Consider the following 56,472-nt stretch of genomic DNA (forward strand, 5'->3'; position numbering starts at 1 on the left):
ATTCCCGCGATATCTCCCGCCTGTTGCGCGGCGATAGCGGAGCGCGGTGACCGAATGGTGGCACCGCACTACTCCGTTCGGATAATTTCCGCCGGCATTCGGCACCGATAGGCTGGCGGTGTGGCTCGCGGCTGGACGATTACGAAAAGAGAGCCTGTGACCCGCTCTGACCAGCAGCACAGTGAATTCGAGAAAGCGAAAGGAGCATCGTCATGAAGGCCATCATCGTGTGCACCTCCGTGTCGCATGGCAATACGAAGAGGATCGCCGATGTCATCGGCCAGGTCCTGGAGGCTCGGGTGGTCGCGCCCGGCGAGGTCGACGCCGCCGAGCTCGCCACCTACGACCTGGTGGGTTTCGGCTCGGGCATCTTCAACATGGCCTTCCATCCGGAGCTGCGTGACTTCGTCAAGTCACTCCCGGAAGGGCAGCGCGGCAAGGCCTTCGTGTTCGCCAGCAGCGGCTTCCCCGAGCCGAAGTTCCGGCAGTACACCCGCACGCTGTCGAAGTCGATCGAGCAGAAGGGGTTCTCGGTCGTCGACGTGTTCACCTGCCGCGGCTTCGACACCTGGCTGCCGCTCAAGATCGTCGGCGGTATCCGCAAGGGCCACCCCGACGCCAACGATCTCGACGCCGCGCGCACCTTCGCCGTCGGCCTGCGATCCCGGATCGGCGCCCCGTCCTGACGGTTCGCCCGCACCGACACGAAACCCCCGGAACCCCGGGGGTTTTTCGTGTTCCGGCACCGGTGCGCTGAGCACCGCCGACGCACACAACCTTCGCAACTTCGCTGATCCGCTTCCGCAAAAATAGGCATTTGCGAGGCGGTTCGGCGCCGGTCGGTGCTCGGTAGCGTGCGAAATATGAAGAATCATCTCGTCCGCACCCACCGCTCCGCCGAGCAGTTCCCGCGCACAGAGCATCTCGCCTGGCGCATCGCCGAGGTCGCCGCCGACCCGGTCGAGGTGGCGCCGCAGACCGCGGAGATGATCGTCAACCGGATCATCGACAACGCCGCGGTCGCGGCCGCGTCGCTCACCCGGCGACCGGTCGCCAACGCGCGCGCCCAGGCACTGGCCCATCCCTATCGGCCCGGCGCCGCCGTGTTCGGCGTCGGCGGCGCCTACTCCCCCGAGTGGGCGGCCTGGGCCAACGGCGTCGCCGTGCGCGAGCTCGACTTCCACGACACCTTTCTCGCCGCGGAGTACTCCCACCCCGGTGACAACATCGCGCCGATCCTGGCGGTGGCGCAGCACGCCGGGCGGAGCGGGGCGGAGCTGATCCGCGGCCTGGCAACGGGTTACGAGATCCAGATCGACCTGGTGCGGGCCATCTGCCTGCACCAGCACAAGATCGACCACGTCGCCCATCTCGGACCGTCGGCCGCGGCGGGCATCGGCACGTTGCTCGGGCTCGACCCCGAGACCATCTACCAGGCGGTCGGGCAGGCACTGCACACCACCACCGCGACGCGGCAATCCCGCAAGGGCGAGATCTCCAGCTGGAAGGCCTACGCGCCGGCCTTCGCGGGCAAGATGGCGGTCGAGGCCGTCGATCGCGCGCTGCGCGGCGAGGGCGCGCCGTCGCCGATCTGGGAGGGCGAGGACGGTGTGATCGCCTGGCTGCTCGGCGGCCCCGAGACCGAATACTCGGTGCCGCTGCCCGGCCCCGGTGAGCCGAAGCGGGCGATCCTGGACTCCTACACCAAGGAACATTCCGCGGAGTATCAGAGTCAGGCGCCGATCGACCTGGCCTGCCGCCTGCGCGAGCGGATCGGCGACCTGACCCAGATCGCCTCGATCGTGCTGCACACCAGCCACCACACGCACTACGTGATCGGCACCGGATCCAACGATCCGCAGAAGTTCGACCCCGGCGCCTCGCGGGAAACCCTCGACCACTCGATCATGTACATCTTCGCGGTCGCCCTGCAGGACGGTACCTGGCATCACGAGCGTTCCTACGCGCCAGAACGCGCCGCGCGCCCCGACACCGTCGAGCTGTGGCGCAAGATCTCCACCGCCGAGGATCCGGAGTGGACGCGCCGCTACCACAGCACCGACCCGAATGAGAAGGCGTTCGGTGCCCGCGCCGAAATCACCTTGAAGAGCGGCGAAATCATCACCGACGAGCTCGCCGTCGCCGACGCGCACCCGCTCGGCGCCCGCCCGTTCGCGCGCGCGCAGTACATCGCGAAGTTCCGCACCCTCGCCGAGGGCGTGATCGATCCCGCCGAGCAGGACCGGTTCCTCGAGGTCGCGCAGCGCACCGCCGAGCTGTCCCCCGCCGAGCTCGGCGGACTCACCTTCACCGTCTCCGACGACGTGCTCGCGCGTTCGCCGCGCTCGCCCCGAGGGCTGTTCTGATGACGGGCCTGCTCGCGGCGGCGACGTCGGCCGCGGACAAGCGCGCGGCCCTGCGTGCGGGCTTGGCCTCCGGACGGATCCAGCGCCTGCCAGGTGCCTTCAATCCGTTGGTGGCCAAGCTGATCCAGGAAATCGGCTTCGAAGGCGTCTATGTCTCCGGCGCGGTGGTCTCCGCCGAACTCGCACTGCCCGATATCGGACTCACCACGCTCAGCGAGGTGTCCGAGCGCGGGCGGCAGATCGCGCGGGTCACCGATCTGCCCGTGCTCATCGACGCCGACACCGGCTTCGGCGAACCGATGAACGCCGCACGCACCGTGACGCTGCTCGAGGACGCCGGAATCGCGGGCTGCCACCTCGAAGACCAGGTGAATCCGAAACGTTGCGGGCACCTCGACGGTAAGGCCGTGGTGCCGACACAGGAGATGGTGCGCCGCCTCCGCGCGGCCGTATCGGCAAGGCGTGACCCGAATTTCGTGATCTGCGCGCGCACCGACGCGGCCGGGATCGAAGGCATCGACGCCGCCGTCGAACGGGCGAAGGCCTACGCCGACGCCGGTGCCGACCTGATCTTCACCGAGGCGCTGCGCGACGCGGCCGAGTTCGCGAAGTTCCGTGCCGCGGTCTCGATCCCGTTGCTGGCCAACATGACCGAGTTCGGCAAGTCCGAACTGCTCACCGCCGAGACGCTGGAATCGCTCGGCTACAACGCGGTGATCTACCCGGTATCCACACTGCGCCTTGCCATGTGGGCCGCCGAGGCAGGCCTGCGCGAGATCTTCGCCGCGGGCACCCAGGCCGGGCTGCTCGACCGGATGCAGCACCGCGGCAGGCTCTACGAACTGCTCGAGTACGAGCGCTACAACGACTTCGATGCCGACATCTTCACTTTCCGGCTGGGGAAGGACCAGTAATGCCCGAGATCGCCATACCCACGATCTACAAGGGTCTCGCCGGCGTCGTCGTGGACACCACCGCGGTGTCCAAGGTGGTGCCGGAAACCAATTCGCTCACCTATCGCGGCTACGCCGTGCAGGATCTGGCGGGGCACTGCGGCTTCGAGCAGGTCGCCTACCTGCTGTGGCACGGTGAGCTGCCCAATGACGCTCAGCTGGAACGGTTCTGCCAGCAGGAGCGGGCCGCTCGCCGGGCCGACCGCTCGCTGCTGTCGCTGGTGGCCAAGATGCCCGACAACTGCCACCCGATGGACGTGGTGCGCACCGCGATCAGCTACCTCGGCGCCGAGGACCCCGCCGAGGACGACAACAGCCCGGCGGCCAACCGCGCCAAGGCATTACGGATGATGGCGGTGCTGCCGACCATCGTCGCCGCCGATCACCGCCGCAGGCACGGCCAGGATCCGATCGCGCCGCATTCGCACCTGGGCTTCGCCGAGAACTTCCTGCACATGTGCTTCGGCAACATCCCGTCCCGGGAACTGGTGCACGCGTTCGAGGTGTCGTTGATCCTCTACGCCGAGCACAGCTTCAACGCCTCGACCTTCGCCGCACGGGTGGTCACCTCGACGCTGTCCGACATCTACAGCGCGGTGACCGCGGCCATCGGCGCGCTCAAAGGACCGTTGCACGGCGGCGCCAACGAGGCCGTCATGCACGACATGCTGGCGATCGGCGATCCCGACCTGGCCGAGCAGTGGCTGCGCGCCAAGCTCGCGAACAAGGAAAAGGTGATGGGCTTCGGCCACCGTGTCTACAAGAACGGTGATTCCCGGGTGCCGACGATGAAGCAGGCCTTCCTCGACATCGCCGCCGCGACCGACGGGCAGCGGTGGGTGCGCATGTACGAGATCCTCGAGCGCACCATGGCCGAGACCACCGGCATCAAACCCAACCTCGATTTCCCGACCGGGCCCGCGTACTACCTGCTCGGCTTCGACATCGAGGTGTTCACGCCGATCTTCGTGCTGAGCCGGATCACCGGCTGGACGGCGCACATCATCGAGCAGGGCGCGTCCAACGCGCTGATCCGCCCGCTGAGCGAATACGTCGGCGTGCCACAGCGTTCGGTCGTCGCCTGAGCCCGCTCGCACGAAACCGCCAGGTCCTGCCCTGCGGCGGGAACCCATCGTGGAAGATGGATGGATGCCCCCAGCAGCACGTCGTGCCAAGAGCGCGGGGCGCCCGCCACGGTTGTCCCTGGAGGCGGTCGTCGCCGCGGCCACCCGGATCCTGGAGTCCGAAGGGTCGGAGAAGCTGTCCATGCGCCGCCTGGCGAACGAGCTCGGCAGCGCGCCCATGGCGCCGTACTACTACGTGCGGGACAAGGACGAGCTGCTCCTGCTCGTCCTGGAGACCCACGCGAAAAGCCTGCCGCGCCCGCCGCTTCCGGCCGACCCACGGGAGCGGCTCATCGCCACGGCGACGCTGCTGTACGAATTGCTCGCCGAGCGGTCCTGGATCGTCGAGGTATTGACCGGCGACGACCTGGTGGCCGACTCGGCGCTGTGGTTCGTCGAGATGATGCTGGGGGCGGCGGTCGACTACGGGTGCACGCCGGAAGAAGCCGTGACCGTGTACCGCACGATCTGGTTCTACATCGTCGGCAACCTGACCGTGCGCGTGCACCGGGAACGGCGCCGCGCCAGGGGTACCGAGGTCTACGAGGAGCACGCCATCGGCGCCGTCCCCGCAAGCACCCACCCGCACCTCGCGACGGTCGCACAGCGCTGGGCCGAACTCACCGCGCGCGATTCGCACCGCGAGGGCTTGACCGCGATCGTCGACGGCATGCTCACCGCCCGCCGCGCCGCACCGGGCGACGCGGCGGCGGACTAGGCACCGGCCTTACGCACCCCCGGCCGGAGTAAGCGCGAGGTTCCAGAACTCGGCGTAGCGGCCACCACGGCGCAGCAGTTCGTCGTGCGTGCCCCGCTCCACGATCCGGCCGCCGTCGACGAAGACGATCTGGTCGGCCCGGCGCACGGTGCGCAGCCGATGGGCCACCAGCACCACGGTCCGTCCCGTCAGCAGGCGCTCGATGCCCTCGTGCACGGCCGCCTCGTTCATCGGGTCCAACGCCGAACTGACCTCGTCCAGCAGCACGATGGGGGCGTCCTTCAGCAGCGCGCGGGCGATCGAAACCCGTTGGCGCTCACCACCGGAGAGCAACGCACCGCCCTCGCCCACCGGTGTCGTCCAGCCCTCGGGCAGGCGCTCGACCACCTCGTCCAAGCGTGCCGCGCGCGCTGCCGCCCGCACGTCGGCGGGGTCGGCGTCGGGGCGGCCCAGCCGGACGTTGTCCTCGATGGTGCCGTCGAACAGGTAGACGTCCTGGAAGACGACGGCGATCTGATCCATGAGCACCTCGCTGCGCATCGAGCGCACGTCGACGCCGCCGACGCGCACGACCCCGGCGTCCACGTCGTAGCACCGGGCGAGCAGTTGCAGCAGCGTGCTCTTGCCCGCGCCGGAGGGGCCGACCACCGCGAGCCGCTGCCCGGTCGGCACCGACAGCGACAGCTCGTCGATCAGGGTGCGGCCCTGCTGACGGAACGTCACCGTGTCGAACTCCAGATCATGGTTGCGCGGCGGAACGGGAGTCGCCGGTTCCGGGAGCGGCGCGGTACGCAACACGGCGTCGAGCCGGGCCAGCTCGGCCTTGGCCGCGCGCATCTTGCCGCCGATCTCGGCCAGCGCGAGCAGCGGGTCGGCACAGCGCGCGGCCAGCACCAGAATCACCAGAACCTCGGCCGCACCGACCTTTCCATGCAGCGCGAGATAGGCGCCCAACGCCAGCAGCGCGGTGAAGAAGGCCTGCACCGTGAGCGTCAGACCGAGAATGCCGGGCAACGCCGACAGGGTCGCGCGGCGCGCCGCGCGCCGCACGCCGGACAGCGCCGCGTCGAGCGAGCGGAAGCGTTCGCCGGTCCGCCCGCCCGCCCGCAATACCGGCTGCGCCTGCAGGTATTCGACGACCCGCGCGGTCGACTCGGCGCCGCGCTCGGCGCGCTCGGCGTCCGTCGCGGCCATGGCGCGTCCGGTCCACACCTGTACCGCCACCACGACCGGCGCGGCGAGCAGCGCGGCAATGCCGAGTTGCCAGTTGAACGCGAACATCACGACCACGATCGTCAGCGGCGTCACCAGCGCGGAGATGAAGGGCGACAACATATGTGCCGCCACGCTCATCGCCTGCAGTACCCCCTCTCCGGCCAGCGTCGACACCTCGCCGACGCGGCGCGCGGTGAACCAGCCGAGCGGCAGCCGGGCCAGATGATCACCGAAGCGGTGGTACACACCGCTCAGCATCGCCGTCGCGACCCGGAATCCGGAGAGGTCACTGCGATAGCGCAGCAGCGCGTAGACCGCGACCGCGGCGGCGAACGCGATCAGCCACGGCCAGGCCTGGGCGGGGTCGCTGCCGAACAAGGCCCGCAGCACCGGAACCAGCAGTGCGTAGGACAGCCCCTCGACCACCGCGGTCAAGGTCATCAGCGCGATGGTGCGCCGCATCGGCGCGGCGTACTCGTTGCCGAGCAGGTGTAACAGCATGCGGATCATCGCGGTTCTTCTCCTTGCAGTACGCCACCGAAGGTGTCGATCTCGTCGGCGAGCGCGGCTCGGTGGGATCGCCAGAACTCGGCGAATCTGCCGTTCTGGTCCAGTAATTCGGCCGGACGGCCGCGCTCGACGATCGCGCCGTCGTCGAGTACCACGACGGTGTCGGCGTCGGCGACGGTCTCCAGCCGGTGCGCGATGACCAGGATCGTCCGGTCACCACCCAGCGCCGCCAGCGCACCGCGCACCGCCTGTTCGGTCTGCGGGTCGGCGAAGGCCGTCGCCTCGTCCAGCACCAGCACCGGCGCGGCGGACAGCAGCGCGCGTGCGATCGAGATCCGTTGCGCCTCACCGCCGGACAGCTTGACGTCCACGCCGACCACCGAGTCGTAGCCGCGCGGCAGCTCGAGAATCCGGTCGTGGATGTTCGCCAGCCGCGCGACGCGAACCACCTCCGCGTGGTCGGCGTGCGGCACGGCCAGCGCGATGTTGTCCGCGATCGAGGCCCGCAGCATCCGGACGTCCTGGAAGACGAAGGCGACCTTGCCGTACAGCTCCGCGCTGCTCAGCTCGCGCAGGTCGACACCGCCCAGCATGACCGAACCGTGCGTCGGATCGAAGAACCGCGGCAGCAGCTGCACCAGCGTGGACTTGCCGCTGCCCGAGGGGCCGACGAGCGCGGTGACCGTCCCCGGTTCGAGCACCAGGTCGATGCCGCGCAGCACCTCGCGGTCGGCGTCGTAGCCGAACCGCACGTTCCGCAGTTCCACCCGGTGCCCTTGCGGCACAATCGGATTCACCGGCTCGGGCAGCGGGCGCACCGCGAGCACGTCCTTGATCCGGCCGACCGCCCGCCCGGCGGCCCGCAGGTCGTCGAAGCCGTGCCCCAGCGCCGCCACCGGCGCGGTCAGGCCGAGTCCGAGCAGCAGGAACGGGAGCAGGTCCGCCGGAACCAATGAGCCGTTCGTGATCAACACGGCGCCGCCGAACAACAGCACCAGCAATACGAACGGTGGCGAGAGCACCAGTTGCATGCTCGCCGCGATGCCGGAGAGGCCGAACACCCACCGCCGGAACGTCTCGGTGAAATCGGCCGTCGCGGCGCGGAACGCGCGGTGCGCACGCGCACCGCCGCCGAACGCCTTGACCACCGCGATGCCCTGCACGAATTCGACGGCGGCACTGGCGATCCGACCCATCGCCGCGTCCACCTCGGCCTGTTCGCGCTCGCGTGCGGCGGTCATGAACAGCGGCACGTGCGCCACCGCGAGCAGCACCGGGATCATCGCGATCAGCGTGAGCCGCCAGTCGATGGTGAACAGATAGACCAGCGACACCAGCGGCACCACGAACGCGGCGACCAGCTCGCCAGGGGCATGGGCGATGAGCGGGTGCACCGCGCTCACGTCCGGCCCCACCACCTTTGCCAGCTCACCTGTGCGCCTGCGGGCGAACCATCCGATCGGCACCCGGCCCAGCCGCGCGGCCAGCAGACGCCGCAACGACAGCTGCACCCGCGCGTCCAGCAGATGCCCGACACCCGAGGACGCCCCGGTGAACAGCAGCCGGGTCAGCAGGCCACCGGCGCCGACGAGCACCACCGCCCACACGTGCCCCGTGTCGACCAGCCCGGGCGACAACAGCGTTCGCCCCAGCTCCACCACCGCGAGCAACGGCGCGAGCCCCGCCACCGCCCCGACGATCTGCAAGACCACGACCACCGCGAAGGTAGGCACGTAGGGCCGCAACAGCTCGGCCACGCTCACTTCCGGTTCGTCGCCGTCCGCCACCGTCGTAGGTCGCTCTTTCGCCGCAGCGAGGTCGATGGCGTCCATCCCGCCTCCTCCATTTTCGTACGCGTACGAACAAGGGTACATCGCGTCCCCGTGCACAGCGACACCGATTTCCGCGCGCCCCGGTCCTGAATCGGCGGCAGCGGCGCTGGAGGTCAGGTCATCAAGCCGCTCTGGTAGGCGAGCACGACGGCCTGGGTGCGGTCGCGGGAGCCGGTCTTGGCGATCACGTGGGCGACGTGGGTGCGGGTGGTCGCCGGGCTGATGAACAGCTCGGCGCTGATCTCGGCGTTGGAACGACCAGAAGCCATGAGCACGAGCACTTCTCGCTCTCGGGCGGTCAACGCGGCGAGCGCGGCCGGAGCGGTGACCGCGCGCGGGCCCGCGCGGCGGAGCGCGCCGAGAACGCTCCCGACGATGGCGGGGTCGAGCCAGCCGTCGCCCGCCGCGCAGCGGCGCACGGCCTGCGCCAGGTCGGCCGGCGCGGCGTGTTTGAGCAGGAACCCACTCGCGCCCGCGGCGAGCGCCTCCTGCACGGCGGTGTCCTCGTGAAAGGTGGTGAGCACCAGCACGGCCGGGGCGTCGGGCGTGCCGGTGATCGCCCTGGTGGCCTCGATGCCGTTCAGGACCGGCATCCGCAGGTCCATCAGAACCACCTGTGGCGCCAGCGTTTTCACCGCCTCGACGGCGGCGGCCCCGTCGGCCGCCTCGCCGACCACCTCGATATCCGGGACGGTGCTCAAGAGCATGACGCAGCCCGCCCGCACGAGCGCCTCGTCCTCGGCAACGACCACGGTGATCGTCATGGCACCTCGCTCGGCGCGGGCACGGTGGCATGCACGCACCAGCCGTCCGCCGCCGGCCCCGAGGTCAGCTCGCCACCCAGCGCGCCGAGCCGCTCCCCCAGGCCGCGCAGCCCGGCACCGGTGGACAGGGCCGCGGTGGCGGGCGGTGCGGTGCCGCCGTGGCTGCGCACGGTGAGATCAAGCGCCTGCTCGGTCCAGACGACACCGAGCGTGACGGTCGCGCCGCGGCCCGCGTGTTTGGTGACGTTGGTCAGCGATTCCTGCACGATCCGATAGGCCGCGAGGTCGGCCTCGGGCGCCAGCGGCCGCGCGGTGCCGGTGACGTCGAGACGAACGTCCAGGTCGGCGCGCCGGGCGGCGTCGAGCAACCGCTCGACATCGGCGAACCGGACCCGCGCCGCGCCGTCGGGTTCGGTCGAGCGCAAGAGCCCGAGCATGGAGTGCAGTTCGGTCATCGCCTGGGTACCGGCCTGTTCGATCACCTCCAGCGCCTGCCGCACCCGCCGGTCGGCATCGGCGGCGAAGACCCGCGCCGCCCCCGCGTGCAGGATAATTCCGGCCACGGCGCCGGTGACACTGTCGTGCAATTCGTGCGCGAGCCGCAAACGCTGTGCGGCGAGCTCCTTTTCGGCCGCAGCGGCAAGCCGCTCGCGCTCGGCGCGCGCATGCTCCTCTCGGGTGTGCGCGAATCTGCCCAGGCCCCAGGCGATCCCGAGGAAGACAAGCCACGCCAGCAACGCCGCGAGGAAGCCGCGCAGCTGGGACTGCGCCGGCTCGGCCTGCGCGAAACGATAGCTGAACAGTGCGAACGGCACGGCGGTGGCGACGAGCACCAGCCGAGCCGTGCGGCCGGGCGCGCCGCTGGCCACCGCATAGCTCGCGACCAACAGGAAGGCGAACGGATAGTACGCTGGGACAACGAGATTGACGCCGGTGTAGAGCCATGCCGCCAGCCACACCCGCAGTGGAAACCGGCGGCGAAACAGCAGCGCCGAACACAGTCCGGCCACGGCGAGCGGTATCACCCACGGCGGCAGCGTCGCACCACCGACGAGATCCCGATCCCCCTGCCAGAACGCCAGATCCACCGCACCGGTGACCGCGACCAGCACCAGGTCGACGGCGCGGGCCCGCCGCGACGCGCTCCCGGATTGCTGCGACTCGGTCACGACCGCGCGACCTCCCCGGCCCCGGGTGCGCCGGGCGCGACCGCTCGATACCGGTCGCCGCACACCGCTCGGCTCGCCGCTGTTCGCCGCGTCATGAGCAGCAGTTTCCCACGAATCAGGTCGGCAGGTCTGCTGTTCTACCGGCTCTCACCAGCCGAGATGCCGTTCGGGACGGGCGAATTCGTAGGATCAGCCGCCGAATAGCCGGAAGATGAACCGCAGCGGGTCCTCCACCGGGATCTCGGGCGGTCGCGGCGGCGGCGCCTCGGCGAGCACCACGCGCACGGCCGCGATGATCTCCGCGGTGCTCGGCTGCACGAACGGCGGGAAGCCGAACCGATCCTCCCGCAACGTGATCGGCACGCCACGCACCGGCGCGGTGGAGAACGCGGTGAGCTCGAGCAGCACCAGCTCGGGGGCGTCGGGCACCACCCGCACCCGCGCGACATCGATGACCTCGGCGACGCCGTCCTCGGCCGCGAACACACCGACCCGCAGTGCCCGTGACTGATTCGCGAGCGCCTCGTTCAGCGGCGGATCGACCAGCACGAACTCCGGCTCGACCAGGGTGCCCGCGCCGAGGGCCTCCCCCGTGGCGCCTGCCGCATCGACCGCGTAGACCACGACCAAGGTCCGCCTCGTCATGGGCAGCAGTGTCGCACGAATCAGGCCGCTACGGCGGCGCGATGACGTTTCTCATCGCCCTGTCGTAGGCGCGGAACACCGCGTGGAGCCGATTCGCCGCCGGGGGTCGCCGAGCCATTCTCTAGTCATTCGATTTCCCCGCCGACCAGGCCGAATCCGAGAGGACGTGACTCCAATGGCACAGGACGCGGCGTTCACGTTCGCCCACCCCGACTATTACGAGCCCTTCGAGCGCACCGACCCGGGCAGGCGCTACAACCCCACCCGGCCGCCGCGGGGCTGGACCCGCGGCGAGTCGGAGGTGTGGACGTATTGGACGCCACCGGCGGCCGAACTGCCCGCGCAGGGCTGGAAGGTGCACGTCTCGGCGGCACTCGGCACGGCCGACCAGGTACTCGACGTGGTGAGCACGGTCTGCGCCGATCTCGGCGTCGCCTTCAAGCATCTCACCGGCAAGCAGTACTTCCTGTGGCTGCACGGCAAGCACGGCAGCCGGGTGCAGAGCGGCAAGTTCTGCGCGCTCTACCCGCCGACACCACAGCTGGCCTACGCCCTGCTCGAACGGCTGGAACGCGAATTGTCCGGTGTCGCTGGACCGTACGTGCTCACCGACCGGCGCTTCGGCTCCTCCCGGTGCGTGTCCTACCGCTACGGGGCGTTCCGCCCGCGGCATCGGCTGCGCGCCGACGGCACCAGGGAACCGACCATGCTCGCCCTCGACGGCACCGAGGTGCCCGACGAACGCCGCCCCGGCTTTCTGCTGCCCGCGGGCATCGACGATCCGTTCGGGACCGTGGCCGACGCCGAGGGCGAGCAGGACGTCACCTTTCACGGCTACACCTTCGAAACCGTCCTGCAGCCCAGCAACGCAGGCGGCGCCTATCGCGCCCGGCGCGCGGACGGCACACCGGTCTTCGTGAAAGAGGCGCGCGCCCATAACGGTTACGCGGGCCACGAGGACGCCAAGACCCGGCTCGAGCGCGAGTATCTGACGCTGCGCGCCCTGCACGCCGCCGCACCGGGGCTGGCGCCCGCGCCGGTCGAGCTCTTCACCGAATGGGAACACACCTATCTCGTCACCGAATTCGTGCCGGGTCGCACGCTCAGCAAGTGGATGGTCGCGACGAACCCGCTGATCCACGCCGGGGCCGAGCCCGCCGCCTGCGCCGCCTACTACCGGCGCTGCACCCACCTGCTCACCCAGCTCGCGGCGCAGTTGGCCGCGCTGCACGAGCTCGGCTACGCCTTCGTCGACGTCTCGCCGGGCAATGTCCTGGTCGATGCCGACGACACGGTGCGGCTCATCGACTTCGAGGCCACCCAGCCGGTGGATCATCCGCTCGGCCTCTTGGGCACGCCCGGGTACGAGCCGCCGGAATCGCGGGCGCCCGGTGCCCGCGCCACGATCGATCCCCTGCACGTCGACGCCTACGGGCTGCACGCCATCGCGCAGCTGCTGGTGTTCCCGATGCACGAGGCCGCGCGCCGCAGCCCCGAGACACTGGAGCACCTGTACGCCGAGCTCGCCGAATCATGCCCGCCCCCGGCGGATCTGTGGGCGGCGGTGCGCAACGGCAGGACGCCGCCACCGATGCGGCGCCTGCCCGCGCCCGAGGAGGTCCGCGACACACCGGCGGAAGCGGTGCGCTGGTTGCGCGATCGCACGGCCGACGCGCTCGAGCGCATGGCCGAGCCCGCGAATCCACGCTGGGTGTATCCCACTGCGCCGGAGGGACATCGCACCAACACCAGCTGCGTGGCCTACGGCACCGCAGGCGTGCTGCACGCCTTGCGCGCCGCCGGGCGGGAGATCGATCCGGCGATCGTCGAACGGCTGCGCACCACGGCACTGCGCGATCGGCACCGGGTCGGGCCCGGCCTGCTGTACGGCAATGCCGGAATCGCCTGGGTGCTGGACGATCTCGGCGAACGCGACGCGGCGCTGACCCTGCTGGCCACGGCGAGCGGGCACCGCCTGAGCACCGAAGCACCCGGCTGGGGCGGCGGCGCGGCGGGCATCGCGATGACCCACCTGTCGTTCTTCCACCGCACCGGCGACCCCGACCATCTCGACCAGGCGCAACGACTGCTCGACGCGATACCCGACGGCGCGCTGCTGCGCCCCGCGCTCGGCCCGGACCACCCGTCCGGTCTCGCGCACGGCAGGCCAGGCATCGCCCTCGCGCTCTATTACCTGTCGAAGTACACCGGCTCGGCCGAACCGTTCGACCGCGGACTGCGGCTGCTGCGCGCCGAACTCGGGCACACCGAGCCGATCCCGGTCGGCGCCTTGGGTTTCCGGGTGTCGGACACCGATCGGCGCAACATGCCGTATCTGGCATGCGGCAGCGCGGGCTACGCCCACGTCCTGGCCCGGTATCTGCGCCACCGGCCCGACCACGAACTCGGTGCGGTGCTGCGCGGTTGTGTTCGGGCCGTAGGCATTCGGTTCACGGCGGCACCCGGGTTGTTCCAGGGCCAGGCCGGCCTGGTGCTCACGCACGCCGACCTCGCGGCCCGCTTCCCGACCGAGCACTCCCTGTTCGACCCGTCCCGCAGGGCGAGCGCGCTGTTCAAATACGCGATCGCGGACAAGACCGGTGTCCGCTGGCTCGGCGGCCCGGGACAGCGTCTCAGCGCCGATCTGGCCTCGGGCGCCGCGGGCATCCTGCTGGCCCTCCAGCACGCCACCGCGGGCGTCGCGGATCCGCTCTTCACCCTCGACCGCTGCCCCGCCGAGCACCTCGCCCGGCCCCAGACCACCGGTACACGAAGCGATTTCGAGAGGAGGTGACCCCCATGACCAAGGTACTCAAGCTCCAGCTGCAGTCCGACCCCGAACTCGGCGACGACGCCCCGCTCAGCTCCTACAGCGAACACCACTGCAACCAGGAAGCCGAGGTCATCTGAGCCTCGCTCGACGCACCCGACGAAAGACAGAGGAGGTGAACATCATGACCAAGGTACTGAAGCTCCAGCTGCAGTCCGACCCCGAACTCGGCGACGACGCCCCGCTCAGCTCCTACAGCGAACACCACTGCGGCGGCCAGGGCGGCGGCTCGGAAGAGGTGCTGTAGTCCGATCGATCGCCGGGCGCGGGTGCTACCCGCGCCCGGCGAAATCTCTTGTATCCCAAAGGAAGAATCATGGAAGACCAGAACATGGTCGCGCTGGCGACCATGCACGCCCACGACGATCTGATCGACGACGCGCCGATCAGCGTGTTCTCCGTCGTCTACTGCGACGACGCGTATTTCGGGTGAAACGATGAGTACCTCGGCTACCGTGGTCTCGCCCGAGGCCGATCTGCGCCGGTACCGGGTCGCCCAGGCGGCCTCGACGTTCGGCAGCACCCTCACCGGCACCGCGGCCTCCGTGGTCGCGGTCCTCGGATTGGGTGCGGGGCCACAGGCGGTTTCGCTCATCGTGACCAGCGCGATGATCCCGCCGCTGGTGCTCGGCCCGGCGGCAGGGGTGCTCCTCGACCGGGTGCGCCGACCACGCCGCCTGCTCATCGCGGCCGACCTGGTCGCCGCCGCGGCGGTGCTGTGCTGCGCCGCCACGATGGGCGCGGGTGTGCTGACCGTGGCCGGGCTCGCCGCGCTGTCTTTTATGCTCGGTCTGTCCAGGGTGGTGCTCGAAGGCCTGTACTTCGTCCATCTGGGCACGCTCGGTGTCACCGATCTGGGCCGGGCACGCGCCGGATTGCAGTCCACCACGATGCTCAGCCGCTCGGTCGGCGCTTCGGTCGCCGGGCCGCTGGTCGCGACGGTCGGTGCGGCGACGATGTTCGCCTGCGACGCGATCACCTATCTGTTCAGCGCCTACTGCCTGACCAGACTCGGCGCACCGGATCGGCGCCGGACCGCGCCGCGGCGGGGCTTCGGCCGCGAATTCCTCGACGGCGTAAGGGCTTTGCGCGGCCACTCCCTGCTGGCAGCATTGGCGATGTACCTGCTTGTGGGTGGGGCCGCCTCGGGTGGCACGACGGCACTGCGGGCGGTGTTCCTGCTCGACGAGGTCGCGCTACCCGTTGCGGTGTACGGCATTCCGGCCGTGGTGGCGACGCTGTTCGCCGCGGCGGGCGCGCTGCTGGCCCCGCGACTGCACGCCGCGGCCGTGCCCGCTCGGCGCGTGCTCGCGGTCACCGTGCTCGGTGGCGCGCTCGGCACAACCGTGCTGCCGCTGGCCACCGGGCCGACGGCGGTGCTGCTGCTCGCCGCCTGCCTCGGTGCGGCGGTGCCGATGTTCTTCGGCGCGATACTCAACATCGCGCTGGTGACGGTGCTGGGCGAGGGCGTCGGCGACGGGTACTTCGCCCGCATCGGCGCGCTGCTTGCCACCGGAACCACGGCGGCGAATCTGCTCGGCGCGCTGCTGGGCGGCGCGCTCGGCGAGCGGTTCGGCGCCCGCGGCGGGATCTGGGCGTTCGTCGCCGCCGATCTCGTGGCGTCCCTGGTGTTCCTGCTGTGCGTCGGCCGCGCGCCCGCCGGCCGCGACAGCGGTGTCGATTCGATGGCGAGCGTGGCGTGATGACAACCGAATACCCCTACATCGGCCCGTCCGATACGTGGGACATACTGCACGGCAACCGGATTCCCGATCCGTTCCGCCGGCTGGAGGACCCCGCCGACCCAGACAATCGCGCCTGGGTGCGCTCTCAGCGCCAATTGGCCGAGAGCTATCTCGACGCGCTGCCCGGCCAGGACCGATTGCGGGAAGTGTTGCGCGGCATCATCGTCGCGGGCCCGACCGCGTCGCCGGTGAAATCCGGTGGCTCGCGCCGCTTCCGGGTGGGCCGCGAGCACGCCGCGGGACCGTGGCGGCTGGAGGTCGCCGACGGCCCTCGGGCCCAATGGCGGACGCTGCTCGACGCGGCGACGCTCGGGGACGGGGCGATCCTGCGGCGCTGGACGCCCGCGCCCGACGGTCGATTCGTCGCCGTGCAGGCCAGCGTCGGCGGTTGCGAGGACAGCACGCCGCTGGTGCTGCTCGACGCCGCCACCGGCACGGTGCTGCACACCTGCGGGCTGACCCGGTACGCACCGGTGGAGTGGCTGGCCGACGGTAGCGCCTACTTCTACGTCCGCCGCCACGAGAACGGTTGCGGCAGTGGGGTGTACCGGCATCGGGTCGGCACCGAGATCGCCGACGACGAGCTCCTCGTCGGCGACGACAATCCCGTCGGCCGCTATCACCTAGCCTTCTGGCACGACCGCTGGCTCATCGTCACCGGGCGCGCAGGCACCAGCCGCAGCACCCGTGTCTCGATCGCCGATCTGCGCGAAGGCACCGCGTTGCGCCCGCTCGAACTCGGCGGGCTCTCCTCGGCCGGGGTCGTGCTCGACCGCGCAGGCCGCATCCTGGCGATCTCCACCGCCACCAGCGAATTCGGCCAGTTGCTGGTCGCCGAACCGCTGCCGTCGGGCGGCTGGGGGCCGTGGCGGGTACTGGTCAGCGCCGAGGCGCCCGCGGTGCTCGCCGCGTTCGCGCTGGCCCCGGCCGACGGCACGGACCGGCTCCTGGTCCTGCGCACCAGAGACGGCTACGCCGAACTGTCGGTGCACGACGCGGTGCACGGTGACTGGCTGCTCGATGCCGAATTGCCCGGTGCCGGAACGGTGGCCGGCATCAGATCCACCGACGAACCCGGCGTCCTGGTCTTGAGCTATACCGACTGGATCCGTCCGCTCGGCGCCTGGCGGCTCGACCTGCGGACCGGTCGGGTGCACCCGACCGAGTCCGCGGCCCGCGAGCTGCCCGGCATCACCGTCACCCGCACGACCTACCGCTCCGCCGACGACACCGAGGTGCCCGTGACCGTGCTCGCCCCGAGCGGGCCGCCGATGCCGCGACCCACGATCCTCAGTTGCTACGGCGGCTTCGGCATCACCTTCCGGCCCGGCTATCAACCGGACGGACTGACCTGGGTGCTGGCCGGTGGCGTGATGGCCATCGCCGGGGTGCGCGGCGGCGGCGAGCGCGGGCGACGCTGGCACCGCGACGGTGCGGGCGCGCGCAAGCTCAACGCGTTCGCCGACCTGCACGCGGCGGGCGACTGGCTGGTCGAGACCGGCTGGACCCGGCGGGGTTCGCTCGCCCTGCTCGGCGGCAGCAACGGCGGGCTGATGGCGGTCGGCGCCATGGTGCAGCGGCCCGCGGACTACGCCGCGGTCGTCAGCGCTGGCGCGCCACTGGACATGGTGCGCTACGAACGCTGGGGACTCGGCCCCGCGTGGCGCGAGGAGTATGGCTCGGCCGCGGACCCGGCAGCGCTTCCGGTGCTGCTGCGCTACTCCCCGTATTACAACGTCACCGCGCACCGCGACGAGGCACCGCGCCGCTGGCCGCCCGCCCTGTTCACCACCGGTGACAGTGACACCCGCGTGCCGCCGGTGCACTCGTGCAAGATGGTCGCCGCGCTACAGCGCGACACCGGTGGGCCGGTCCTGCTCGACGTGATCGTCGGCAAGGGCCATGCGGGCGGCGGACCGTCGTCCGACCGCGCCCTCATCTGCCTGCTCGCCTTCCTCGCCCGGCACACCGGATTGCCGCTCGAGGCATGAACGGCACGGCGGCCGTCGTCACGATCCCGACGACGGCCGCCCCGGCGCGGGGTCGAGCAGGATGGCGCAGGCGCGGGCCAACACCTCGTCCCGGGTGCGGCCGTTGTGGTCGGCGGCGAGGAACTGGTTGCCGATGGCCGCGCAGAAGGCGAGCAGACTGCGCGCCTCGATCTCGTCCGGGTCGGTGCAGAACAGCCCGATCGTGCTGCGCAACAACTCCATTCGCCGGTTGTCCACCCGCCGCAGGCGCTCGGCCACCGCGTCGTCGCGGCGCGCCCAGGCACGGATCGCCAGGTCGATGGCCAGCAGCCGTTCCCTGGAGAGGGTCAACTGCCCGGCCAGCACGATCCGCACGCGCGGGTCGTCCTCGCTCTCGACCCGGTCGAGCACGTCATCGATGCTTTCCCGCTCCCAGGTGTCGAGCATCTCCGTCAGCAGCGCGTCGCGGTCGGCGAAGTAGCCGTAGAAGCCGCCCTTGGTCACACCGAGCGCCTTGGCGAGCGCCTCGATGCGCACCGCGTCCACGCCGCTCGCGCCGAGCGTGCGCAACCCTTGCTCGATCCACGCCTGACGCGGCGTGCGGGCCAGCGCCACTTCGCATCTCCTCACTCCGCCCTCAGCTGTATACGTGACCGTATATCAACGCCGGACTGTGGCAGGGTTGGCGGCATGACGAATCGCTGGGTCGGTGTGACCATCGATTGCCTCGACGTGGAGAAGGTGGCGGAGTTCTGGAGCGCGCTGCTCGATCGCCCGCGCGGGCCCTCGCGTCCGGGGTGGGTGTATCTCGGCGAGCGCGACGACGCACTGCCCCGCCTCGTCTTCCAACCGGTACGCGCGCCGAAGCGGGAGAAGGTGCGGCTGCACCTCGACATCGCGGTCGAGGAGATCGAGCAGGGCATCGCCCAGGTCGTCGCGCTCGGCGGCCGCGCGACCGGGGAACGACACGAGTACGACCAGGGCGTGGTCGTCGTGCTCGCCGATCCGGAGGACCACGAATTCTGTCTGGTCCAGTACTACTGAAACGCCGGTCGGTCACCGGTCATCCACCGATCACCGCAGGTTCAGCAGGTGGCCGGAACCCGCTGTTACCGTCGGACATGACCTCCGAAGTGATCGCCAAGGCGAATTACCCCGGCGGAGCCGCGGTGGCCCGGCGCTCGATCGCGGACCGCGTGCGCGGTGGGACCGAACTGCTGCTGGCCGCGATGCCGTCCGCCGCGGTGTTGACCGTCTTGCTCTACGGCCTCGGACGGGCCGCCGGGGTCGGCGTGCCCGGCGCGCTCGCCGCCGCATGGTTCATGGTGTGCGCCGCGTGCGCCGCGGCGCGGTTGCTGATCCCCGACCAGCGCTGGCTGCTGCGGATTTTCGGGCTGCGGCCGCCCACCGACGAGGAGCGAGTCCGGCTGGCCCCGGCTTGGGAGCACGCCGCGCACAAGGTCGGCGTGCCCGCGGCCGACTACACGGTGTGGGTCCAGGAGGTGGACCGGCAGTTCGTGGTGTCCGACCGGATGATCACCGTGGCGCCCGAAGCACTGGAGCGGTTGCGCCGCGCGGAACTCGAGGCGGTGCTCATCCATCAGCTCGCGCAGCGCGTGCAGGGACGAATGACCTTCTGGCAGCTGATCTTGCGGCACTACAATCTGCCCATCGTCTGGATCGAACGGGCGCTGACCTCCGGCGTCGGGTTGCGCACCCTCGGCGAGGCGATCACCGAGGCACTGCCCGCGCGCGGGGCCCGCGTCTTCTCGATCGGCTGGACGGTGTTCAGCAGGACGCTCGTCGCCTGCCCCGCCGTCGCGGCGGCCACGGTGATCATCGGTCTGGCACCGGCGCTGCTGCTGCGACTGCTGCCCGAGGTCGCGGTGTTCGCGCTGCGGCCGATCGCCGACCGCGTCGAATATCGCACCGACCAGATCACCGTGGATCTGGGCTACGGTCCAGAGCTCGGCGGCATCCTGCAGTACCGGCACGTGCCCGAACCCGCCCACACGCTGCCCGATCTGCTGTCGGTTTCCCAGTTCTCCGTGCGCACGCCGCCCGGCAAACGAATCGGGCGCATCCGCGACCGCCTCGATGAACTGGCCAGGCGCTGGCATCCCGGCAGCACGAGCCACCCACCGGCGTGAGCCGGGCGTAACCGTTGCGCGCCAGGCGGTTACGGAACCAGCAGATACCACTCGACGAACGTGCCCTGGATCGGCCAGGAGGCCGCCATCACCTTGGCAGGCCCCATCCCGACCCACAGGTCGGCAGTGACCGTGTCACCCGGCTCCGCGTCGCTGCCGACATACACGTCCTGGGTCCGCGCACCCGCCGAACCCACCCAGCCCAGCTTCACCCGGTTACCGCAGGGACCGAGTAGATAGCCGCGCGGCGTCACGTGCGCCAGCACATGTCCGGGCCTGCGCGGTGCCGCCTCGAGCGCGATATCGATCGCCCCCGCACAGAAATTCGCGTCACCGAACGTGTACAGCGTGGTGCCGATCGTCGTCACCTGCGGCAACGGATCCGCCTGCGCGGGCGCGGCCACCCCGATCCCCAACCCGGCCACCGCCGCCAGCAAACCCATCAGCATCCGCCACACCCGCATCCTTCGACTTCCCTTTCACACACGAAACTTCTACGGCCACACCAGACCCCGGCAACCCCCACGACGACGCGTCATCGCGCTGCTCCCCCGTCCGGAGTCAGCGTAGCCACCCGGCTCCCGCCACGCCGCCTGCTTAAGCCGCACCTAATCGCCGTGAAGCTTTCTTGCCCAAGGCAATTCGCGCATAGAGCAGCGGAACGACGCCGGGCGGCTACCGCTGCTCCGGTGCGACGCCACCCGGGCCGATCGCCGCGGTCAGCGCGTCGTCCACCCAGCCGAGTGCGCGGCCGACGGTGATCCTCGCGCCGAGCAACTGCGCGGTCAGCGCCCAGTAGTGGCGAATCCGACGATCACTGTCGGTCGCGCCGGCCAGCAGCCGCGTACGGAAGTCCCACGAGTCGCGCCGGCCGCGCGCACCGGCGTGGGCGGCGACGAACCGATCGAGTTCGCTGCCGCCGCGCGGTCGCGCCCCCTCCGCGACCCTGGCCACGACATCCACCATCACGTCCTCGACCGCGGCATACAACCCACGATGGTCCCGAATCAGATCCGCCTGCCCACGCCAGAGATGCTGTCGCACAACACTCTTCATTTCCGGATCGGCGGTCAGCGCGGCGAGCCCCGCATAGGCGACCACCTCGTCAGCCGACGGGACCACCGACGGCTCCGGAATGTTCCACCCGACGTAGATGTCGAAATCGGCACCGGAGATCGGGGCGAGCACACGCCGCCAGAACCGCACGAGATGCTCGTGCGCCGCACCGCCGTCCGCCGCGGCGGCCAGCAGCGCGAGCCGCTGCCCGCGCCGCGCGGGACCTGCCGTCTCGACCGCCCGCAACGCCGCCCGCCGCCACGCCAGCGACCGGAACTCGCGATCCAGGCGCGCGCCTTCGGTGGCGACGACCTCCGCGATCGACCGCTGCTCCCGCAACACCTCGACGATCGAACCGAGTCCGAGGCCGAGCGCACGCAAGCGCCGGATCAGCAGCAGTCGTTCGATCGCGCTGTCGGCCTCGAACATTCGATGCCCGCCCGCGCTGCGCCGCGATTCCAGGATGCCCTCGTCGCAGTAGAACCGGATGGTCCGCACGGCGAGACCGGTGCTGCGCGCCAACTCGCCGATGCTCACCAGCGCTGTCGCGCGTATGTCGTCCGTCACAAGGTCTTGAACCTCCACCCCGGTGGAGCTTTTAGCGTACTGGCACTGCTGCTCGACCATCCACGCCCGACCGGCGCGGGCGAGCAGCGCGGATCATATCGAGGAGAGGACATTTGGTGGCGACCACACAAGCCGAAATCGTCGCGGGCATCGCGGAGATCATCGAAGAGGTGACCGGTATCGACGCCGCGGAGGTGACGATCGAGAAGTCCTTCGTCGAGGATCTGGAGATCGACTCGCTGTCCCTGGTGGAGATCGCCGTGCAGCTCGAGGACCGCTACGAGGTGAAGGTGCCCGACGAAGACCTGGCGAGCCTGCGATCGGTCGGCGACGCGGTAGCGTATGTGCGGAGGATGGCACAGGCCGAACCAGGGTTGGCCGCCGAGATGGCGGCGAAACACGCTGCCGCCGAGCAGGACTGATACCGGCTGGCCGCGCAGCGTCACCCGGGCGAGACCACCGGCCTCAAGGCTTGTCGTCCTGGTCGATCCTGCGCGGTTTGGCCACCCGCCGGATACCACCGGCCGGCGCATCGGCGGCCCGCTTGCGGCGCAGGGCGGCGAGATCGACAACGCTCGCGTCCTGAACTCCATCACCCGAACCGTCCGCGTCGTGCCGCACCGGATGGGCGTCGATGGGCCATTCGCCGGTCTCGCGCTGCAATTCCGAGCGCATCACCGGCCTGGTCGGCGCCGGGTCGAAGGCCGAGCCCTCCGTTTGCCACGGTTTGCGGGAAGGTCCCCCCGCACCCTTTTTCATGCGTCGCGGGCGGTGCGGTAGCCGGATGAGCTTCGGGTCACCGTCGCCCGGATCAGGCCGATCCGGCTCGGCCGCCCGCAGATCTTCCAACTTCTTGCGTACCCGTTCCACCGCATCGAACCTGTTTTCGCCGGGTTCCGGCGGGGATCCCCGGTCCGGCACGTCCCGGTCCGACATCGTCCTAGCAGCCCAAGGCCGCGGCGGCACCCGTCGACACCACTGCTCGAGCTCTGAAATTATCGCTGATCACGTCACTCACGCTCACATTCTCTCTCAGGACGGCCGGGCGTGTCGCTCACCCTCGCGTTCAGGGTTGGCCGGGCCGGCGCCGGCCGAAGCACACTCCCCGCCGCACATCGCGGCGCAGCTCCCGTATGACCGAGACCGCGGCGATGGTTGCGCCGCATTTGCTAACGCCGGGCCCCAACCGCCGCGAACGCCTCGCCCGGCATCGGTACCGGCCGAGCCCGCCCGAGCCCCGCCTGCTCGGCAACCCGAGCCGCGCCAGGCCCGCCCTCTCGAGCAGGTCAGGCGGCGGGGAGGGTATCCAGTTCGTCCAGGAAGCGGTTGGTGCCTGTGGATTTGGCTTCGGGGGTGGCCAGGTGGATGCGGACGTGGTGTTCGGTGCGGTCGAGGACCGCGGCGTGCAGGGTGGTGCGGAGTTCGCGGGCGAGGTCGGTGCGGAGGCGGGCCAGACGTTCGCGGCCTTGGTGGTGTTGCCGCGCCGCCTCCGCCTCGGCGGCCGCTCGCGCCTGCTCGAGGATGTGTTCGGCGTCGGCATCGGCGTCTTGGGCGAGATACCGTGCGGCGGTGGCTATTTGCGCCACCGCCGCCTCTTCCGCCTCGGCCGCCGCGACGAGCCGGTTCGCCGCCCGCTCGCTGTTCAACAGTTGCACTCGAACGGTGTCGCGCGCCTTCGCCATCGCCGTGGACAACGGCGGCACAACCCATTTGACGAGCACCGACACGATAACGCCGAAGCCGAACAGCTGACTCAGGAAAACCGGCCAGTCCCAGACGATCTCATGCAATTGCGCTACCCCTCCCGACCTGAGCAGGGTCCGCGATCACGCGATCGGCGAGCGTTCGGGCGAGCGGTTCGACGCCCTCACGCAGGCGTGCGCCGACCCGGTCCGCCTCGACACGCAGCTCGACGGCCGCCGCCGCCACCAGCGCATCGGCCGCCTCTCGCGCTTCGTCCCTGCGCTGCTTGATGAGCGAATAGCCTTGCGCCCGAGCCTGTTTCCGGATCTCGGCGGCCGCGACGCGCGCCTCGGCCAGCCCCGCCTGGTAGCGCAGTTCGACCTCGGCGCGCAACGCCGCGGCCGCCCGTTCGTCCGCTTCGGTCTTGGCCACCCGCGCTTCGCGCTCCTCCAGCGCGCGATTGATCGGCGGTACCACGAAGCGCCAGATGACGCCGAGCACGGTCACGAAGATGAGCAACTCGGCGAAGAAGGTGCCGTTGGGAAGCAGAAAGTTCTCTCCGGCAGTATTTTTCGTCGACATGGCGCCTACTTGCCCGGTGTCGCGAAGACGAGCAGTGCCATGAAGGTGAGATTGATGAAGTACACGGCGTCGGTCAGGCTGACCGCCATGAGGTAGTTGCCGCGCAACCGCCCTTCGGCCTCCGGCTGCCGGGCGACGCCGCCGATCAGCGATGACCCCAGCATGCCATTGCCGACTCCGGCGCCGACGGCACCGCCGAGCAGGATCAGACCGCCGCCGATGAGCGCCGCGGACTGGATGATCGCCGCGTTGGTGATGTCTGCCATTTTCTTGTTCCCTTCTTCGTTGTCAGTGGTTTTCGTGCTCGCGCGACATCGACTCCGCGAAGTAGAGGACGGTCAGCAGCGAGAAGATGAAGGCTTGGATGAGCCCGACGAACAGGTCGAACAGTTTCCAGGCCGCGTTCGGGGCCCAGCTGATCCAGGCGGGCAGCAGGGTGATGACCGAGAGCATCACGCCGCCGGCGAAGATGTTGCCGAACAGTCGCAGCGACAGCGACAGCGGTTTGGCGACCTCCTCGATGATGTTGATGAGGGCCATGCCCCAGCCCACGTGCCCTTTGAGCGTTTGCTTCAGGTGCCCGAGCGGGCCGCGCCGCGCGATGCCCGCGGCGTGATAACCGAAGACTACGAAGATCGCCAGCGCGTAGACGAAGTTGACATCCGCCGCGGGTGGACGGATCAGCTCCCCGGACCCGTACCGCACCGGCAGCACCGCCAGCCAGTTCGATAGCAGGATGAAGACGAACAGGGTCACGGTGAGCGGCAGCACGAACGGCGCGACCCGCATCCCGATCGTGCTCTCCACTTGATTGCGCAGTTGGACGGTCACGGTTTCGAAGAACAGCTGCACCCCGTTGGGCACGCCGGAGGTCACCGTGGCGCGCAAGTAGAACGCGAGCCCAAGCACCACGGCGGCGGCGACGCCGGTCGACAAAATGGTGTCGACGTTGAACTCCAGCCCGAGCAACCGCACCGTCTGGTGCTCGCCGACCTCGATCGTCGTCATGTCTGCCCCTGCGGCACCGGTCGCGCGACCCGGAACAATCGCGCGGCGTGGAATACCGCGAGCCCGAAGCAGACGCCGACACCGGGAGCTCCGGCCAGGAAGACGAACGCGATCGAAACCACGGTCAGCACAAGCAATCTCGTCATCGACAGCAAGACCAGGCGGCCGCGGCTCAGGTCGTCGTCCACGATGCGGGTGATCGCCCGCCTGGTCCACAGGGCATTTCCCCAACCGAGCGCGAGTCCCGCGCAGAAGTACATCGCCATTGGCAGCATCACCGGCGCCTCCCCTTCGAGGTCGTTCTACTACGTAGCATAGTTGCTACATTTCGTCATGACAACGCTATTGACACGGGGTAGCGCGCCGCGATGAGATAGAGGGATGCGCACTCTGTAGCCCGCGTCATGCGGCCGGAGGCTGTCGCGACTACCGCATCTGCAGTACGGTCTCACCGACGAACCGGTCACCAGGCGGTTGCGGTCAGTGATGCACTAGATACGGTGATGTCCGATCAGTATTCGCGCGATGAGGGAAGATCACATGGTGTCGGTGGATCCCAATGCGGCTGTTCCCGTTCACGTTCCAGAACCTGGCTGGAAGGTGTTGTGGAAGACGCTGTTCGGGATGGTCTTGACGTTCGCGTTCGCGCTACCTGTGTTGATGGTGGCGGTGCGGTTGATCGACGGCGGTGGCCCGTGGTGGCTGACCGGCCATCACCTCGACACGGCGCAGTGGTACGAGGCGATCCGCGACACCGTCGCGATCGTGGCGCTCACCGCGGCGGGCGGTGCCGCGTATCTGACCTATCGCAGGCAGCGCACCGCGGACCTGACGCAGTACACCGCGGCCCAAGCCGTGGCGCTCACCGCGGAAGCGAACAAACTCGCCGCCACCGCGCACGAGATCGCGGCGCAGGCGCAGCACACCTCGGCCGAGGCGCTGGTCGTCAGCAACAAGCAATACGAGTTGGCGGCCGCGCAGCACGACGCGGCGGCCATCCGCGACCTGCGGGCCAGGTTCACCACCACCTCGGGCCAGCTCGCCCACGCCTCGCCCGCCGTACGGATGGCCGGCGTGTACGCGATGGCCGCGCTCGCCGACGACTGGCACGCCCGCGGCAACCATGCCGAAGTGCAGGTCTGCGTCGACGTGCTCTGCGGTTACCTGCGCCTGCCCTACAAGCCCGACCCCGACTGCGAACGCAGCCAGAACGGGCTGGAGGTGCGCAAGACGATCGTCCGGGTGATCGCCGCGCACCTGGTACCCGCCGCCGAGCACTCGTGGTCGGATCGCGACTTCGATCTGACCGGCGCGTACCTGGCCGACGCCGACTTCAGTTCGTCGCAGTTCCGCGGCCGAAACACCTTCAACGACATGGTGTTCGCCGGCAAGTACGCCTCGTTCAACGGCGCCCGGTTCTACGACAAGACCTGGTTCGAAGGGGTGACCTTCGGCGCGCCCGCCGACTTCGGCGGCGCCCGATTCGACGAAGAGGTCTCCTATCGCAACGCCACCTTCGCCGGGCTGACCCGCTTCTCCGAAACCGAGTTCGCCGGCTCGAACACCTGGTTCGACGGCGCGACCCTGGATGGCGCGACGAGTTTCGCCGACGCGACCTTCGGCGGTGAGGGAGTCTCGTTCCACAAGACCAAATTCCTGAAGCACACCTCGTTCATCGGCGCCGCGTTCACCGGCTGGCACACCAGCTTCGACGCCGCCGTCTTCACCGGTCCCACCATCTCGTTCGAGCGCCCCACCGCATGGCGCATGCTCACCTTCGACTGGGACCACACGCCTGCCGCCCAGCCCCCCAACGTGCTCCCGAGCAAGTGGCCCCCGGTCGTGCAACCGACCGCGTAACGAACGAGCCGAGTGCCCGTGGATGGTGGCGAGGCCGCACCACCGAGGGTGGCGAACGTCCACACCTGCGGGGCAATCGATCACTCCTGGGGTGCATGGCCCGGGGTCTGTCCGGTGCGTTGAATTGCGCCAAGAGGCAAACCCCCAGCCACCGTAGGAGCACCGTTGTCCGCATTCACCGTCAAGAAGTCCGTCGCGACAGTCCTGCTCGCGACCGGATGCACAGCGGCGTTCGCCATCACCACACCCGCCGCGCACGCGTCCAACGGGGTCGAGGGCAGCATCAGCAGTCCTGCCCCGGGCACGGTGACGCTCGGCTGGCGGGTCTACCTCCCCGCGGGCAGCACGGCCGCCTGCGACATGGTCGTCGAGAACAGCGTGAATACCACCGGGACCTACCGAGAATTCGACTACACCGCCATCGGCGGCTCGGCCAATCACCAGGGACGCTGGGTCAGTGGCTCGTTGCAGGCCGCGGCACCCCCTGGCAGCACCGCCTACGGCGACGTCTACTGCACGATCCTGAATTCCAGCGGTCAGGCAGGCACCGGCGGCTGGCAGGGCAGCACCGCGGTCAAGATCCTGACCCGAGGTGACACGCCGACCATCCCGCCCGTCGGCGGTGTGGGCTGACCGATAGAAGGCGTTGAAATCAGCCGAATTTCCGGTCCAGGGGACGGATTTCGAGGACAGCAACGCACGACATGGCTACTCTCCGAAGAAATTACGAGGGCCAGGGGTGACCCGGCCGCTCGAGGTCGGAGGGCATTGTGAAATCCAGCAGATGGGCAGCGTTGTTGGTGGCGGCCGTTGTGGCGATGGGCCTGACGGCCTGTACGTCCGACGGTGGCGATGCGGCGGAGGGCGTGGTCACCGCGAACGGCGGTGAGCCGCAACATCCGCTCGTACCGACGAACACCAACGAGAACCAGGGCGGGCGCGTGGTCGACCGCTTGTTCGCCGGACTGAAGTACTACGACGCCGACGGCAAAGCTCACAATGAGGTCGCCGAGACGATCGAGTCGACCGACCGGCAGCACTATCGGATCACCCTCGAACCGGACTGGAAGTTCACCGACGGCACCCCGGTAACGGCGAAGTCGTTCGTCGACGCGTGGAACTACGGCGCGCTGAGCAGCAACGCGCAACTGCAGAGCTGGATCTTCGCCGCCATCGTCGGCTACGACGAAGTCTCGGTGGATCCGCCCAAGGCACAGACAATGTCGGGGCTGAAGGTGGTCGACGATCGCACGTTCACCGTCGATCTCACTCGCCCGTCGATCGATTTCGAACTCTCCCTGGGCTTTACGCCGTTCTTCCCGCTGCCCGAGGCGGCCTACCGGGACATGAAGGCGTTCGGCGAGAACCCGATCGGCAACGGCCCGTACAAGTTCGCGCACGACAACGCCTGGCAGCACAACGTACAGATCGATCTCGTGCCCAACCCTGACTATCGCGGCAACCGCCCGGCCAAGAACAAGGGGCTGCGGTTCGTGATGTACGCGACCTATGAGACCGCCTACGCGGACCTGCTGGCAGGCAACCTCGACCTGCTCGACACCATCCCGGACAACGCGCTGACCAGCTTCGCCGCCGATCTCGGCGACCGCGCCATCAAGAAGGCGACCGCGCGCTACGAGCACATCGGATTCCAGCCCACCGTGCCGCATTTCGGCGGTGAGGAGGGCGTGCTGCGGCGCAAGGCGATCTCGCTTGCCATCAACCGCAAGCAGATCGCCGAGACCATCTGGCACGGAACCAAGGTTCCGGCAAGGGATTTCACCTCCGCCAGCCTGCCCGGCTATAAGGCCGATCTGCCCGGGGTCGACCTGCTGGCCTACAACCCGGACGAGGCAAAGCGGCTGTGGGAGCAGGCCAATGCCATCACGCCGTGGACCGGCCGCTTCGAGATCGCCTACAACGCCGACGGTGGCCATCAGGCCTGGATCGAGGCCGTGGCGAACAGCGTCAAGAACACCCTCGGCATCGATGCCCTCGGCGCGCCCTACCCCACCTTCAAGCCGCTGCGCGACGCGATCACCGGCAAATCCATCCGCACCGCCTTCCGCAACGCCTGGCAGGGCGACTACCCGACGATGCTGAACTTCCTTATGCCGCAGTATCTCTCCGATTCGGCGAGCAATGACATCGGCTACGTCAATCCGGAGTTCGACAAGATCATCGCGACCGCGTTGGCCGCACCGACCCCGGAGGAGTCCTACGCGCACATCGCGCGGGCTCAAGCGATCCTGTTCCAGGACATGCCCGATATCCCGGTGTTCGACGACAACAACAACGCGGGCCATTCGGACCGGGTGCGCCAGGCGAAGCTGACCTGGAACGGTCTGTTCGCCTACGAGGGCGTCGAGAAGTAGCAGGCGACGGCCGGTCGGTGCCATCGACACCGACCGGCCTGATCCGACTCGATATCAGAAAGTGCAGTCCGTGGCGCGACCCGCCCAGCCGCCCTTCAGGAATCGGATCACGGCGCAGAAGATGTCCGCCGACGAGGAACCCTGCACGTCCGTCGCGGTCGCGGCGGTAGCGGTAGGCGCGGCAACCGGTTCCGCGGCGGCCAGGCCGGCCGGCGCGAGCAGACCCGCCGTCAGCGCGGCGACAACGATGAGCTTCTTCACAAGCATGTCCTCTTCTTCAAGTGACTGAACGTGTTCCATCATCGCGAGTGCCCGCGCAATGGTCTTCATCCGGGGCATCCGAACGTTCCTCGCGACTCGGGAGTTCGGGAAGGTAGCGCTCGTCGGCGCTGCGCGCGTACGCCCCTGGTGTGGTGCCCAGAATGCGCTTGAAATGGCGGATCAGGTGCGGCTGATCGTGAAACCCGGTGGTGGCCGCCACGTCTCGGGCGGGCATGCCGCCGAGCAGCAGTGGACGGGCCAGGTCGACCCGGCGCGAGATCAGATACTGGTGTGGCGGCATCCCGAACTCGCGACTGAACGCGCGAATGAGATGGGTGGCGTCGGCATGCAACACCGCGGCCGCCTCGGTGAGCGAAACCCCCTCGGTGGTACGGGAATCGAGCAGCTCGCGCAGCCGGTGCGCCAGCCCGGGGTCGGCGCGGCGCGGCGGCGGGTCGGTGCCACGCAGCAGGTCACGCAAACGGTCGTGGATGAGCGCGAGGCGACTTGCCGCCTCGAATTCCGCGTCGACATGCGTGAGGGCGGTGTGCAATTGGTGAATGCGGCGATGCAGTAGCGGGTCGGCGAAGGTGGGAGTATCGACGGCCCGACCGATCATCGCCTCGGTCAGATGCTCGTCGTCGAGGTAAAGCACCCGCTTGCGGAACCCCCGGGCGGTCGCCGCCTGACCGTTGTGCGGAACATGCGGCGGCAAAAGCGAAACCACCGAACCCAGGGCACCGTGCTCGTGCCGGTCCAGGTCGTAGCGCACCGCCCCGTAGTCGACGATCAACAGCGTCCAGGAATCGTGAGCGTGCATCGGGTAGACGTGCTCGACGAACCGCGCATGAAAGACCTCGACGATCCCCGGTACCCGCGGCTGCCAGGCGCTGACCCGCTCCACCACACCACCGGCAACCATGCCAGGATCGTACAAGCCTTTCCCGGCAGGTCAGCGGGAGAGTGAACGCCATGGAGAACGTACGTTTCGATACCAAGATCGCGGTACTGCTGCGGGAAGACCTGCAGACTTGGCAACGGCTGAACGTGACAGCCTTTCTGGTGAGCGGTCTCGGCACGGCAGAATCCGAGGTGATCGGCGAGCCCTACGAAGACGCGGACGCGACCGTCTACCTGCCGATGTTCCGGCAGCCGGTGCTCGTCTTCGAAGGCAGTAAAGAGGTGCTGCGCACCGCGCACGGCAAGGCGCTGGCGCGGGAATTGCACACGTCGATATTCACTTCCGACCTGTTCACCACCGGGAACGACCGGGACAACCGGGCGGCCGTGCGCACGGTCAGCACCGCGAACCTCGACCTCGTCGGCATCGCCGTCTACGGACCGCGCAATGTGGTGGACAAGGTGCTCAAGGGTGCTCGGATGCATCCATGAGCCAGAATGGCTGCGCCGCTGGCGGTTTCAATTCCGCAGCATCCGGTTCAGCCAGCCGGTCAGGTAATCGAGCACGGCCGGGTCGATAGTTGTCGCTATTCTCGCGTATTCGTCCGGCATGCCGGTCTCCGCGGCTTGCATGAGGTGGTTGGCGCCCTCGAAGGTATGCACCGTCGACTTCGGATCGGCCGCCAGGAATTCGCGCATCAGCGGTTCGTTGATCGCGGCCTCGACCTGCACGTCCTTGGTGCCGAAGAGCGCCAGCACCGGGATGCGGAGTGCCCGCAACGCAGGTTCCGGGTCGTGCGTCGCTTGGGCCGCGTACTCCCGGTTGATCGCCCGGTCGATGTCCTCATCAGAAGCCTGCTCGGCTTCCGGCAGCCGCTGGTTCGCCGCGCGCGCATTCTTGCGTGCTTGGTCGAAATTGCCGACCCGGAGCAGATCGCACTCGGTTTGCACGGCAGCGTCGCTGGCGGCCAACCGATCGGCCGCGCTCGTTCCGGTCGCCTGGAGTTGCACCCGCATCTGATGCTTCAGCACCTCGCATCCCGTCTGCGCCGGCCCCGCCATGAGCACGGCGAATGCCACCTTGTCGGGCGCTTTCTCGGCTACCAGCGGCGCCAAGGATCCACCCTGACTGTGTCCGAGAACGCCGATGCGCGCGCGGTCGATATCAGCCCGGTCGCCCAGGTAGGAGATCTGCGCGAGAACATCCGACACCAAGTCCGCATAGGAGGCCTCACTCTTGTCCCCGGTCGTCGCGCCGACCCCTCGATCATCGGCGCGCAGGACCGCATATCCCGCCTTGGTCAAAGCGTCGGCGAGCACCAGGAACGGCTTGTGCTCGGCAAAAGACTCGTCCCGATTCTGTTTTCCTCCGCCGGGCACCAAAACCACCGCGGGGAAAGGGCCATCCCGGTTCGGGGTGGTCAGCGTGCCGCCGATGGTGATATCACCATTGCTTATGCGCACTTCCGTCGACCGATAAGGCTCGTCGGAGCCGTTCCGCGTCGGCCCACATCCCGCCACCACGACCGACAACAGCAATACCGCGAGGGCGAACCCACCACGCTCAGCGATGAAACCCACGTCTACCTGCCGTCCATTCTCGTTGGGAGACAGCCCTTGCCAGGGACTGTATGCGTGAGAATGCGACCGCACATCGGGGAACACCCGGAGATTTCCCCGGGACACCGGGGCATCAACGCACTTGGCGCGATCAACCCAAATCCGAACCGCCCCAAGGGATCACGCCTGCGCCGCCCCACTGCAGGCGTTCAAAACCCCCGAGGCTTCACCGCGGATAGGCGCCGATCAGGCGATGGTGACAGGGACGGGGTCGCCGTCGATCCTCTCGTCGGGCGGGATCGGCCGCACGCCGTAGTCCTTGCCCGTCCGATGCGCCTCGCATGGTCAACACCAGTACCGCGCCGTCACTCGAGGGAATCGACATGTTGGCGCTGGTGTGGCCCGTGGTGGGCATTTCGACCGATCGCCACATCCCTTACCGGCGTGCACTATTCGGACGACCCCGCGATGAGTTCGGCAAGCACCGCCGCTTCGCTGATGTCGGCATTCTTGGTGCCGGTGAGCAGCGTCAGATCGTTCCGTTCAGCCAGTTCTCGTAGATGAGCGAGTGCTTCGGCACGTTCGGGCTCGGTCAGTTCGGCGTGGTAGCGGCGGGTGAATTCGTCGAAGAGTTCCGGGTCGTGGTGGTACCACTGGCGGAGCTCGGTCGATGGGGCGATGTGTTTGCACCACTCGTCGAGGTGGGCGCGGGCCTTGCTGACCCCACGGGGCCAGAGCCGGTCCACCAGGACACGGGTGCCATCGCGCGGAGTCGGGTCGTCGTAGATCCTGCGAACCCGCACAGTGTGCCGTGCCATCTGGACCTCCCTGTTCGCTCCTCCTCGACGCTAACCCGCTCGGTCAGGATTTGACGCCGGCGAGCGCGAAGAATTCTTGACAAGAACGCGGACCCTGGCGCAGGGCGCCCAGCAACGCGGAGGTGACCGTGGCCGATTCGGTCGATCGCACGCCCCGCAGGGTCATGCATCTGTGTTCGGCCTCGATGACCACGCCGACACCACCCGGCCGCAGATGTTCGGCGAGCCAGTCCGCGATCTGCTTGGTAAGCCGTTCTTGCGGCTGTGGCCGGTCGGCGAATGCTCGGCCACCCAGGCAGTTTGGCCAGCCCGATGATGCGTTCACCGGGCAGATAGCCGATGTGCGCGGTACCGACGAACGGCAGCAGGTGATGCTCGCACCCCGAGCGCAGCGGCACAATTGCGCACCAGGATCAATTCGTCGTCGATCCCCAGAGCCTCGAGAAACGCGGCCGCCGCACTTTCGGCGGCCGTCATATCCCGGCCCGACGCTTGCGACAGAACCCGCAACGAACCCATGTGATGTTCTTCCGGAGAACAGTGCCGCACTCCACCCGGCGAAGCCAGGGCCTGGCCGGGTGGAGTGAACGAACTCGCGCGACTCGCTAAGCGGCGCTGAGGTTGCGAGCGGCGACGGTGTGGCGATGCCACGCCGGGTCATAGGCGAGGGCCAACCGCCCCAAGGTGAGCGCGGCGAGCATGAGCCCGAAGTCACGCAGCGCCACATCGTAGAAGCCCGGGTAGCTCAGCAAATTGATCACGATTCCGGCCAACCACGCGGCGACCACGAAGGCCGCGTAGCGCGGCTTGACCGCGACGGCCAGGCCCGCGACGATCTCGATCACCCCGACCACCCACATCGTCTGATGCGCACTGAAGGGCGACAGGTCCGCGATCCACGGCGCCAGATAGTTCTCCCAGGTCGTGAGCACATTGGTGAACTTGTCGAGACCGAAGGCGATCGGCAGCACGGTAAAACCGATGCGCAACAGCAGAAATGCCCCGTATCCGGGGTCGCTGCGCGCGCGTTGCACAGCCTCGCCGAAGGTGCGAGGAGCAGGAGCCAGGGGGTGCGAGGTCGAAGCGTTCATCTGGAAACCCTTCTGTAAGACTAATGAATTCTATTTTTAGAATCCCCTCCGGCTACCTATTTGTCAATACCGTTTGGTGTTAGAGTCGGGGACATGCCCACTCCCCGTTCCACCACCCCGGCGGTACTGGCAGCGCTGAGCAACCTGGACGACCCGTTGCGGCGCAAGCTCTACGAGTACGTGACCGAGAGCGACACCCCGGTCTCGCGGGAGCAGGGCGCGGCCGCCGCCGGCATCAGCCGCACCCTCGCCGCCTACCACCTCGACAAACTGGCCGAAGCCGACCTGGTGACCGTCAGCTACCAACGCCCACCCGGCCGCGGCGGCCCCGGCGCCGGCCGCCCGGCGAAGTTCTACGCCCGCGCCACCAAGGAAATGGCGGTCAGCGTCCCGCCGCGCGACTACGAACTCCTCGCCCGCCTGCTCGTCTCCTCGGTCGAACGCGACGACAGCGGAACGGTCCAAGCCGCAGTACACGAAGCCGCCCGCGAAGCCGGAAAACACGCGGCCACCAACGCAAATGGCGACCTACTCACAGCACTGCGCAGCTGCGGCTACCTCCCCCATGTAGCGGACGGCTGTATCCGCCTCCGCAACTGCCCTTTTCACCTAGTCGCCCAAAACCACCGCGACCTGGTCTGCGGCCTCAACCTACGACTCGTCGAAGGCGCGATCACCGCAAGCACCCACCCCGAAGCACGAGCCGAACTATCCCCACAACCAGACCAATGCTGTGTTGTGGTGCACCACAGTGAGTTTGCGCCGCGGGCGCAGGAGTAGCCGCTGAACCCGTAGCGCGGGGCTTCCATTCGCCGAACGCTCGACGTCCAGTAAATACTCAGTCGGTGAGATCCCGATTATGGTGACGGGCCGGATGGTTCGCCTCGCCAGGTGATTCCACGCGGATCGAGGACAACGAGTCCAGGTAGGACCCCAACGCGGGTTGACGATAAAGAAGATCAACACCATGAACGGCAGGGCGAGCCTGGTCAAGCTCAGCCATCCCGACCAAGCGATGAATCCGGCGTAAAGATAGATCGGGACACCGGCAGCGAATGCCGCGCTCCAAAACGCCCGCGGCCGTGTGTACCGGAATGACGTCACACCCCACCAGGCGTACGCGAACACCAGCGCGAAAACCGCATAGTTGCCGATGACCGGCAATAATCCCGCCGATCGCAGGTTCTCGGAGAGCCAAGCGACGGGCGGCGCCAGCGACAGCACGATCCACACGACAAGAAAGCCCAGGTTGAACGCCTTTTCTTTACGATTGAGCATTGCAACAGCACCCCACGATGTCGTGTTCCCGGTCAGCGCGATCACCTATAACCAGCCGAACACTACCCGTGTGCCGAGCGGCCGCCGCACCGACAACCATGCGGCAGTCGGAATACAGCGAAAGACATTGCAACTACGCATGTTCGGGCAGTAGCGTCCCTGCCGACAACGGCGACTGCGCCGAACACGGCCGACGGACGGGGGACGCACTGATGACCAACACACCGGACAACAACTTTATCGAGGGCTTGACCTGGGACCGGCAGGCAAACGCCGCCTATCTCACCATCCGGTCCGACTGAGGTTCCCCCGCTAATCCGGAGAGCGGATTATCTGATTCCGGCCGGAACCTGTTGATGGTAACTGGATTCGAACTCATCCGGTGATCGCCAACCCAGCTTCTTCTGGATCCGCTGGGAGTTGTACCAACCATCGATGTAGGCGAACAACGCGTTCTCGGCCTCGTCACGGGTCCGCCAAGACCTCCGGTAAACCAACTCGGTCTTCAGGGTGGAGAAGAAGTTCTCCATCAACGCGTTGTCGTAGGAATCGCCAACCGACCCCATCGACTGCGCAATCCCGTTGTCGGCCAACCGATTCACGAACCGGATAGCCGTGTAGGTCGAGCCTCTGCCGGAATGGTGAATCAGCTCACCATCGCGAACATCGCGGGACCAGACGCCGTATTCCAGAGCGCCGAGGACGAGGTCGGTGTCGCAGCGGTCAGAGGTCTTCCAGCCCACGATCCGGTTGGAGAAGGCATCGCGGACCGCGGCCAGCCAGAACACACCTTCCCCGACCGGGATTCGGGTCGCGTCGGCGACCCACAGCTTGTTCGGGGCGTCGGCGGTGAAGTTCCGCTCGACCAGATCCGGTGCCGGTCTGGCCCGCGGATCTTGTCTGGTGGAACCGATCCGCCACTTGCGGCGCAGGTACGCACCCTGCAATCCCGCCTGACCCATCAGCCGCTCCACCCGTTTGAGGCCGACCCCGATCCCTCTCCGCTCCAGCATCGCGTGCACACGCGCAGAGCCGTAGGTGCCGCCGGAACTGGCATGGATATCGACGATCTCGGCCAGCAACCGCCCCTCGGCGAGATGGCGTGCCGAGGGTTCGACCGCCCGTTTCTTCCACTCGTAGAACGTCGATGACGCGATCTCGAGCACCCGTAATACGAGCTCGACCGGGTACTGCGGATGGTCTTTGACGAACCGCACGATCACCTCCGGGTCTGGTCGGGCTCCGAGGCGAAATACGCACTCGCAGAGCGCAACACCGCATTCACTCGCTCCAGTTCGGCGACCTTCTTCTTCAACGCCCGGTTCTCCGCGGCCACGTCGGTGGTCGGTCAGTCAGCCCGTTCGCCGGCATCGGCCTCGGCTTGACGGATCCAGTTCCGCAACGCTTCGTGATGCACGCGCAGTTGCGCGGCGAGCTTGCGGACCGTCGGCTTGGGATCGGACTCGCGATACAGCCGGACCGCTCGCGCCTTCAACTCGTCGGGGTACTTCGTCGGTGCTGCCACAAGGGACTCCTTCCAGGCCCTATCGGACCATGCTCAGAGCCCTCCGAGAAAGCAGGGGAACCTCAACCCGAACCGCGGCCCCGATTCTGTTCGTTGCCGCCATGGTATGCACCGGCTTCAAGCTCCTGCGCGTGGTTGTGCCATGGGTTTCGATCGATATCCAGGTCGAAAAGTGGTTCCGGCTCGGCATCGGTGCACCGCACCTGCCAGCCCCCGAGGCCGATGAACAACGGCGAGAGGGTGATGACGATGGTGGCGACCGGCCGCCGCGTGATCGGCAGATCCGGGGTGTGTAGACGCAGTGCGGATCCGAATGGCTCGGGACACCGACTGCACCCGTTGGCCGACCCGTCGGCGGTCAGGGTTCGAGCACTGCCCGCGTACCGTTGCTCCAGCTCTGGGATGTGTTTGTGGAGCGTCGAGCGCGAGACGCCGAGCAAGGGGTTGAGGAGCATCCGGGAGGAAAGTCACGCTAAGCCGACAAGGTGAATCCTGGTGTTGTGCTGGTGATTTCATGTCGGCGTGACTGATGAGGGCGTGCCCCCGAGCCTTTTCGACTCCGGTGTAGGGAACAACCAGGAGAAAGTCTCTGTAGCGAGATGCGACCCATATCGGTTCCTACGGACGGCGGGCGCAGACCCGCACCGGGTATCTTCCGTCGCTGTCCGAGCGGAGTCCCCTGGCGCGCCTTTTGGAGCCAGGTTTATGGCTTCTGCGAAAGGTTGATGCCATTCCAGCCGTTGTGGCACTCGCTGCTGTCATATCTTCCGTCGCGCATCCGGGGCAGCTCGCTGTCGTGGAACTGCTCCGGCGCCTTGGCTGTGATCCGCACCTTGTAATCGGGGGTAAAGCAGGCTCCTACGATCCGCCAGCTCTCGGTGCTGGCAGTGTCAGGAGCAGGCTGACCGGGGCTGGTGCTGACATATGTGCCTTCCAGGATCTCCGGCTTCCACGACCCTGACGACAGCAACTCGCGGGCACCGGCAACGGTGTTCCCGATCAGCTGGTCGCGGGTGACGACGACATCGCCCGGACTCGACGGTGTGTTGCGATAGACCGGTGGTGACCAGGCCACTGTGGTTTGCACTGTCGGCGTGGTCGGTGCCGCGCTGGCTGGCGAGGGCTGCTCTGTCGAACTGCACGCGGCAACAATCAGCACAGTCGTCGCCCCAGCGACACCGGCGACCATTCGCGTGGCGTTCACGCTGAATGCCTTCGTGCACAAGCGATTGCGGTGTCCGATCATCGACATTCCGTTCACCTACCTGGAGGAGTGCAGTTAGCGGGGGCTTCGAACGCACCATAGCTGTCGGGTTCGGCGATATAGGTGTGCCCGTCTGTCACCTTCTGATGGGAGTACTTGCGGACGATCTCCCACGAAACATCGGTGTACTGGGTGTATACGGTCAGCTCTTTACCCGGGGCGGTGGTGAACTCCTTGGAGCTCGAGTCGGTCAGGGTCTGCTGCTGGGTGTTCGTGTCGATCCAGGTGGTGTCGGTCTTCTGCTGGTTTTGGTAGTTCCCCTCGACTGTCGCCTTGATAGTGCCGACGAGTGGCACACCGCCTTCACCTTCGACCTTCACACTGCCGCCGACTGTGTTCTGGGTAGATTCCATCTGGCTGTTGGTATTGGTGATCGTCGTGGAACTGGTCCATGTTTCGTTCTTGGTCCACTTCGCCGGGCTCGAGGTGCAGTTCTTCTGCCGAGTCTTGGGCTGTGAGCCTTCGGGCACCACGCCGGGTGTGATGCTGCGGACCCCGAAGCAGAGGTTTCCCTGGATGCTGTATCCAGGTGGGCATTCCTGAATGTTCGCACACGGTGGCCCATTCCAGCCGTTGCCGCACGATCCCTCATCCGACACATCGTCAGCCTGTTTGCGCACCGGTTGAGTGGTCACCGGCGGTGAGGGACGCGCTGCGGGCTGCGTTAGAGGCGGTGGCGTAGGCCCGGGAACGATGTCGGTGCCGTTGCCTTCGGGTAGTCGTCCGGGGGCGTTGCCAGCTCGGCCTTGGACGCCCGCGCCGGGTGTTTGAGTCGGCGCCAGCCCGGGTGCGGGCGGTGGTGGCGGTGCCGTGGTAGTGGCCGGCGGGGTGCCGGGGTCGACGCACACGTAAGGCACTGGCGGTGGTGGCGGTGGGCCGGGGTTGCCGGGATTGGCTGTCCGCCAAGAGGATTCCCACGCACTGTTGTAGGCGGCGGTCTCGCGGGCGCAGCGTTGCTCGGGGGTTTCCTGCCCGGCCGCGGTACCGGCGTTCATCGCGATGAACGTCGCTGTCGCGGCCAGCAGCATGGCGACCGCGGCGAACGATGTCCTGCCGCGCTTTCGTGGCCTCGGTCGAAGTTCTGGACGCACGTCGTTGTTCCCCCGCATCAGATGGTGGTCGGGTCGGAGTAGACGGTCACCGTGGTGTCGGAGACGTGGCTCGATATCGAGAGCTGGGTGTAGACGCGCACCGAGACCGGACCCAGGCAGTTGTCGACGTGGACCTGGATACCGGTCAGATCCGAGGCCCCGAGCGCGCCTTCCAGGATCCGTTCACCGAGCGGGATCACCGTGATCGCACCGGGTTTGATGGTGGTCTGAATCTGGGGCGACACCGTCGCACTCCCACCGAGACTGGCCGAGGGCAATTGCGAGATCGACACCGACGCGTTCGGCCCGACACTTGCCGAGGACCCGGCCTGCAAACCCGAGGACACATCGGTGTTGCACCCCAACTGCAACCCCGAACGCAACACACCGGACTTGATCCCGGTGGAACCTTGACCGGTGACCTGTCCGAGCGCGGTGGCATCGATGAACGCTTCCCGCGACCAGGGAGACTGGGCCAGGTTCGGCACCGTGTTCACCACGACGTTGACCAGCGAGGCCTGAGCGACCCATCCGTCGACCGTGGGCTTGGTAACCACGTGATCAGGACTTCGCACCAACTCCGCCGAAGCACCCCCCGCGCCAGCGCAGGCAATAGTCAGCAAACCGCTGCAGATAGCAAGAAATCTCAACTTCAACGTGAACCCACCCCAATGAACAGCGATCGAATCGACCTTCCGACCCCCTCACCACAACAAAACCTTCGCGTAATCGCAATCTTTCAGCTACCTATGTGGCGAGGGTCACTGCTCGGGTGGTGGAGGTTCTGTACCTCGGGCCTGGAACTGTCTACCCCCGGGTGCCTCGGGCTGCGGTCGAGGCACGCAATTCGATCCGCCCGGGCTGGTGGTGCCGCCGGGATCGGCCTCCAGGCGCTCGGGAAGTAGCGCGGCAGGTCGACCAGGCGAATCGGGGTCGAAGTGAACATTCGCGCGGGAGCCGGAGCTAACGAGTTATCGCGCATAGCCGCGCACTATGCAGTCGAGACTCGGGACCCTCGGTGGAAGCAAGTCTGTTTGGCGACGGACTCCACCACAGACCGAGGGCCTCAGAGCGCCGAACGAACACATCATTCTCGATGGCGCTCTGAGGCCCTCAACCAAAACCTTGTGTACGGCGGCGGCCGCCGCGGTGGGGCTTGTGCTGGCCGTGGTCGCAGGGTGCACGACGCAATCGCCGGCAGCCCAGGCCGACCGGGAACGCAAGGCCGCGGGTGTGGTCCTGTTCAAGCTCCACATGAACAGCGACCTGTGGAGCCGGACCAATCAGGAAAAAGCCATGTTCCACACGCTGAAGATCGAGAAACCGAAGAACATCGCGGCACCCGAGATCACCATTCACGCCGGACCGGCGTCCACGCCGACACCTTCGGGGCCCGCTACGTCGACTCCGCCTCGTCGGGTTGATGCTGTTCTACAGCGAATACCTCGCCGCAGCCGGATGATCCGACCCGTACCGAAGAGCTACGGATCTTGGTTGCGATTGCATGTGAATGCCCCTCGTCACCCCCGCCACCTGGCAGCAGGAAACCATCGCCATATTCCGCTGCGAGTCACAGCACGCCGGGGGCGGTGTACGCGCATCCGTAGCCTGGACGGGGTCGAACCAGCCATGCGATTGAGGGGGACGTGTTGAACGACTACGGCAGCTTTGCGACACAGCCGTTGCCGATCCAACGACTACCGCGCGCCGTCGCCGAGCCGGTCAAGTTGAAAGGCGTTGGCGGCGAAGGGCGTACGGATGCCGCGGGCCTCGCCCGTGCGGGCGGGCATGTGGCTCTGGCCGGCGTGGTCAGCAGGGTTTCAGGATTCGCTCGAACGATCGTGGTGGCTGCGGTGCTCGGGACCGCAGCGGTCGGCGACGCCTACAACGGCGCGAGCAATCTGCCGAACATGCTCTACGAACTGCTTCTCGGGGGCGTCCTGGCCAGCGCTGTCGTGCCCATATTGACCAGGGCTCGACGCCAAGGCCGCAAGCGGTCCCGCGAGTTCACCCAGCGGATGATGGTCGCGGCAGTGCTGGCTTTGGCAGTGGTCACCGTGCTCACGGTGGCGTGCGCTCCGCTGATCGTCCGAGTGTTCGTGGCCGACCCCGAACAACGGCATCTCGCTACCTGGTTGGCATACCTGCTGCTGCCGCAGATCTTCTTCTACGGGGTATCGGTCGTCGTGGGCGCAGTGCTCAATGTCCGCGACAGCTTCACCACCGCGGCATGGGCACCGGTGATCAACAACGTGATCGTGCTGGCTACGTGCGGGGTGTTCGTTCTGCTTCCGGGGGCGGTCACCCTGACGCCTGCCTCGATGACCGCCGCTCAGGTGCTGACCATAGGGGTCGGTACGACCGCGGGGATCGCGGGGCAAGCCGCCTGGATTGTTGCGGCGTTGCGGCGCAACGGTTTCGCGTGGAGCTGGCGAGTACGGCCACTGCCCTACACGTGGCGTCCGGTCTGCTCAGGACTGCCGATCCTGGGGTGGCTGCTGGTGTATGCCGCGATCAGCCAGATCGGCGTCGCGATCACCATGCGGGTCGCCTTCGACCACGGCGGTGTATCCATCTACACCTACGCCGAATTGTTGTTCCAGGTTCCCTACGGCATTCTTGCTGCCTCTGTACTGACGGTGCTGATGCCACGCATCTCCCGCGCCGCTGCGATGGGCGATCACGCCGCGGTGATTGCCGATCTCTCCCGCGGTGCCCGCTACCTGTCTGTGGCGCTGATCCCGGTCACCATGGCAATGAGCCTGCTGGGCCCCGGATTCGCCGCGTTGGTTTTCACCGGTCGAGTTGATGCCGACGCCGCCCGGCTGATCGGCACGGCAGTGGCATGCTCGGCGTTCGGGCTAGCGCCGTTCGCGCTGGTCATGCTGCAAATGCGAGTGTTCTACGCCTACAACGACACTCGAACTCCCACCGTGATCAACATAGTCATGGTGGTGACCAAGGTAGCCGTCCTGGTGCTGACGGCGACTGTCCTGACCAGCCACGTCGTGATCGTGATGCTCAGCGTCGCGAGTTCGCTTGCCTATGTCGCCGGTGCGGTGACCGGGCACATCTTGTTGCGTCGCCGGTACGGGTTGCTCGGCTTCTCCGCCGTCGCTGCTGCCGTCGGCCGCGTCATGTGGGCGACCGTGCTCGCCGGCGCCGCTGGACTGGCCGCGATCGCACTCACCCACCGGACAATCGGGACGCCGACCATCGAACAGCTCATCACCCTCGCCGCAGGAGCTACGGTCGGTACAGCGGTGTTCCTGCTCGCTGCACGAGTGATCGGAATTCCTGAAATCCGCACAGCGCGAACCATGCTGATTCGTTCGTGACGCCCCGGAGGTAGGCCGTGCCGAACACCCTCTAGAACAGAGTGTCGCGGACTCGTAGTGGCCGGTACCCGGTCGGCCCGAGCTGAGCCAACTCAGCGTCGATATCGACCTCGATCGCGCCGAAGAAATTGATGTTCTCCGAGTGCCCGGGCGAGATATGGGCCAGCACATCAGCGTCTATGCGGCGACCCTGCCGACGCATCTGGTCCACCGCGAGCCCGTAATACTCTGTGGTCCAGGCGATTACCGCGTTCGTTGCCAGGGTCAGGCACCAGGCTTGTTCGGTCTGGGCTTCCAGGTGCCGGGCGCGGAAGGTGAGGTTGCCCCGGATTCCCGGACGGATTGATCTCCCCCCGGTTTTCCGGAATCAGCGGTGAGGCGATGCGGGCTGGAGGGTGAACGTTTTCTCGAAGTCTAGGGGTGAGTGCCAACCCAGGGCAGAGTGACGTCGGCGGCGGTTATGGAAGCCCTCGATGTACTCGAAGATGGCGTTCGCCAACTCGACTTGAGTGTTCCATCGCTGTCGGTTGAGCAGCTCGACTTGCATTCTGGCCCAGAATGACTCGACAACAGCATTGTCATAGGCATCGCCGATCGTGCCGAGTGAGGGCAGCAGCCCGGCGCTCCGAGCGCGTTGGGTGAAGGTCGGGGAGGTGAACTGAGCGCCGTGATCGCCGTGGATGATCGCCCCCGCGACGTTCCCTCGGGAGTCGATCGCCATTCCCAGCGCGTTGGTCGCTAGGTCGGCCGTTGCCGCGAGTCGATGGCCCAGTCGACGACGCGGCGGGAGAACACGTCCAGGACCACACAGCAGTAGAGCTTGCCTTCCCGTGCCAGGTCGGTCACGGTGACCCCTGCGGGCACTTTTTCGCCTTGCGCCGCAGCGGAAGTCCGGACAGTCCGGCCCGGCTCATCAACAACTGGACAGTATTGCGACCCACCGTGATTCCATGGGCGTGCACCAGCTCGGCGTGAACGCGCGGACCGCCATAGGTTTGGCGGGAGGCCAGATGGATCTGCCCGATGAGGTCGGTCAGCCAGGCATGCCGAACCGCTCGCCTGGACGGCGCCCGGTCGCGCCACTCATAGTAGCCAGATGCGGACACACCCAGGTCGTGGCAGGCTCGTCGGACTCGGACGCCGTCATCGTGGAGTTCGGCCACGAGACGGTACCGGTCTTTTGGGGGCACCACCTGCTCGACGGCCGCGGCGGCCTTACCCAGGATCTCGACCTCTTCCTCGAGATCGAGGATACGACGTTTGGCAGCGGCCAACTCCTCCGATTCGGGCCGGCTGACACCGTCCTTCAGTCCCTGGTCGATGAAATCCTGCTTTTCCAGTTGTACAGGCACGACTCGGCGATCCCCAGCGACGCGGCGACGTCTACAACCGTACGCCCAGACGTGACCAACGCCAGCGCTTGGCGGCGGAACTCCGCCGGATACGGCTCCGGCACAGATGACTCCTTCAGATACCAAGGCAGCCAGCATCTCTCAACAAACCGTTCCGGAAAACCGGGGGAAGATCACGGTGTCCGAAAGACCGAGGCAACCTCAATTCGCGACCAACGTGTGCCGAGATTCGCGATCAGAACCAGCGATCGATCCCAACGTCTCGACAGCCGCGTCCGCTGCTACATCGACGTTGCAGTGCATCAGAACTGTGACCGGGTGTGTTCACAGGCTGCGGCGATCAAATAACACAGCCAAAACGGGGGGTAAACGGGGGCCCGACACAAAAACAGGTCAGGCCCGGTCTTAGACCGGGCCTGACCTGCTAATTTTGTGGGCCCGACGTGTCAGCATACGAACCGAACCGTGCTGGTAGACGGCCCCGAAATCGCAGTTCGCCCCGTCGACACTCAACGCGCACAGAACAGTGACCGGCACACGAACGTCCGGTCCCTCGGCCACTCGCCCCAACCGCACGCCCTACGACGGCGGCTCACAGCCACCGACAGAACCCGGATTATCGCGGCGTACGAAGCCGGCTCATCCACAAACAAGCTTGCCAACGAATGGCAACTCGCCAAAGGCAGCATCCTCACCATCCTGCGTGACAGCGGCACAACTATCCGCCAGCAGCGACGCCTAACCCCCGACGAGATCGACCATGCCATCACCAGCTACCACAACGGCGAGTCACTCGAACGAATCGGCAAACGCCTCGGCGTCGCACACACCACCATCCGCACCACACTCCAACGCCGCGGAATCCCCCGCCGCAACTAACGCCCGGACCGAGCCGTGACACTGCGTGTGTCGGTTCGAGCCCCAGCACGGCTCGTACAGGATCTACACCGCATTCTCGCCCCCTCGAGCTGCTCATATCCGCTGACGCCGAGCTGGTAGTCCGACGACACCGTCATCGTGGCTGACGACGGTCAGTTATGAACCGCGCTGGCGGCGCGAAGCGCCGCGCCCGCAGATCATCCCAGCGTCCGGCGGGGGATTGGCTGCCGTGCCCGCACCACGGTGGTGAGGCGAATCATCCCCGCGTACGCGGGGAGCACGCGACATTCTGTCCTTGCATGTTCTGCTCATGAGGATCATCCCCGCGTGCGCGGGGAGCACAGACCAGCTGTTCAAATGGGCTGGGGCACAAACGGATCATCCCCGCGTGCGCGGGGAGCACGACCCGGATCCAGCCTGCCCGGCTTGGCCGCCGGGATCATCCCCGCGTGCGCGGGGAGCACCGCGTGGCGCGTGCTGGCCGATCGTTCCGTATCGGATCATCCCCGCGTGCGCGGGGAGCACTCCACCCGAGGCGATCGTTCGCCATCCTGGCGGCGGATCATCCCCGCGTGCGCGGGGAGCACGGCCCGCGCCCGGCTGGCCCGATCGCCCGCGGCGGATCATCCCCGCGTGCGCGGGGAGCACGCTACCGGCACGTCGACGTCGACGATCACGAACGGATCATCCCCGCGTGCGCGGGGAGCACCCCGATGCGGCCGCGCTGGTGGCCGAGCTGGCCGGATCATCCCCGCGTGCGCGGGGAGCACGCGCCTCCCCCTCCCCCCTTGAGATTCAACTAGTACTTAAAGGATCATCCCCGCGTGCGCGGGGAGCACGCCGTCACGGCCCAGATGGAAGGGCTCAACACCGGATCATCCCCGCGTGCGCGGGGAGCACGAAGGGTTTTCACTCGATCTTTATCCACAGGGTGGATCATCCCCGCGTGCGCGGGGAGCACGTCGCAGGAGTGGGCGAACATGGCGTCCAAGACGGATCATCCCCGCGTGCGCGGGGAGCACCGCGCCTTGATCCGCGCCAGCGGCTCGCCCTGCGGATCATCCCCGCGTGCGCGGGGAGCACGGGTTCAGCTCCTCCTGCACGTCCAGGATGGTCGGATCATCCCCGCGTGCGCGGGGAGCACTCGCTGAGCCGGGGGGGAGGCGGCGTAATGGATCGGGATCATCCCCGCGTGCGCGGGGAGCACTGAACTCTGGGGTGGTGTCGTCCACGATGTCACGGATCATCCCCGCGTGCGCGGGGAGCACGATTCAGGACCATCGAGCTCACCTCCTCACAAAGGATCATCCCCGCGTGCGCGGGGAGCACGTCAACCGCGGGTCCAGGCGCCCGGCCGGGTCGGGATCATCCCCGCGTGCGCGGGGAGCACGACAAGCGGTACCGGCCCCCGGTCTAAGACATCGGATCATCCCCGCGTGCGCGGGGAGCACATGATGCTCGGGCACAGGTGGGTGACCATCGCCGGATCATCCCCGCGTGCGCGGGGAGCACACTTGTTGACCTGGCGGTTCACAACCGCCGGGCCCATTTTTGATTCGGTTTGTATTTGGTCTGTGCTGGGTGCGGGGGCATCCCCGGAACCGCTATTTGGGTTTGAACTTGCGTCGGGCTGTGCGGCGGCGCCAAACAGTCTCGGATTGGTGTTCGGCTTGGTTGGATGTGCCGCGGGTTTTGGCGGAGGAAGGTGCTTGGGCGGCAGGGATGTAGTCCGGGACTGTCATGCGACGCATCAATGTCAGGCCGTCGTAATCCACCGGTGTCCAGTCGTGGCCGTGGACCTTGAATGCGAGGCGTTGTTCGTTGCGGGCGGTGTACACCATGATCGCTCGTCCTTCGGCAACGAATTCGATGATGCGCTGCCACATGAGTTCCCGGACACGCGGGGAGATGTTCCCGACGAACACGCCGGGACTGATTTCGAGGAGCCATCGGGTGAGGTGTCCGCGCAGTCCCGGGGGGACGGCAGTGAGAACGACGGTGGTCAAAAGTCGTCTCCGTATCCGACTCCGCCAGCCACCGAGGCGTCTCGGTCGTCCCATAGCGAGATTACGTCGAAGTCGAGTTCTTCGAAATCTGTTGTTTCGAGGCTGCTTTCATCACGGAGCAGCTTTTGTATGTCTCGTGCGCATCGTTCCAGGAGCTTGCCGTTGTAGATCGCGTCGCGTACTCGCCGGCGAGTCGCCGCGCTGAGTTCTTCGGGCTCTTCGGCAGCGATATCGAATGCGATGGGGATGGTCAGTTCGGCTTTGTAGAGGTCTGCGATGTCGTAGACGAAGGAGCGGTGGTGGCCGGTGTGGACGAACCCGAGGGCGGGTGAGCATCCGAGGGCGACGATGACCGAGTGCACGAGCCCGTAGAGGGCGGAGTTCGCTGCGGAGAGCGCTTGGTTGATGGGCTCACCCGCGTCCCAGTCGTCTTTGTCGTAGTTTCGCCGATTCCATTCGACGCCGGTGCGTTCGGCGTGCTGGCGATAGACCGTTCGTACCCGGGCGCCTTCGCGTCCACGTAGCTGTTGCATCAGCAGCCCTGACACGTCTTCGTTGGGGAAGCGCATGGCATACATCGCTCGGGCGACCTGCAAGCGTGCCCGGGTGTTGGTCACCGCCCGAGCTTGCGCTTCGAGTAACCGTGATGAGCGTGCGAGCGAGACGCCGTGCGCGTAGTAGCGCACGCCGCGCTCACCGACCCACACCACGGCCGATCCGTTGTCGGACATCAACAGTGTTGTACGGCGGGGCATCATGCAAGACAGCCTGTTTCGGGGGAACGTCAGGCGACGCGGTGTCACGGTTGACGTACCGGTGCCAATGTAATCAGCCCGCAGCCGTAGCCTTTCGCTCTCCCGATACCGCTGATCAATGTGTGACGAAGCCTTTCTGCGTCCGAAATGACCAGCACGCCTTGAAATGTAGCGATTGATAGTGAGACTTTGGCCCGGTCGCGTTTGAATTGCAGACCTTGCCGACCCTGTATCGTGACATCCTCGATGCCGTGGGGTTCAGATTTGGCCAGTTCGAAGCCAAGTCCTTCGGCGCGGTTTCGGAGCCAGTCGAGCTGTTCGGGTTCTTTGAGTCCGCGGGGCTTGGTATCTTTGTCGGGTGCGGTTCGAACGTTGCGGACGGGGTTTGCGGTGAGACGGAAGTGCCAGACTTGCCCGTTGGCTAGGCGGTCAAGCAGCGGCGTGTAGCACCGTGTGACCCAGGTGTCGGTCGTGGGCCAGCCTGCTTGTTCGACGATGTGGGTGAAGTCCGGCTGCGCCGGGCTGACTACATACAATTCGGCCTTGTGCTCGCGTATATCGGTGCGCCACAGCACTCTTCCGCCCGTTGGTGTGGTCAGCGGCGCGGTCGGCGGGAACGACGACATTACCGCGGCGTGCATGACTTGCGGAGATGATAAGAGTTTCGAGGTACCGCGGCGGGCTTGGTTAAGCGCAATTCTGGACAGGTACATCATTCGCCTTCCAGTACAGCGAACGGATCGTGCAGATAGCTTTCGTTACCGTCCGGGTTACGAACTGTTGCTGTGTCGTGGATTATGTTGCGCCACTCGTACTTACGCTGTTCTGGGTCGAAACTGATCGGCAGATCGCGGATCCGTTCGCCGAGCGATTCGGGGTGTTCTCCGTCGATCGTGTCTCGAAAGATCTCGAGGTGCAGCGTTTTGGGTTGGCGGCGGCGGTACCAGGACGCGGCCAGCCACGACGTCGTGCGCAATGTGTCGACAAGCGTGGCCTCTTGGATCTGGTCCAGTACGAGCGGGCCGGCGACTGGGCAAGATCGCCTGCCCAGATAGAGCGGAAACGCGGGTCGCAGAAGAGCTTGGCGCAGCCCATCGAGGACATCTCGAGGCCCTTCGAGCACGGCGAGGAACGCTGCGTCGGCGAGGTAATACCGTTGCGAGAGCGGGTATTGAACTGTTTCATCCAAGCTGACGGCGGTTTGGAAGTCCCTGAGCATGGTGCCGCGTTGGTCCACCCGGACACCGAATCGCAATGCAGCCAAGTCTTCGAGCGGCTCGGTGCGCCGTCGGCCAAGAGCTGCCGCGATCAGCCCCAATACGCCGCTCTTTGTAGGGAATTGGAGCGTCTCGCGACGCGCGAATCGGCTCCGATGACCCCATGCTTGTAGAGGTGCGGCCAGACGCAGTTGCAGAACGCTCATTTCATCGCGCCGAGATAGTCCTCGACCTTCGCGGCTACGGCGTCCACTGCGCTGCACAGGGACTGCGGTTCGCTCAGCTCTGACAGACTGGTGCTGGTCGAGTTCGAGACGACCACGTAGTTGGTGGCGGAACCATCGCCGTAGGAGTTCTCGATCGAGGTAAAGGTATCCACCAGTCTCCGGGTTGCTGCGGTCGAGCGTGCTGTGCCTGGTTGGTCTACGGGGTCTTCGAAGGCGTTCACCAGATTGATTGGCTGGTCTGTGCGCAAACTGATGAGGACGGCGTCAGGCAGTGTCCGGTTGGCGAAGGTGTTCTGTTTGCCGGTGGGCATGCTCTTGACGAAGGCATCGAGAAATGTTGCCACCGAGTGCTTTGTGACGACGTCGTCGCCGATGTTCTCCCGCAGTAGGGCAACGTTTACGGTGGCATACCGGTACAGGGTAGATGAGTTGAACTCGACTACTCCGATCATGCCTGCTCCGGCGTTGTCCGCGGGGGCCATGTCGTCGACAGCGGTGAAGTAGTCGAACTCGTTGTCCACGGCGTGGACGCTGATCGCATGCGCGACCTGCGCGGCGGCGTCGATATTGAGATCGGAAGCGTCTGCGACCATACGCCCGAACAGCGCGACGTCGATGCTGTTGGCGCCGGTCGCGGCCTTCTTGGCGGCCGCCTTGGGGATTGGGGATCCTGTGGTCGCGGATTCGGCTGCCAGCGCCGCGAGTCGGTCGATCTGCGAGGAGCTGAGAAACAGGAGGTATTTCGACTGTTCGACGTCTTCCGGTGCGCCCTTGGCCCGCTTTTCGACGGTGATTCCTGCTGCCGACAATGCCTGTGCGGCAAGCTTTTCCGGTTCGGGAAGGGCGTCATCGAGTTTGGCGATGCGGTCGGCGACCAGCTCGACTATCCGTTTGGTTCGAACCCCCAGGGTCGCGGGATCGAGCAATCGGCGGAACTCTTGGCGGGTGGCCCGCTTCCACGCTTGGCTGGACACTCGCGCTCGACGGACACCTCCGTAGGTCGCGGTCTTGGGGCTACCGGTGTCGTCGCGGTTGATGTTGCTCGGGGGAACTGTCTGCAGAATATGTACGTCGACGAACAATCTATTCACTGCTGGCTCCTGTCGAGTCGGTCAGGTCGGACGCTGAGAGCGGTTCGGGCTTGCGCCGCTGATGGTGGTATCCCCGTCCCCATTCGAGGCGGACTTGGTCGGCTTGTTTGTGGTCTTGTAGGCGGCGGAGATCGCGAGCCAGGCGTCCGTAGTCGAGTGGTATTGCGGCGGATCGGAATTGCCTGATCAGCCCTCGTAGGTGGATCAGGCCGCTGGACAGGCTGGATGCCGCGATCAGGGCGTGGAACCGGGCCTGCACGGCGGCGTCGTTGGCGGTGGTGAGGCCGAGGCGGTAGACCGCGTGTCCGATATTGTTGCCCTCGCGATGTGTTCTGATCCGACTCGATTGCTGATGTAGCGCGTGCAGAGTGATCGCATAGTGGGCTGCGCATTCCCATTGCGTCGGGTCGGCATCCAGCGGTGCGATCAGGGTCTGAGGGAGATCTTTGAGCGTGTACTCCCAGACCTCCTGGCGGCTACCCGGCGCCGCGGTGACAGCGCGACGTAGTTTCGCAAGTGCTGCGGCTGCTCGGGTATCGTCATTCAAGTGTCTCGACTGCATCATCGAGACCGTTCGCCGAACAAATGCCGCCAAATCGTCGTCCAGTTCCACCATGGTGGGTCTGGTCATTGCTTCTCCTCTTTGCCGAGCACTGGTCGATGAAATGCCGCCGGAAGCGCGGACCGAAGCAGATAGAAGAACCGCCCTTCCGCACGGGCCGCATCCATGTAGCGATCCCCGATTCGCCGCCCGACCCGTGCTGGCGTTCCGGCGGTATCGATGAGTTCTCTAGCGATTCGCACAACTTCCCGCCGCACGGCCTCCTGCCAGTTCCGGTCATAGAGTTCGACATCTGCAGCCGAGGCAAGCCCGGCAAGCCATCTCCGGTAGGAAGATTCGAGGATGAAATAGCCGCGCTCGCGTGCATGGCTGCGCGCGAGGGTCGGCTCTCCGCCCGCCGCGAGCGCTAGATCCCCGGCCAGCGAGGCGAGGATACCGACGGAGTTCTCCGCTGTCTTGATCGCGTCGAGCGCGCACATCCGTAGATGCGGGTCGCTCGACAACAACGCGACGCGGAATGTCAGCGAGTCGTCGACAACCTCACCGACTACGGCCTGGTTGTTCACGTACTCCATCCCGGTCGCGTGCAACCGAATTAACTGGGTCACATCGAGTTTGCCGTCCTCGACCAGTCTCGACGCCCACTGCACGAGGCCTGGCTGCACCGGAGCTCCGCGGTCATTCTTTGATTGCCCCTGGGACAGTAGGGACGCGAGGCTGCGCCACAGCCCTCTCTCCACGTGGTGAGTCAAGGGGTAGTGGCGATCCCTACCGGACTTCTTGGTCTGCACCTGGCTGAACCGCCAGGCTGTCATAGGCTCGAATCGCTGTTTATTGAACGGTTCCAGCGGATCACCGTTGCACAAGACAACGCCGGTGACTGCCTTCTCCTCGGCGACGAGACGGATCCGTCTGCTCTGCCAGGTGAACAGATCCGCAGGGCCTGATGGCTCGGGGTCAAGCCGGACCGTCGGCCCTGCAGGTGGACGTTCCCACGCTGGTTTGTCTTCTTTCGGGTATGGGTTGTCATCGAGACCGGCGAGTGCGGTATTGAGAATGAGAGTCTCGGCGAGATTCGCGCCCTCCCAATAGATCCCGCCGAGTTGGCCGGTCCACGCGACCCCGATCGGATATCCTCGTCCGCCTTTCGCTCTCGGGTCGCCATCAGCGCCCGATTTGATCCCGGATGGATCAAATGCTTGGGCGTGCACGAGCCATCTCGCTGCCTCGGCAAAGGTGATGGCCTCCATGTGTCGGCCGCCACGTGAGGTGAAGTACTTGTGCCCGTTGGGGACATCGGCGATCAGGACATCAAGTGTGCTGGCGCCCTTGTTGATACGGAGGTCAGCTACCTGGAAGAACGGCGCGACGGGATCGAACAGGTTGAATCGAGTCTTGTGATCGTCGAGGTATTGGTCGATCTCGGCCAAGGGCAGGGCATCATCGGTCCACAAGGACTTCCACACATCGGTCGGCCGTCCCGATCTGTCCCTGATGCTTCGACGCAGGATGGCCAGCAGCAACCGCAGGATCGCGAATGTCTGTGTTGGGATCTCGCCGCTGAGCGTCAAAACTTGAGGGGCGTCGCGGAATACGGCACGAAGCGATAATTCGCGGGCCCTCGGCTCCAATTGACTACCGGAGCTGGCAGTGCTGCCAGTGTCGTGGTAGATCACTGGAATCCAAGGGTCATTGAGCAGGTCGAAGCGAGGAGGATTTGATTCCGGTGCCGACTCGACAGTCACTCGGGCCCACTCTCTGAAGTTACCGTCAGCCCCAGCAGCGGATCGTAGTGCAACCGACGTCCGGCAACCTTTGCTTGAAACTGCTCATCGAGCACGAGTGCCAGCTCGTTCCGCAGCCACGGCGAGTAGCGCCAACCGCGAGGACGGTTCTGTTCCAGCTCTGTTTCCACCCTGCTGATTCGCCCGTAGTTGGTCAATGAGTTCGGAAGCCGGATCGTGCATCCCGCCAAGGCTTTTGCCATCGCCGCAGATGGAGCACGATCTGTAGGAATCGGATCTGCGCCAAAATCTGCAATGTTGGGAAGCATCCGGATCCTGCTTCCGGCTCGCTGCACAACGATCGCCTCGACGCTCTCGTCGGTGTCGCGGACCTGAGCCTGACCACCAGCGCCATCCGCGTCCCTCGCCGGCGCATCCAATATTCCCGACAGGGACACCCGGTCGACCACCGAGGGCAGCAAGTAGTCGCGAGCACGGGCGACCTGATCCTGGATATATGCCGCCCACCGCTCATCAGCTTGGGCGATGGCTTCTTCCCACGATTCAGGAGCCGCCAACTTCTGTGCATAAGCGTCAGCAACGAGCGTGGGGACATCTCCTGGCAGCGTCACCAACTTTCCAGCGAAATGCTCGTCAAGAACGGCTGCAGCTCGCAGAAGACGCGACGCGCCGTACACCGCGACCGATCCCTGAACCAGCGGCGGCAGATTCGCCCCTCCGACAACCCCCCGAATCAGGCAGATCGGTGCCGCGACTCGGGCAGGCCGCCGAGGTCGATCGTGGCGATGCAAACGACCCATACGCTGCAGTATCAGGTCTACCGGCGCCAAGTCGGTGATCAGGAGGTCGAAGTCGATGTCGAGAGATTGCTCGACCACCTGGGTAGCGACCACGATCAGTCGCGTCGGCCGTTTCCCCTTTCCTGGCGGGCCCAACAGCTTGCGCAGTCTCGCCTCGAGCCGGGTGCGATCAGCAGCAATGAATCTCGAGTGCAGCAACATCAGCTGGGAATCAGCAAAGACACGCTTCCCGAACTGCTTGGCGCGCAGCGCAGTAAACATTGCTTGGGCCCGGGCAACTGTGTTGCAGACAATTCCTACGCAACCGCCCTCGGTGAGGAGGTCCCGCAGCTTTTCCACGACAACGTCCGGGTCGTCCTCGAGTCGGTCGAGCGAAACCCTTAGCGAACGATCTGAGGGCTCGACAGCGACCGTGCGGACGTCGACAGCTGAGCAGACAGTCAGGCACGGGTAGGACGAGTCGATTTCCACCGGCTGCGCAGAACCCTTTGACGCACCCCGTCGATACGCGTCGATCAACGTATTCCTCTGCGCTGGTGGCAATGTCGCCGACAGCAGCAATACGGGCACCTGATAGGCGCCGAGCCATTCCAGGCATCGCGCGAGGTAGGTAGACATGTAGCTGTCGGCCGCATGTACCTCGTCGATGACAACGACCTTGTTCGCCAATGCCAGGTGACGCAGCATCACGTGCCGCACCTTTAGTGCCGCGGTGAGGACTTGATCGATCGTGCCGACAACGAAGTTCGACAGCGGCCCCTTCTTTCTGCCGGCCAGCCACTCATGCACGACCACCGCGTCCTCAGCGCAATCAATACCGATCGCATCCAGATGCCCTTGCCCGAGCCGGACGAACGCGTCGTTCAGTGCAGCCTTTCCGTGCGCAAGGAAGACACTTCCCGCAGGATCCGGAAGCCGACCGGCCCACTCCAGCACGCGACCGAACATCGCATCCGAGGTCGCCATCGTCGGCAGCGCCACGAAGACACCTCCGAATCCGAATCTGCGCGCCAAGATCTCGGCCGCCAACAACGCCGCCTCGGTCTTGCCCTCCCCCATCGGCGCCTCAATGATCATCAACCCAGGCTCGGACACCCGCGCGGCCAGTCGAACAACCTCGAGCTGTAACGGGTGCGCCGTGGCACCTGGCGGCAACTTGAACCGCTTGGAGAGTAGGTCCGCTTCGCCTACATCGCAGTGTGGCTGCCACGGCGCCGGAAGCCCCAGGTCCTTCCAGACTCGATCCGCCGTCAAAGGATCGCGCCCCTCCACCAACGGAAACAGACTGTCATTGCTGGCCAGCCAATCCGCGACGATCACCGCGGCCGTCAACAACATCTGCACACCAACCGGCAGCGGCGTTCCTCTCCAATCAGGGAAACGCTCAGCGGCCCCAACTGCGCAGGCCATGTACCAGAGCAACTCCGAACGACTCGTCACCCAGGCACCAGAACCCAGCTTTGATGTCGCATACCGAGCCATTACGGCCTCCGAGCCCGGCGGAACACCGTGATGGCTGCCTGCAACAGTGGCAAACGTTGCAGCGACTTCCACCGCCCACCCACACTCATCAACCAGAAACTGCTCCAGCACAACCTGACTGGCCAAGTTGTGCGGCAGATCCCGGCGATTGGCCACCGGATACTTCAATGGCAGCCCGCTGCGATCCATCCGCTCGGCCAACGGCCACACCTGACAAGCAAACGCGGGCGTCAACTTCCCGACGTCATGCACACCAGCCAGCCAACTCAACAAGATCCGTCCGTCCACCTCACCACCCGGCAAAGCCTCCGCAAGCACCCGTCGTGTCGCCGTCGGCAACCACCGATCCCACACCAAAGCGCCCACCGCTGCCGCATCCAGCGAATGCTGAACCAACGACAGACTGCTCCCCTGCCGCTCCTCACTCTTGGCCCACGCCGACCGCGTGGCCGCGCTCAACCCCAAACCGACACCCCCTCTTCGATGTTCGCGGAACCCAAGGACAGCTCAACCACCTTCGCATCCCCCACTGACACGTTCTGCGCGCGAACCGGCAGCAAGAATATGTGACACAGATCGAGATCGACTACATATTCACGACTTTCGGATGTAGATCAACAATTGACAGCGGCAGATGGGCTGACCAATCACCAGACACCCCCGGCCAGGAACTCGAATCTGTTGCCTAGGTGCGCTTTCGAGCAAAGAGGAACCCGTAAGGTCGGTTTCTTGCTTCTAGTACGGAGGGTCCGTAGCGTACGCGGCGCTCAGGAAGCGATGAATGTCTAAGGATTTGAAGTCGTAGGGAAGCGGGGGACGGTGAGGCCCAACATGTACGTGGACGAGACAAAGAACGGCGCGTTCAGATTGGCCGCTCTGGTCACTGCACCGGACCGCCACGACTTTCTATGCAAGATGCTGCGGCCGCAGTCGTCCCGCAGCCCCAGCACAGTTCATTTCTTCCGCATGGAACCCAAGGCTCGACGGGCGTTCGTCACACTCATCGTGTCGCTGAGGCTGGACTGCCGCGTCTATGAGTGCTGGCAAGGATCAGACGTCCAGGCCCGCTCAGACTGCCTCAGCGCGCTGGCAGCCGACGCAGTCGATCTCAACGCCCGTGAGATCGTCCTCGAACGTGACGATTCGAATGTCAAGCGAGACCAGAGAGTACTTCGGACTACGCTCAGAGACTCCGACATCTTCTTCCGCCACGCTCGCGCCCGCGAGGAACGCCTTCTCTGGGTTCCCGACGCAGTGGCGTGGTGCTGGCAGAAGGGAGGGGAATGGAGAACACGGGTGGAACCGATTGTTTCCGACGTCCGCCAAGTTGAGTAATGGATCGCACCAGATCTAGATTGGGGTCTCCCCGATCACACGGGGATGATCCGGTCTACGGAATCGAAGTGGTTGATTCCCCGCGTATGCGGGGTTGCAAGTCGACCTGCCATGGAGGGCAGGTCGGATACGTCGTCTTTTCACAGCGCGACGACGCAGAGTCCGCGCAGAACGCTCCGCCTGCTGGGTCACACCGGTGCTCGACTCCAATGTCGAGCACCGGTCACACATTTGGCGTGCCGGTGCCTTCGTACTGAACCGGCCGGGGGTGGCTTGGCCTCCAAGATCATGCCCCGCTAGGAATCGCACGGCGCACCGAGCCGCGTCTGGCGCACACACCGCGCTACTCCACCAACAGCTCGACAACACTCGGCGCAAGCCACCGATCGAACAGATGACCGGCAACATCAGCGGAGTCGTCCATGTGCTGCCACAGCGGCAACCACTCACCAACAGCGTTCGGCGACTTCGCCCACACCGATCGAGCAGCCTCGCTCAACACCAAGACCGACTCCCTTACGAAAGAATCCGCCCCGAATCCCGGGAACGCACAACACTGTCGCATCTCCCACTGATAAGTTTGCTGCGCCTCCGGAATAGCGAGAAGCTCAACAACTTCCAGCAAACGCTACTCGCGAAACCACCTACATGAGCGCACTTCCAGCAATGCACAACAGAAACATCGAAATGACCAACTGACCGGTTCTCCAACCTCGGCAACCGACGTCTACCAAGCACAGCACGCGCTACACCCAACACGGCGAGCACAAATT

Annotated in this window: 57 protein-coding genes, 2 pseudogenes and 1 CRISPR repeat array; of the genes and pseudogenes, 19 read left to right on the forward strand and 40 right to left on the reverse strand. The window is 66.5% G+C overall.

Annotation, left to right across the window (positions count from 1 at the left end; all coding sequences use genetic code 11):
- Positions 1-212 precede the first annotated feature (212 nt).
- From F5X71_RS27485 to F5X71_RS27505, 5 genes are all read left to right on the forward strand, one after another.
- Positions 213-686, forward strand: a complete 474-nt coding sequence (locus F5X71_RS27485) for a flavodoxin family protein (RefSeq protein WP_167464613.1) — start codon at positions 213-215, stop codon at positions 684-686.
- 177 nt (positions 687-863) lie between these two features.
- Positions 864-2,366, forward strand: coding sequence for a 2-methylcitrate dehydratase PrpD (prpD, locus tag F5X71_RS27490; protein WP_167464614.1), 1,503 nt, complete (start codon positions 864-866; stop codon positions 2,364-2,366).
- On the forward strand, positions 2,366-3,280 hold the full coding sequence (gene prpB / locus F5X71_RS27495) for a methylisocitrate lyase (RefSeq protein ID WP_167464615.1): 915 nt from the start codon (positions 2,366-2,368) through the stop codon (positions 3,278-3,280). Before prpD ends, prpB begins: the two co-directional genes overlap by 1 nt.
- Positions 3,280-4,404 carry a bifunctional 2-methylcitrate synthase/citrate synthase gene (locus F5X71_RS27500; protein ID WP_167464616.1) on the forward strand — a complete coding sequence of 375 codons (1,125 nt, stop codon included), beginning with the start codon at positions 3,280-3,282 and terminating at the stop codon, positions 4,402-4,404. Before prpB ends, F5X71_RS27500 begins: the two co-directional genes overlap by 1 nt.
- Before the next feature lie 64 nt (positions 4,405-4,468).
- Positions 4,469-5,161, forward strand: a complete 693-nt coding sequence (locus tag F5X71_RS27505; RefSeq protein ID WP_167464617.1) for a TetR/AcrR family transcriptional regulator C-terminal domain-containing protein — start codon at positions 4,469-4,471, stop codon at positions 5,159-5,161.
- A 9-nt stretch (positions 5,162-5,170) separates the two neighbouring features.
- Here the strand turns inward: F5X71_RS27505 and F5X71_RS27510 are convergent, their stop codons facing one another.
- From F5X71_RS27510 to F5X71_RS27530, 5 genes are all read right to left on the reverse strand, one after another.
- Positions 5,171-6,886 carry an ABC transporter ATP-binding protein gene (locus F5X71_RS27510; RefSeq protein WP_167464618.1) on the reverse strand — a complete coding sequence of 572 codons (1,716 nt, stop codon included), beginning with the start codon at positions 6,884-6,886 and terminating at the stop codon, positions 5,171-5,173.
- Positions 6,883-8,718 carry an ABC transporter ATP-binding protein gene (locus tag F5X71_RS27515; RefSeq protein ID WP_167464619.1) on the reverse strand — a complete coding sequence of 612 codons (1,836 nt, stop codon included), beginning with the start codon at positions 8,716-8,718 and terminating at the stop codon, positions 6,883-6,885. The genes F5X71_RS27510 and F5X71_RS27515 overlap by 4 nt, the downstream gene beginning before the upstream one ends.
- Before the next feature lie 113 nt (positions 8,719-8,831).
- Positions 8,832-9,482, reverse strand: a complete 651-nt coding sequence (locus F5X71_RS27520; RefSeq protein ID WP_167464620.1) for a response regulator transcription factor — start codon at positions 9,480-9,482, stop codon at positions 8,832-8,834.
- Positions 9,479-10,651, reverse strand: coding sequence for a sensor histidine kinase (locus F5X71_RS27525; RefSeq protein WP_238815503.1), 1,173 nt, complete (start codon positions 10,649-10,651; stop codon positions 9,479-9,481). Before F5X71_RS27525 ends, F5X71_RS27520 begins: the two co-directional genes overlap by 4 nt.
- A gap of 189 nt (positions 10,652-10,840) precedes the next feature.
- A complete protein-coding gene (locus tag F5X71_RS27530) occupies positions 10,841-11,296 on the reverse strand; it encodes a hypothetical protein (RefSeq protein ID WP_167464622.1) in 456 nt (151 codons plus the stop codon).
- A 175-nt stretch (positions 11,297-11,471) separates the two neighbouring features.
- On the opposite strand from F5X71_RS27530, the gene lanKC reads away from it, so the two are divergent.
- The 4 genes from lanKC (at position 11,472) to F5X71_RS27545 (ending at position 17,862) form a co-directional block, all read left to right on the forward strand.
- On the forward strand, positions 11,472-14,090 hold the full coding sequence (gene lanKC, locus F5X71_RS27535; protein WP_167464623.1) for a class III lanthionine synthetase LanKC: 2,619 nt from the start codon (positions 11,472-11,474) through the stop codon (positions 14,088-14,090).
- A 160-nt stretch (positions 14,091-14,250) separates the two neighbouring features.
- Positions 14,251-14,373, forward strand: a complete 123-nt coding sequence (locus F5X71_RS37530) for a hypothetical protein (RefSeq protein WP_275106745.1) — start codon at positions 14,251-14,253, stop codon at positions 14,371-14,373.
- Positions 14,374-14,563: 190 nt separating this feature from the next.
- Positions 14,564-15,829: an MFS transporter gene (locus F5X71_RS27540; protein WP_167464624.1), complete on the forward strand. Its 1,266-nt coding sequence runs from the start codon at positions 14,564-14,566 to the stop codon at positions 15,827-15,829.
- Positions 15,829-17,862 (forward strand): prolyl oligopeptidase family serine peptidase, encoded by a 2,034-nt coding sequence (locus tag F5X71_RS27545; protein WP_167464625.1) that lies wholly within the window; start codon positions 15,829-15,831, stop codon positions 17,860-17,862. Before F5X71_RS27540 ends, F5X71_RS27545 begins: the two co-directional genes overlap by 1 nt.
- Positions 17,863-17,880: 18 nt before the next feature.
- On the opposite strand, the gene F5X71_RS27550 is transcribed toward F5X71_RS27545, so the two are convergent.
- Positions 17,881-18,456 carry a TetR/AcrR family transcriptional regulator gene (locus tag F5X71_RS27550; protein WP_167464626.1) on the reverse strand — a complete coding sequence of 192 codons (576 nt, stop codon included), beginning with the start codon at positions 18,454-18,456 and terminating at the stop codon, positions 17,881-17,883.
- A gap of 75 nt (positions 18,457-18,531) precedes the next feature.
- Here F5X71_RS27550 and F5X71_RS27555 point away from each other — a divergent pair, with 75 nt between their 5' ends.
- Together F5X71_RS27555 and F5X71_RS27560 are read left to right on the forward strand one after the other, a co-directional pair.
- Positions 18,532-18,885 (forward strand): VOC family protein, encoded by a 354-nt coding sequence (locus F5X71_RS27555; RefSeq protein ID WP_167464627.1) that lies wholly within the window; start codon positions 18,532-18,534, stop codon positions 18,883-18,885.
- A 77-nt stretch (positions 18,886-18,962) separates the two neighbouring features.
- Positions 18,963-19,991 carry a hypothetical protein gene (locus F5X71_RS27560; RefSeq protein ID WP_167464628.1) on the forward strand — a complete coding sequence of 343 codons (1,029 nt, stop codon included), beginning with the start codon at positions 18,963-18,965 and terminating at the stop codon, positions 19,989-19,991.
- Between the two features lie 29 nt (positions 19,992-20,020).
- Here the strand turns inward: F5X71_RS27560 and F5X71_RS27565 are convergent, their stop codons facing one another.
- Both F5X71_RS27565 and F5X71_RS27570 read right to left on the reverse strand, forming a co-directional pair.
- The gene (locus F5X71_RS27565) at positions 20,021-20,455 is read right to left on the reverse strand and encodes a hypothetical protein (protein WP_167464629.1); all 435 of its coding nucleotides are present in this window, start codon (positions 20,453-20,455) and stop codon (positions 20,021-20,023) included.
- Between the two features lie 211 nt (positions 20,456-20,666).
- Positions 20,667-21,614, reverse strand: coding sequence for a MerR family transcriptional regulator (locus F5X71_RS27570; RefSeq protein WP_203218223.1), 948 nt, complete (start codon positions 21,612-21,614; stop codon positions 20,667-20,669).
- Positions 21,615-21,730: 116 nt separating this feature from the next.
- Here F5X71_RS27570 and acpM point away from each other — a divergent pair, with 116 nt between their 5' ends.
- Positions 21,731-22,036: a meromycolate extension acyl carrier protein AcpM gene (gene acpM / locus F5X71_RS27575; RefSeq protein WP_167464630.1), complete on the forward strand. Its 306-nt coding sequence runs from the start codon at positions 21,731-21,733 to the stop codon at positions 22,034-22,036.
- 43 nt (positions 22,037-22,079) lie between these two features.
- On the opposite strand, the gene F5X71_RS27580 is transcribed toward acpM, so the two are convergent.
- The 6 genes from F5X71_RS27580 to F5X71_RS27605 all read right to left on the reverse strand — a co-directional run bounded on the left by F5X71_RS27580 (position 22,080) and on the right by F5X71_RS27605 (position 25,165).
- Complete coding sequence (locus F5X71_RS27580) at positions 22,080-22,484, reverse strand: hypothetical protein (RefSeq protein WP_167464631.1); 405 nt, start codon at positions 22,482-22,484, stop codon at positions 22,080-22,082.
- 416 nt (positions 22,485-22,900) lie between these two features.
- Complete coding sequence (locus F5X71_RS27585; RefSeq protein ID WP_167464632.1) at positions 22,901-23,404, reverse strand: hypothetical protein; 504 nt, start codon at positions 23,402-23,404, stop codon at positions 22,901-22,903.
- Positions 23,397-23,879: a F0F1 ATP synthase subunit B gene (locus F5X71_RS27590; protein ID WP_167464633.1), complete on the reverse strand. Its 483-nt coding sequence runs from the start codon at positions 23,877-23,879 to the stop codon at positions 23,397-23,399. The genes F5X71_RS27585 and F5X71_RS27590 overlap by 8 nt, the downstream gene beginning before the upstream one ends.
- 5 nt (positions 23,880-23,884) lie before the next feature.
- On the reverse strand, positions 23,885-24,145 hold the full coding sequence (gene atpE, locus F5X71_RS27595) for an ATP synthase F0 subunit C (protein WP_167464634.1): 261 nt from the start codon (positions 24,143-24,145) through the stop codon (positions 23,885-23,887).
- A 22-nt stretch (positions 24,146-24,167) separates the two neighbouring features.
- Positions 24,168-24,887, reverse strand: a complete 720-nt coding sequence (gene atpB, locus F5X71_RS27600) for a F0F1 ATP synthase subunit A (RefSeq protein WP_167464635.1) — start codon at positions 24,885-24,887, stop codon at positions 24,168-24,170.
- On the reverse strand, positions 24,884-25,165 hold the full coding sequence (locus F5X71_RS27605; protein WP_167464636.1) for a hypothetical protein: 282 nt from the start codon (positions 25,163-25,165) through the stop codon (positions 24,884-24,886). The genes atpB and F5X71_RS27605 overlap by 4 nt, the downstream gene beginning before the upstream one ends.
- Before the next feature lie 346 nt (positions 25,166-25,511).
- Here F5X71_RS27605 and F5X71_RS27610 point away from each other — a divergent pair, with 346 nt between their 5' ends.
- The 3 genes from F5X71_RS27610 to F5X71_RS27620 all read left to right on the forward strand — a co-directional run bounded on the left by F5X71_RS27610 (position 25,512) and on the right by F5X71_RS27620 (position 29,122).
- Positions 25,512-26,747: a pentapeptide repeat-containing protein gene (locus F5X71_RS27610; protein WP_167464637.1), complete on the forward strand. Its 1,236-nt coding sequence runs from the start codon at positions 25,512-25,514 to the stop codon at positions 26,745-26,747.
- Between the two features lie 165 nt (positions 26,748-26,912).
- Positions 26,913-27,380, forward strand: coding sequence for a hypothetical protein (locus F5X71_RS27615; protein ID WP_167464638.1), 468 nt, complete (start codon positions 26,913-26,915; stop codon positions 27,378-27,380).
- A gap of 185 nt (positions 27,381-27,565) precedes the next feature.
- Positions 27,566-29,122, forward strand: a complete 1,557-nt coding sequence (locus tag F5X71_RS27620; protein ID WP_167466790.1) for a peptide ABC transporter substrate-binding protein — start codon at positions 27,566-27,568, stop codon at positions 29,120-29,122.
- A gap of 54 nt (positions 29,123-29,176) precedes the next feature.
- Here the strand turns inward: F5X71_RS27620 and F5X71_RS27625 are convergent, their stop codons facing one another.
- Positions 29,177-29,389, reverse strand: coding sequence for a hypothetical protein (locus tag F5X71_RS27625; RefSeq protein WP_167464639.1), 213 nt, complete (start codon positions 29,387-29,389; stop codon positions 29,177-29,179).
- A 10-nt stretch (positions 29,390-29,399) separates the two neighbouring features.
- Positions 29,400-30,305 (reverse strand): AraC family transcriptional regulator, encoded by a 906-nt coding sequence (locus F5X71_RS27630; RefSeq protein WP_167464640.1) that lies wholly within the window; start codon positions 30,303-30,305, stop codon positions 29,400-29,402.
- A gap of 50 nt (positions 30,306-30,355) precedes the next feature.
- Between F5X71_RS27630 and F5X71_RS27635 the strand changes: the two genes are divergently transcribed.
- Entirely contained in the window at positions 30,356-30,775 is a 420-nt protein-coding gene (locus tag F5X71_RS27635; protein ID WP_167464641.1) for a DUF2000 domain-containing protein, read from the forward strand.
- Positions 30,776-30,802: 27 nt separating this feature from the next.
- Here F5X71_RS27635 and F5X71_RS27640 read toward each other — a convergent pair whose 3' ends face one another.
- The 4 genes and pseudogenes from F5X71_RS27640 to F5X71_RS27655 form a co-directional block, all read right to left on the reverse strand.
- Complete coding sequence (locus F5X71_RS27640; protein ID WP_167464642.1) at positions 30,803-31,864, reverse strand: alpha/beta hydrolase family protein; 1,062 nt, start codon at positions 31,862-31,864, stop codon at positions 30,803-30,805.
- A 428-nt stretch (positions 31,865-32,292) separates the two neighbouring features.
- Positions 32,293-32,661 (reverse strand): DUF488 domain-containing protein, encoded by a 369-nt coding sequence (locus F5X71_RS27645; RefSeq protein ID WP_167464643.1) that lies wholly within the window; start codon positions 32,659-32,661, stop codon positions 32,293-32,295.
- Positions 32,662-32,704: 43 nt separating this feature from the next.
- A pseudogene (gene folE, locus F5X71_RS27650) lies at positions 32,705-33,180 on the reverse strand (GTP cyclohydrolase I).
- A gap of 86 nt (positions 33,181-33,266) precedes the next feature.
- The gene (locus F5X71_RS27655; protein WP_167464644.1) at positions 33,267-33,752 is read right to left on the reverse strand and encodes a DoxX family protein; all 486 of its coding nucleotides are present in this window, start codon (positions 33,750-33,752) and stop codon (positions 33,267-33,269) included.
- Positions 33,753-33,845: 93 nt separating this feature from the next.
- Between F5X71_RS27655 and F5X71_RS27660 the strand changes: the two genes are divergently transcribed.
- Positions 33,846-34,532: a helix-turn-helix domain-containing protein gene (locus tag F5X71_RS27660; protein ID WP_167464645.1), complete on the forward strand. Its 687-nt coding sequence runs from the start codon at positions 33,846-33,848 to the stop codon at positions 34,530-34,532.
- Here F5X71_RS27660 and F5X71_RS27665 read toward each other — a convergent pair.
- The 7 genes from F5X71_RS27665 to F5X71_RS27695 all read right to left on the reverse strand — a co-directional run bounded on the left by F5X71_RS27665 (position 34,461) and on the right by F5X71_RS27695 (position 39,467).
- Complete coding sequence (locus F5X71_RS27665) at positions 34,461-35,075, reverse strand: hypothetical protein (RefSeq protein WP_167464646.1); 615 nt, start codon at positions 35,073-35,075, stop codon at positions 34,461-34,463. The genes F5X71_RS27660 and F5X71_RS27665 overlap by 72 nt on opposite strands.
- Positions 35,076-35,359: 284 nt before the next feature.
- Positions 35,360-36,253, reverse strand: a complete 894-nt coding sequence (locus F5X71_RS27670; RefSeq protein ID WP_342803742.1) for an IS3 family transposase — start codon at positions 36,251-36,253, stop codon at positions 35,360-35,362.
- Between the two features lie 125 nt (positions 36,254-36,378).
- Entirely contained in the window at positions 36,379-36,555 is a 177-nt protein-coding gene (locus F5X71_RS27675) for a transposase (protein ID WP_167464648.1), read from the reverse strand.
- A 62-nt stretch (positions 36,556-36,617) separates the two neighbouring features.
- Positions 36,618-36,995, reverse strand: coding sequence for a hypothetical protein (locus F5X71_RS27680; protein WP_167464649.1), 378 nt, complete (start codon positions 36,993-36,995; stop codon positions 36,618-36,620).
- Between the two features lie 263 nt (positions 36,996-37,258).
- Positions 37,259-37,807 carry a hypothetical protein gene (locus tag F5X71_RS27685; protein WP_167464650.1) on the reverse strand — a complete coding sequence of 183 codons (549 nt, stop codon included), beginning with the start codon at positions 37,805-37,807 and terminating at the stop codon, positions 37,259-37,261.
- A gap of 5 nt (positions 37,808-37,812) precedes the next feature.
- Positions 37,813-38,847, reverse strand: coding sequence for a hypothetical protein (locus F5X71_RS27690; protein WP_167464651.1), 1,035 nt, complete (start codon positions 38,845-38,847; stop codon positions 37,813-37,815).
- An 80-nt stretch (positions 38,848-38,927) separates the two neighbouring features.
- The gene (locus F5X71_RS27695; RefSeq protein WP_167464652.1) at positions 38,928-39,467 is read right to left on the reverse strand and encodes an MspA family porin; all 540 of its coding nucleotides are present in this window, start codon (positions 39,465-39,467) and stop codon (positions 38,928-38,930) included.
- 1,089 nt (positions 39,468-40,556) lie between these two features.
- Between F5X71_RS27695 and murJ the strand changes: the two genes are divergently transcribed.
- Positions 40,557-42,248 carry a murein biosynthesis integral membrane protein MurJ gene (gene murJ, locus F5X71_RS27700; RefSeq protein ID WP_238815504.1) on the forward strand — a complete coding sequence of 564 codons (1,692 nt, stop codon included), beginning with the start codon at positions 40,557-40,559 and terminating at the stop codon, positions 42,246-42,248.
- Positions 42,249-42,279: 31 nt separating this feature from the next.
- Here the strand turns inward: murJ and F5X71_RS27705 are convergent.
- The 4 genes and pseudogenes from F5X71_RS27705 to F5X71_RS37830 all read right to left on the reverse strand — a co-directional run.
- Positions 42,280-42,558, reverse strand: a pseudogene (locus F5X71_RS27705) (Tn3 family transposase); the annotation flags it as partial.
- Between the two features lie 57 nt (positions 42,559-42,615).
- Entirely contained in the window at positions 42,616-42,969 is a 354-nt protein-coding gene (locus F5X71_RS37820) for a transposase (RefSeq protein ID WP_428981402.1), read from the reverse strand.
- Positions 42,970-43,090: 121 nt separating this feature from the next.
- Complete coding sequence (locus tag F5X71_RS37825) at positions 43,091-43,600, reverse strand: IS3 family transposase (RefSeq protein WP_428981403.1); 510 nt, start codon at positions 43,598-43,600, stop codon at positions 43,091-43,093.
- A complete protein-coding gene (locus F5X71_RS37830; protein ID WP_428981404.1) occupies positions 43,555-43,704 on the reverse strand; it encodes a transposase in 150 nt (49 codons plus the stop codon). Before F5X71_RS37830 ends, F5X71_RS37825 begins: the two co-directional genes overlap by 46 nt.
- Positions 43,705-44,065: 361 nt before the next feature.
- Between F5X71_RS37830 and F5X71_RS27715 the strand changes: the two genes are divergently transcribed.
- Complete coding sequence (locus tag F5X71_RS27715) at positions 44,066-44,479, forward strand: helix-turn-helix domain-containing protein (protein ID WP_167464653.1); 414 nt, start codon at positions 44,066-44,068, stop codon at positions 44,477-44,479.
- Between the two features lie 253 nt (positions 44,480-44,732).
- Positions 44,733-45,991: direct repeats of the CRISPR family, unit length 28 nt; unit sequence GGATCATCCCCGCGTGCGCGGGGAGCAC.
- Between the two features lie 92 nt (positions 45,992-46,083).
- Here F5X71_RS27715 and cas2e read toward each other — a convergent pair.
- The 9 genes from cas2e to F5X71_RS27760 form a co-directional block, all read right to left on the reverse strand.
- Entirely contained in the window at positions 46,084-46,485 is a 402-nt protein-coding gene (gene cas2e, locus F5X71_RS27720) for a type I-E CRISPR-associated endoribonuclease Cas2e (RefSeq protein ID WP_174817149.1), read from the reverse strand.
- Entirely contained in the window at positions 46,482-47,216 is a 735-nt protein-coding gene (cas1e, locus tag F5X71_RS27725) for a type I-E CRISPR-associated endonuclease Cas1e (RefSeq protein WP_238815505.1), read from the reverse strand. The genes cas2e and cas1e overlap by 4 nt, the downstream gene beginning before the upstream one ends.
- Positions 47,217-47,284: 68 nt before the next feature.
- A complete protein-coding gene (cas6e, locus tag F5X71_RS27730; protein WP_238815506.1) occupies positions 47,285-47,956 on the reverse strand; it encodes a type I-E CRISPR-associated protein Cas6/Cse3/CasE in 672 nt (223 codons plus the stop codon).
- Positions 47,953-48,663 carry a type I-E CRISPR-associated protein Cas5/CasD gene (cas5e, locus tag F5X71_RS27735; protein ID WP_167464656.1) on the reverse strand — a complete coding sequence of 237 codons (711 nt, stop codon included), beginning with the start codon at positions 48,661-48,663 and terminating at the stop codon, positions 47,953-47,955. Before cas5e ends, cas6e begins: the two co-directional genes overlap by 4 nt.
- Positions 48,660-49,775, reverse strand: coding sequence for a type I-E CRISPR-associated protein Cas7/Cse4/CasC (gene cas7e, locus F5X71_RS27740; RefSeq protein ID WP_167464657.1), 1,116 nt, complete (start codon positions 49,773-49,775; stop codon positions 48,660-48,662). The genes cas5e and cas7e overlap by 4 nt, the downstream gene beginning before the upstream one ends.
- Positions 49,768-50,406 (reverse strand): type I-E CRISPR-associated protein Cse2/CasB, encoded by a 639-nt coding sequence (casB, locus tag F5X71_RS27745; protein WP_167464658.1) that lies wholly within the window; start codon positions 50,404-50,406, stop codon positions 49,768-49,770. Before casB ends, cas7e begins: the two co-directional genes overlap by 8 nt.
- Positions 50,403-52,082 (reverse strand): type I-E CRISPR-associated protein Cse1/CasA, encoded by a 1,680-nt coding sequence (casA, locus tag F5X71_RS27750; protein ID WP_167464659.1) that lies wholly within the window; start codon positions 52,080-52,082, stop codon positions 50,403-50,405. The genes casB and casA overlap by 4 nt, the downstream gene beginning before the upstream one ends.
- Positions 52,079-54,829, reverse strand: a complete 2,751-nt coding sequence (cas3, locus tag F5X71_RS27755; protein ID WP_342803743.1) for a CRISPR-associated helicase Cas3' — start codon at positions 54,827-54,829, stop codon at positions 52,079-52,081. Before cas3 ends, casA begins: the two co-directional genes overlap by 4 nt.
- 1,213 nt (positions 54,830-56,042) lie before the next feature.
- Entirely contained in the window at positions 56,043-56,201 is a 159-nt protein-coding gene (locus F5X71_RS27760; RefSeq protein WP_238816046.1) for an HD domain-containing protein, read from the reverse strand.
- Between the last annotated feature and the right edge of the window lie 271 nt (positions 56,202-56,472).

The organism is Nocardia brasiliensis, assembly GCF_011801125.1.
Classification (GTDB): Bacteria; Actinomycetota; Actinomycetes; order Mycobacteriales; family Mycobacteriaceae; genus Nocardia; species Nocardia brasiliensis_C.

Excerpts from the sequence above, each read along its gene's own strand:
- F5X71_RS27485 (WP_167464613.1), top strand. The coding sequence starts at position 213 with ATGAAGGCCATCATCGTGTGCACCTCCGTGTCGCATGGCAATACGAAG.
- prpD (WP_167464614.1), top strand. The coding sequence starts at position 864 with ATGAAGAATCATCTCGTCCGCACCCACCGCTCCGCCGAGCAGTTCCCG.
- prpB (WP_167464615.1), top strand. The coding sequence starts at position 2,366 with ATGACGGGCCTGCTCGCGGCGGCGACGTCGGCCGCGGACAAGCGCGCG.
- F5X71_RS27500 (WP_167464616.1), top strand. The coding sequence starts at position 3,280 with ATGCCCGAGATCGCCATACCCACGATCTACAAGGGTCTCGCCGGCGTC.
- F5X71_RS27505 (WP_167464617.1), top strand. The coding sequence starts at position 4,469 with ATGCCCCCAGCAGCACGTCGTGCCAAGAGCGCGGGGCGCCCGCCACGG.
- F5X71_RS27510 (WP_167464618.1), bottom strand. The coding sequence starts at position 6,886 with ATGATCCGCATGCTGTTACACCTGCTCGGCAACGAGTACGCCGCGCCG.
- F5X71_RS27515 (WP_167464619.1), bottom strand. The coding sequence starts at position 8,718 with ATGGACGCCATCGACCTCGCTGCGGCGAAAGAGCGACCTACGACGGTG.
- F5X71_RS27520 (WP_167464620.1), bottom strand. The coding sequence starts at position 9,482 with ATGACGATCACCGTGGTCGTTGCCGAGGACGAGGCGCTCGTGCGGGCG.
- F5X71_RS27530 (WP_167464622.1), bottom strand. The coding sequence starts at position 11,296 with ATGACGAGGCGGACCTTGGTCGTGGTCTACGCGGTCGATGCGGCAGGC.
- lanKC (WP_167464623.1), top strand. The coding sequence starts at position 11,472 with ATGGCACAGGACGCGGCGTTCACGTTCGCCCACCCCGACTATTACGAG.
- F5X71_RS37530 (WP_275106745.1), top strand. The coding sequence starts at position 14,251 with ATGACCAAGGTACTGAAGCTCCAGCTGCAGTCCGACCCCGAACTCGGC.
- F5X71_RS27540 (WP_167464624.1), top strand. The coding sequence starts at position 14,564 with ATGAGTACCTCGGCTACCGTGGTCTCGCCCGAGGCCGATCTGCGCCGG.
- F5X71_RS27545 (WP_167464625.1), top strand. The coding sequence starts at position 15,829 with ATGACAACCGAATACCCCTACATCGGCCCGTCCGATACGTGGGACATA.
- F5X71_RS27555 (WP_167464627.1), top strand. The coding sequence starts at position 18,532 with ATGACGAATCGCTGGGTCGGTGTGACCATCGATTGCCTCGACGTGGAG.
- F5X71_RS27560 (WP_167464628.1), top strand. The coding sequence starts at position 18,963 with ATGACCTCCGAAGTGATCGCCAAGGCGAATTACCCCGGCGGAGCCGCG.
- F5X71_RS27565 (WP_167464629.1), bottom strand. The coding sequence starts at position 20,455 with ATGCGGGTGTGGCGGATGCTGATGGGTTTGCTGGCGGCGGTGGCCGGG.
- F5X71_RS27590 (WP_167464633.1), bottom strand. The coding sequence starts at position 23,879 with ATGTCGACGAAAAATACTGCCGGAGAGAACTTTCTGCTTCCCAACGGC.
- atpE (WP_167464634.1), bottom strand. The coding sequence starts at position 24,145 with ATGGCAGACATCACCAACGCGGCGATCATCCAGTCCGCGGCGCTCATC.
- atpB (WP_167464635.1), bottom strand. The coding sequence starts at position 24,887 with ATGACGACGATCGAGGTCGGCGAGCACCAGACGGTGCGGTTGCTCGGG.
- F5X71_RS27610 (WP_167464637.1), top strand. The coding sequence starts at position 25,512 with ATGGTCTTGACGTTCGCGTTCGCGCTACCTGTGTTGATGGTGGCGGTG.
- F5X71_RS27620 (WP_167466790.1), top strand. The coding sequence starts at position 27,566 with ATGGGCCTGACGGCCTGTACGTCCGACGGTGGCGATGCGGCGGAGGGC.
- F5X71_RS27625 (WP_167464639.1), bottom strand. The coding sequence starts at position 29,389 with ATGCTTGTGAAGAAGCTCATCGTTGTCGCCGCGCTGACGGCGGGTCTG.
- F5X71_RS27630 (WP_167464640.1), bottom strand. The coding sequence starts at position 30,305 with ATGGTTGCCGGTGGTGTGGTGGAGCGGGTCAGCGCCTGGCAGCCGCGG.
- F5X71_RS27635 (WP_167464641.1), top strand. The coding sequence starts at position 30,356 with ATGGAGAACGTACGTTTCGATACCAAGATCGCGGTACTGCTGCGGGAA.
- F5X71_RS27645 (WP_167464643.1), bottom strand. The coding sequence starts at position 32,661 with ATGGCACGGCACACTGTGCGGGTTCGCAGGATCTACGACGACCCGACT.
- F5X71_RS27655 (WP_167464644.1), bottom strand. The coding sequence starts at position 33,752 with ATGAACGCTTCGACCTCGCACCCCCTGGCTCCTGCTCCTCGCACCTTC.
- F5X71_RS27660 (WP_167464645.1), top strand. The coding sequence starts at position 33,846 with ATGCCCACTCCCCGTTCCACCACCCCGGCGGTACTGGCAGCGCTGAGC.
- F5X71_RS27685 (WP_167464650.1), bottom strand. The coding sequence starts at position 37,807 with ATGTCGATGATCGGACACCGCAATCGCTTGTGCACGAAGGCATTCAGC.
- F5X71_RS27690 (WP_167464651.1), bottom strand. The coding sequence starts at position 38,847 with ATGCTGCTGGCCGCGACAGCGACGTTCATCGCGATGAACGCCGGTACC.
- F5X71_RS37820 (WP_428981402.1), bottom strand. The coding sequence starts at position 42,969 with ATGGCGATCGACTCCCGAGGGAACGTCGCGGGGGCGATCATCCACGGC.
- cas1e (WP_238815505.1), bottom strand. The coding sequence starts at position 47,216 with ATGTCCGACAACGGATCGGCCGTGGTGTGGGTCGGTGAGCGCGGCGTG.
- cas6e (WP_238815506.1), bottom strand. The coding sequence starts at position 47,956 with ATGATGTACCTGTCCAGAATTGCGCTTAACCAAGCCCGCCGCGGTACC.
- cas5e (WP_167464656.1), bottom strand. The coding sequence starts at position 48,663 with ATGAGCGTTCTGCAACTGCGTCTGGCCGCACCTCTACAAGCATGGGGT.
- casB (WP_167464658.1), bottom strand. The coding sequence starts at position 50,406 with ATGACCAGACCCACCATGGTGGAACTGGACGACGATTTGGCGGCATTT.